General features: G+C 38.6%; 50 protein-coding genes and 1 tRNA gene. 44 read left to right on the top strand and 7 right to left on the bottom strand.

Annotated features, from left to right (window positions below; genetic code table 11):
* The first annotated feature begins 214 nt into the window (after positions 1-214).
* Both DW005_RS05345 and DW005_RS05340 read left to right on the top strand, forming a co-directional pair.
* Positions 215-285: transfer RNA gene (locus DW005_RS05345), tRNA-Gly, on the top strand.
* 69 nt (positions 286-354) lie between these two features.
* Positions 355-2118: a B12-binding domain-containing radical SAM protein gene (locus DW005_RS05340; RefSeq protein WP_117478473.1), complete on the top strand. Its 1764-nt coding sequence runs from the start codon at positions 355-357 to the stop codon at positions 2116-2118.
* Here the strand turns inward: DW005_RS05340 and DW005_RS05335 are convergent.
* A complete protein-coding gene (locus DW005_RS05335; protein WP_117478472.1) occupies positions 2102-2722 on the bottom strand; it encodes a hypothetical protein in 621 nt (206 codons plus the stop codon). The two genes, DW005_RS05340 and DW005_RS05335, sit on opposite strands and share 17 nt — an antisense overlap.
* A gap of 195 nt (positions 2723-2917) precedes the next feature.
* Between DW005_RS05335 and DW005_RS05330 the strand changes: the two genes are divergently transcribed.
* The 8 genes from DW005_RS05330 to DW005_RS05295 all read left to right on the top strand — a co-directional run bounded on the left by DW005_RS05330 (position 2918) and on the right by DW005_RS05295 (position 10423).
* Positions 2918-4435: a VanW family protein gene (locus tag DW005_RS05330; protein ID WP_117478471.1), complete on the top strand. Its 1518-nt coding sequence runs from the start codon at positions 2918-2920 to the stop codon at positions 4433-4435.
* A 29-nt stretch (positions 4436-4464) separates the two neighbouring features.
* Positions 4465-5448 carry an AIR synthase family protein gene (locus DW005_RS05325; protein ID WP_117478470.1) on the top strand — a complete coding sequence of 328 codons (984 nt, stop codon included), beginning with the start codon at positions 4465-4467 and terminating at the stop codon, positions 5446-5448.
* Positions 5449-5480: 32 nt separating this feature from the next.
* Positions 5481-5969, top strand: coding sequence for an Lrp/AsnC family transcriptional regulator (locus DW005_RS05320; RefSeq protein ID WP_117478536.1), 489 nt, complete (start codon positions 5481-5483; stop codon positions 5967-5969).
* Entirely contained in the window at positions 5966-7123 is a 1158-nt protein-coding gene (locus tag DW005_RS05315; RefSeq protein WP_117478469.1) for an aminotransferase class I/II-fold pyridoxal phosphate-dependent enzyme, read from the top strand. Before DW005_RS05320 ends, DW005_RS05315 begins: the two co-directional genes overlap by 4 nt.
* Before the next feature lie 42 nt (positions 7124-7165).
* A complete protein-coding gene (locus DW005_RS05310) occupies positions 7166-7642 on the top strand; it encodes a chemotaxis protein CheX (RefSeq protein WP_117478468.1) in 477 nt (158 codons plus the stop codon).
* A gap of 1 nt (position 7643) precedes the next feature.
* Positions 7644-8150: a tRNA (cytidine(34)-2'-O)-methyltransferase gene (locus tag DW005_RS05305; RefSeq protein WP_022377001.1), complete on the top strand. Its 507-nt coding sequence runs from the start codon at positions 7644-7646 to the stop codon at positions 8148-8150.
* Between the two features lie 91 nt (positions 8151-8241).
* Positions 8242-8769: a sigma-70 family RNA polymerase sigma factor gene (locus tag DW005_RS05300; protein WP_117478467.1), complete on the top strand. Its 528-nt coding sequence runs from the start codon at positions 8242-8244 to the stop codon at positions 8767-8769.
* Positions 8753-10423, top strand: a complete 1671-nt coding sequence (locus tag DW005_RS05295) for a hypothetical protein (RefSeq protein WP_117478466.1) — start codon at positions 8753-8755, stop codon at positions 10421-10423. The genes DW005_RS05300 and DW005_RS05295 overlap by 17 nt, the downstream gene beginning before the upstream one ends.
* A 10-nt stretch (positions 10424-10433) precedes the next feature.
* Here the strand turns inward: DW005_RS05295 and DW005_RS05290 are convergent, their stop codons facing one another.
* Genes DW005_RS05290 through DW005_RS05280 form a run of 3 tightly spaced genes read right to left on the bottom strand, consistent with a single transcriptional unit; the run spans position 10434 to position 14970 of the window.
* On the bottom strand, positions 10434-11843 hold the full coding sequence (locus DW005_RS05290; RefSeq protein WP_117478465.1) for a HAMP domain-containing sensor histidine kinase: 1410 nt from the start codon (positions 11841-11843) through the stop codon (positions 10434-10436).
* A gap of 10 nt (positions 11844-11853) precedes the next feature.
* The gene (locus tag DW005_RS05285) at positions 11854-12564 is read right to left on the bottom strand and encodes a response regulator transcription factor (RefSeq protein ID WP_117478464.1); all 711 of its coding nucleotides are present in this window, start codon (positions 12562-12564) and stop codon (positions 11854-11856) included.
* 42 nt (positions 12565-12606) lie between these two features.
* Positions 12607-14970: an endonuclease MutS2 gene (locus DW005_RS05280; RefSeq protein WP_117478463.1), complete on the bottom strand. Its 2364-nt coding sequence runs from the start codon at positions 14968-14970 to the stop codon at positions 12607-12609.
* A 656-nt stretch (positions 14971-15626) separates the two neighbouring features.
* On the opposite strand from DW005_RS05280, the gene DW005_RS05275 reads away from it, so the two are divergent.
* The 17 genes from DW005_RS05275 to DW005_RS05200 all read left to right on the top strand — a co-directional run bounded on the left by DW005_RS05275 (position 15627) and on the right by DW005_RS05200 (position 36491).
* Complete coding sequence (locus DW005_RS05275; protein ID WP_147324416.1) at positions 15627-16040, top strand: hypothetical protein; 414 nt, start codon at positions 15627-15629, stop codon at positions 16038-16040.
* A 119-nt stretch (positions 16041-16159) separates the two neighbouring features.
* Positions 16160-16309: a hypothetical protein gene (locus DW005_RS13785; RefSeq protein ID WP_181974953.1), complete on the top strand. Its 150-nt coding sequence runs from the start codon at positions 16160-16162 to the stop codon at positions 16307-16309.
* Positions 16310-16447: 138 nt separating this feature from the next.
* Positions 16448-17170, top strand: a complete 723-nt coding sequence (locus DW005_RS05270; RefSeq protein ID WP_117478461.1) for a hypothetical protein — start codon at positions 16448-16450, stop codon at positions 17168-17170.
* A 20-nt stretch (positions 17171-17190) separates the two neighbouring features.
* Positions 17191-18135: an HD domain-containing protein gene (locus DW005_RS05265; protein ID WP_022376323.1), complete on the top strand. Its 945-nt coding sequence runs from the start codon at positions 17191-17193 to the stop codon at positions 18133-18135.
* A gap of 5 nt (positions 18136-18140) precedes the next feature.
* The gene (gene rlmD, locus DW005_RS05260) at positions 18141-19856 is read left to right on the top strand and encodes a 23S rRNA (uracil(1939)-C(5))-methyltransferase RlmD (protein WP_242989371.1); all 1716 of its coding nucleotides are present in this window, start codon (positions 18141-18143) and stop codon (positions 19854-19856) included.
* Positions 19857-20090: 234 nt separating this feature from the next.
* The gene (locus DW005_RS05255) at positions 20091-20306 is read left to right on the top strand and encodes an excisionase (RefSeq protein WP_117478460.1); all 216 of its coding nucleotides are present in this window, start codon (positions 20091-20093) and stop codon (positions 20304-20306) included.
* 193 nt (positions 20307-20499) lie between these two features.
* Positions 20500-22101: a phage/plasmid primase, P4 family gene (locus tag DW005_RS05250; RefSeq protein WP_117478459.1), complete on the top strand. Its 1602-nt coding sequence runs from the start codon at positions 20500-20502 to the stop codon at positions 22099-22101.
* Between the two features lie 1374 nt (positions 22102-23475).
* Positions 23476-24081 carry a ParA family protein gene (locus tag DW005_RS05245; RefSeq protein WP_117478458.1) on the top strand — a complete coding sequence of 202 codons (606 nt, stop codon included), beginning with the start codon at positions 23476-23478 and terminating at the stop codon, positions 24079-24081.
* 74 nt (positions 24082-24155) lie between these two features.
* A complete protein-coding gene (locus DW005_RS05240) occupies positions 24156-24413 on the top strand; it encodes a hypothetical protein (RefSeq protein WP_117478457.1) in 258 nt (85 codons plus the stop codon).
* Positions 24414-24516: 103 nt separating this feature from the next.
* Entirely contained in the window at positions 24517-26613 is a 2097-nt protein-coding gene (locus tag DW005_RS05235) for a DNA methyltransferase (RefSeq protein WP_181974952.1), read from the top strand.
* Positions 26613-29414, top strand: coding sequence for a DEAD/DEAH box helicase family protein (locus DW005_RS05230; protein ID WP_117478455.1), 2802 nt, complete (start codon positions 26613-26615; stop codon positions 29412-29414). The genes DW005_RS05235 and DW005_RS05230 overlap by 1 nt, the downstream gene beginning before the upstream one ends.
* Before the next feature lie 251 nt (positions 29415-29665).
* The gene (locus tag DW005_RS05225; protein ID WP_117478454.1) at positions 29666-30103 is read left to right on the top strand and encodes a hypothetical protein; all 438 of its coding nucleotides are present in this window, start codon (positions 29666-29668) and stop codon (positions 30101-30103) included.
* 363 nt (positions 30104-30466) lie between these two features.
* Entirely contained in the window at positions 30467-31405 is a 939-nt protein-coding gene (locus DW005_RS05220; protein ID WP_117478453.1) for a plasmid mobilization relaxosome protein MobC, read from the top strand.
* Complete coding sequence (locus DW005_RS05215; RefSeq protein ID WP_117478452.1) at positions 31387-32745, top strand: relaxase/mobilization nuclease domain-containing protein; 1359 nt, start codon at positions 31387-31389, stop codon at positions 32743-32745. Before DW005_RS05220 ends, DW005_RS05215 begins: the two co-directional genes overlap by 19 nt.
* Positions 32746-32965: 220 nt before the next feature.
* On the top strand, positions 32966-33529 hold the full coding sequence (locus DW005_RS05210) for a recombinase family protein (RefSeq protein WP_117478451.1): 564 nt from the start codon (positions 32966-32968) through the stop codon (positions 33527-33529).
* Positions 33530-33782: 253 nt separating this feature from the next.
* Entirely contained in the window at positions 33783-35534 is a 1752-nt protein-coding gene (locus DW005_RS05205) for a recombinase family protein (protein WP_181974951.1), read from the top strand.
* 192 nt (positions 35535-35726) lie between these two features.
* A complete protein-coding gene (locus DW005_RS05200) occupies positions 35727-36491 on the top strand; it encodes a phospholipase D-like domain-containing protein (RefSeq protein WP_117478449.1) in 765 nt (254 codons plus the stop codon).
* Between the two features lie 470 nt (positions 36492-36961).
* Here DW005_RS05200 and DW005_RS05195 read toward each other — a convergent pair whose 3' ends face one another.
* Complete coding sequence (locus DW005_RS05195) at positions 36962-37687, bottom strand: transposase (RefSeq protein WP_117478534.1); 726 nt, start codon at positions 37685-37687, stop codon at positions 36962-36964.
* A gap of 257 nt (positions 37688-37944) precedes the next feature.
* Here DW005_RS05195 and DW005_RS05190 point away from each other — a divergent pair, with 257 nt between their 5' ends.
* The 6 genes from DW005_RS05190 to DW005_RS05165 all read left to right on the top strand — a co-directional run bounded on the left by DW005_RS05190 (position 37945) and on the right by DW005_RS05165 (position 44506).
* Positions 37945-39108, top strand: a complete 1164-nt coding sequence (locus tag DW005_RS05190) for an IS3 family transposase (RefSeq protein WP_117478448.1) — start codon at positions 37945-37947, stop codon at positions 39106-39108.
* Between the two features lie 360 nt (positions 39109-39468).
* Positions 39469-40788: a radical SAM protein gene (locus DW005_RS05185; protein ID WP_117478447.1), complete on the top strand. Its 1320-nt coding sequence runs from the start codon at positions 39469-39471 to the stop codon at positions 40786-40788.
* Positions 40789-40804: 16 nt separating this feature from the next.
* On the top strand, positions 40805-42322 hold the full coding sequence (locus DW005_RS05180; protein WP_117478446.1) for a radical SAM protein: 1518 nt from the start codon (positions 40805-40807) through the stop codon (positions 42320-42322).
* 3 nt (positions 42323-42325) lie between these two features.
* Positions 42326-43369, top strand: a complete 1044-nt coding sequence (locus DW005_RS05175) for a hypothetical protein (RefSeq protein WP_117478445.1) — start codon at positions 42326-42328, stop codon at positions 43367-43369.
* Entirely contained in the window at positions 43356-44102 is a 747-nt protein-coding gene (locus DW005_RS05170) for an aldo/keto reductase (RefSeq protein ID WP_117478444.1), read from the top strand. The genes DW005_RS05175 and DW005_RS05170 overlap by 14 nt, the downstream gene beginning before the upstream one ends.
* 53 nt (positions 44103-44155) lie before the next feature.
* Entirely contained in the window at positions 44156-44506 is a 351-nt protein-coding gene (locus DW005_RS05165) for a hypothetical protein (protein ID WP_117478443.1), read from the top strand.
* A gap of 268 nt (positions 44507-44774) precedes the next feature.
* On the opposite strand, the gene DW005_RS05160 is transcribed toward DW005_RS05165, so the two are convergent.
* A complete protein-coding gene (locus DW005_RS05160; protein ID WP_242989370.1) occupies positions 44775-45557 on the bottom strand; it encodes an IS3 family transposase in 783 nt (260 codons plus the stop codon).
* The gene (locus DW005_RS14175) at positions 45475-45822 is read right to left on the bottom strand and encodes a transposase (RefSeq protein ID WP_242989369.1); all 348 of its coding nucleotides are present in this window, start codon (positions 45820-45822) and stop codon (positions 45475-45477) included. Before DW005_RS14175 ends, DW005_RS05160 begins: the two co-directional genes overlap by 83 nt.
* Positions 45823-46066: 244 nt before the next feature.
* On the opposite strand from DW005_RS14175, the gene DW005_RS05155 reads away from it, so the two are divergent.
* The 11 genes from DW005_RS05155 (at position 46067) to eno (ending at position 57558) form a co-directional block, all read left to right on the top strand.
* Positions 46067-46294 (top strand): transcriptional regulator, encoded by a 228-nt coding sequence (locus DW005_RS05155; RefSeq protein WP_117478442.1) that lies wholly within the window; start codon positions 46067-46069, stop codon positions 46292-46294.
* Positions 46295-46472: 178 nt separating this feature from the next.
* Positions 46473-47180, top strand: coding sequence for an ADP-ribosyltransferase (locus DW005_RS05150; protein WP_117478441.1), 708 nt, complete (start codon positions 46473-46475; stop codon positions 47178-47180).
* A 100-nt stretch (positions 47181-47280) separates the two neighbouring features.
* Complete coding sequence (locus tag DW005_RS05145) at positions 47281-48285, top strand: virulence RhuM family protein (RefSeq protein WP_117478440.1); 1005 nt, start codon at positions 47281-47283, stop codon at positions 48283-48285.
* A gap of 4 nt (positions 48286-48289) precedes the next feature.
* Complete coding sequence (locus tag DW005_RS14405; RefSeq protein WP_347461441.1) at positions 48290-48577, top strand: recombinase family protein; 288 nt, start codon at positions 48290-48292, stop codon at positions 48575-48577.
* Complete coding sequence (locus DW005_RS14400) at positions 48502-48813, top strand: recombinase family protein (RefSeq protein ID WP_347461440.1); 312 nt, start codon at positions 48502-48504, stop codon at positions 48811-48813. The genes DW005_RS14405 and DW005_RS14400 overlap by 76 nt, the downstream gene beginning before the upstream one ends.
* A 164-nt stretch (positions 48814-48977) precedes the next feature.
* Positions 48978-49604 carry a hypothetical protein gene (locus DW005_RS05135; RefSeq protein WP_117478439.1) on the top strand — a complete coding sequence of 209 codons (627 nt, stop codon included), beginning with the start codon at positions 48978-48980 and terminating at the stop codon, positions 49602-49604.
* Positions 49605-50003: 399 nt separating this feature from the next.
* Positions 50004-50375 (top strand): type II toxin-antitoxin system RelE/ParE family toxin, encoded by a 372-nt coding sequence (locus DW005_RS05130; RefSeq protein WP_117478438.1) that lies wholly within the window; start codon positions 50004-50006, stop codon positions 50373-50375.
* A complete protein-coding gene (locus DW005_RS05125) occupies positions 50368-51444 on the top strand; it encodes a HigA family addiction module antitoxin (protein ID WP_117478437.1) in 1077 nt (358 codons plus the stop codon). The genes DW005_RS05130 and DW005_RS05125 overlap by 8 nt, the downstream gene beginning before the upstream one ends.
* A 320-nt stretch (positions 51445-51764) precedes the next feature.
* Complete coding sequence (locus DW005_RS05120) at positions 51765-52052, top strand: helix-turn-helix transcriptional regulator (protein ID WP_117478436.1); 288 nt, start codon at positions 51765-51767, stop codon at positions 52050-52052.
* Positions 52053-52146: 94 nt separating this feature from the next.
* Positions 52147-55821 carry a hypothetical protein gene (locus DW005_RS05115; RefSeq protein WP_117478435.1) on the top strand — a complete coding sequence of 1225 codons (3675 nt, stop codon included), beginning with the start codon at positions 52147-52149 and terminating at the stop codon, positions 55819-55821.
* A 435-nt stretch (positions 55822-56256) separates the two neighbouring features.
* A complete protein-coding gene (gene eno, locus DW005_RS05110) occupies positions 56257-57558 on the top strand; it encodes a phosphopyruvate hydratase (RefSeq protein WP_117478434.1) in 1302 nt (433 codons plus the stop codon).
* Positions 57559-57671 lie beyond the last annotated feature (113 nt).

Raw genomic sequence — 57671 nt, 5'->3', positions numbered from 1 at the left:
TTTGCATGCCGATACCCTTACGCGTTTGTTTAGCGAGAGCGGCGCAAGAGGTTCGGGGAACCTCTGATCTGCGCGGACCGGAGTGGAACGTAGAACCACGAACCACAAACTTTTCTTGATGATTTACGGAAACCAAAAAATCTCCACCGCCCCCTTGACACATCCCCAAATATCTGCTAATATAAATCACGTTGAAAACTTCATAGCAACAGATGCGGGTGTAGTTCAATGGTAGAACACTAGCCTTCCAAGCTAGATACGTGGGTTCGATTCCCATCACCCGCTTCTTTTTTTACATTTTGCGAGGATTCACTCGCTTTTTTTTATATAGGAGAAGTCAGGAGGCTGTAAAATATGGTTTTATTAGTTGGAATCAATGCAAAATACATCCACACGACGCTGGCGGTCCGCTCACTGCAGGCAAATGCAGGGAAGTACCGGAAGGATGTAGAAATTGCGGAGTACACAATCAATCACAGAAGAGAGGAAATTTTTCAGGACATTTACCGCAGGAAACCGGAGGCGGTTGGATTTTCTTGTTATCTTTGGAACATTGAATATGTGATGGGGTTAGCCGGAGATTTGAAAAAAGTGCTGCCAAATCTGTTTTTATTCTTTGGCGGACCGGAAGTAAGTTATCATCCGGAGGAAGTGCTTGCAAAATACGAATACGCAGACCTTGTTATGGTTGGCGAGGGCGAGCGGACCTTTCAGGAATTTATGGCATACTTGGTGGATGGTGACAGAGAAATTTCATCTATAGACGGGATAGTATACCGAGACATCGGCGGATTGCACCGTACTAAACCAAGGCAGGGATTAGATATGGATGATTTAGTGTATCCTTATGATGACATGGAAACACTGAAAAACCGCATTATTTACTATGAAAGCATGAGAGGATGTCCGTTTTCGTGCAGTTATTGTTTATCCTCCATTGAGAAATCTGTGCGGATAAAAAGCCCGGAAAAGACAGAGAGAGAGCTTGATTTCTTTCTTGAAAACAAGGTGCCGCAGGTGAAATTTGTGGACCGCACCTTTAACTGCAACCACGCGTATGCCTACCGCATATGGAAGTATATTGGTGAGCATGATAATGGTGTGACAAATTTTCATTTTGAAATCGGGGGCGATTTGCTGCATGAAGAAGATTTTCTGCTCTTTGATACATTCCGCCCGGGACTTGTGCAGTTCGAGATTGGCGTGCAGTCGACAAATCCGGATACCTTAAAGGCAATCAGACGTACCGCTGACTGGGATTTGCTGCAAAAAAATGTAGCAAGAATTCATGTGCGCGGAAACATCCACCAGCATCTTGATTTAATTGCGGGACTGCCGTATGAGGATTTCAATACTTTTAAGAAATCGTTCTGCGATGTATATGCGATGAAACCGGACCAGTTCCAATTAGGATTTTTGAAAGTCTTAGATGGTTCCTTTATGAATGAAAAGCGGAACGATTACGAGATTCAGGCGAGCAGCCTGCCGCCGTATGAAATCTTTTCGACCAAATGGCTTTCCTATGAGGATGTTCTTTCTTTAAAAGGCGTAGAAGAAATGGTAGAGGTGTATTACAACAGTTTCCAGTTTACTGCATCGATGATTTATTTGGAACGCCTTTTTAAGGACGCATACTGTCTGTATGAGGAGTTGGCGAAGGAGTACGAAGAAAAGCATTTGTTTGAGCGTAAAATCAACCGGAGAGAGCGATATGAAGTGCTGTATGCCTTTGGAAAGAAACATGTGCCGGAAACAGACGCCGGAAACTGGCAGGAGATCATTACCTACGACTGGTACCGCAGAGATTTTGCAAAAGAAAAACCGACTTTTGTAAAGCCGGATTCAGAAACGCAAAAACGAGAGATTCGCGCCTTCTTTGACAGGGAGTGCGAAACACACCGTTATCTGCCCGGTTATGAGGGATATGTAACCAGACAGTTATATCATATGGTTTATTTAGGAGAATATACGGTAGATATTCAGAGACTTTTAAAAGATGGTACCCTGCAGAAAAAGGAACCTTATTATATTCTCTTTGACTATAAAAACCGAAATCCGCTCAACTATGCAGCAGCCGAACGGATTTTAACAATGGATGAATTTACCGGTACGCCATGAGTTTCTGCTCCAATGCCTGAATCAGTGCCTCTTTATGTGGCAGGGAGCCATCCTCGACATTGCGGATGAGTGCACTGATTTTTTCCGGTTCTTCCAAATGCAGATATATGTCGGCAAGACTAGTGTAATCGGTCATTTTTTGTGAGCCGTAGTGGAAGGCAAGCAAAAACGTCTGCTCCGCCTCCGAATAAAGACCGGCTTCGGTGCAGGCACGTGCCAGATTGGTCAATGCGAGGAGAAAATGATTAAAATTTTCATCATATTCGCATAAAACCTTGAAATTTCCTACGCCATATGCTAATTTTAAATCTGTATTCGAATATTCGGATAAATCGAGCATAGGACTCTTGATTATTTTCCGAATATGGTCGATATAATATAGTACGGACTCATTTTCTGTGGTAAACACAGGAAGTTCCGATTCTTCCACATGGAGAATGGGAAGATGGGAAATATCTTTTTTTCTTGTCTGGTTAGCCATGCGCTCCCGTTCCCAGAATGCGTCCGAAGCTTCTTTATCTTTGTTTTGGCTTTTGCGCTGTTCATAGAACATCCAAAGCACAAAAATGACAAAACATATTAAGAAAACAGGTATAAAATTCATAATCATTAGTTCCTTTCAGAAAGGGGGATATATATGTTAAATCGTAAAAAACAGCGTCTTGTTGCAGGTATTATCTGCGGTATCATCATATTTGCCATGTTAATTGGATTATTAGCCGGCATGTGATGATTACAGTGTAATACAAGTAAAAAAAAATCGCAAGTATTGTTAAAATTTTAGGTGAGGAGAGACAACATGAATAAAGCAAGAAAAGGTCCTGCCTTTTTAGTTATTTTTTTGATGCTGCTATTGATTGCGGCGTATATTTATGCGGCTTATCAGACGGTAAAGCCGGCGCGAGGTCTCATTTGCAATGGTGTATTCGTGGAAACCGTGAATGTGGGCGGTATGTCGGAAGATGAGGCAAGAACGGCTGTTGCGCAGTACCGGGATGAATATTTGCAGCGCACCGTGGAGGTGGATGTGAATGGAAAGACGGTCTCGGCAACGCTTGAACAGTTAGGCTACAACTGTGAAGTTGGTGATGTGATTGCGAAAGCAATGCAGGTTGGCAAGGACGGGAATCCGTTTACCAATTATGCAAAAATCCGGGAGATTGCTACAACTCCACTTGTATATAAACTGAAATATGATGCAAAAGAGAAAAAAATCCGCACCTTTGTTAATAAGAAGTGCAAAAAGAAATGTGCGAAAGCAAAAAATGCCAAAGTAAAACGGGAAAACGGTACGTTTGTTTACACCGATGCAAAAGAGGGTTCTACCATCGATGTTGACAGTACGGCGGCCCAGATTAAGAAGGCAGTGGAACAGGCAAAAAGCGGCGATGCCATACGTGTCAAAGCAGATGTTACGATTCAGGAACCGACGGTGACGAAAGATTTGGCGTCACGCTGTAAAGACAAAATCGGTTCTTTTCAGACGAATTTTAATGCCGGAAATGTAAGCCGTTCGAAAAATCTTTCCAATGCGGCAAGATTGATTAACGACCATGTTATTTACCCGGGAGAAACATTTTCCGTGCATGATACGATTTCTCCATTGACCGAGGAAAATGGATATTATGCGGCACCATCCTACAGTAATGGTGAAGTGGTAGATTCCATTGGCGGCGGTGTATGTCAGGTGTCAACAACACTTTATAACGCGGTGTTAAAGGCTGAATTGGAAGTCGTTGAGAGAAGCCCTCATTCGATGGTAGTCAGCTATGTAAAACCATCGATGGATGCGGCGATTGCCGGTGACTACAAAGATTTTAAATTCCGTAACGACACGGAGGTGCCGATTTATATTGAAGGCGGTGTGTATTCGGGAACCATTTATTTTAATATTTACGGGGAAGAAACCCGAAGTGATGACAGAGAGGTAACATTTGAGTCCGAGACGACCCAGACGATGCAGCCGGGGGCTGATAAAATCACATATGATAAGACGAAACCTGCTTCCTATACGAAAGTGACACAGGAGGCGCATGTTGGGTACAAGGCGGTGCTTTGGAAGATTGTCAAGGAAAATGGTAAAACGAAAAAGACACAGATAAATTCCAGTACCTATCAGGCGGTGCCGCGCTATGTAACCAAAGGGGCAGCAGAGGGTACACCTGCGGCATCGGGCAAACCACAGACAACAAAGAAAGCAACGAAAGAGCCGAAGGCAACGGCAAAACCAAAGAGGACAGCGAAACCAAAGGCAACGGTAAAACCGCAGGAAACAGCGGTGCCGGCAGCCGCAGAACCGACCACGGAGGCACAGTAGGGCTTTTCTTGTGGGGATAGGAGAGAACAATGGAAATAGGAAAAGTACCAGAAAACGTATTAAAGCGTTCAGTATTCAAAAAATTGACGGTGAAAAGACCGGAAGTTTTAGTTCATGCCGGTGTCGGTGAGGACTGTGCGGTATTGGCACCAACGGAGAATGCGCTTGTATTGTCGACGGATCCGATTACGGCGTCAGCAAAAGAGATTGGCACAATTGCATTTCATATTACGGCAAATGACATTGCAAGTTCCGGTGCGGAATTGGTAGGTATTTTACTTACAATTATTATGCCACCAAATAGTGAAGAAGGCGAATTAAAGCAGATTATGGACGATGTGAGTCAATTAACCGCAGAATATGATGTGGAAATTTTAGGTGGACACACCGAGGTGTCGGCAGTTGTAAACCAGACACTTGTGTCGGTTACCGGCATTGGTCGAATTGCAAAGGATAAACTGGTTACGACCAAAGGATTAAAACCGGGACAGGATTTAGTTGTCACCAAATGGATTGGATTAGAGGGAACTTCCATTATTGCGACAGAATTTGAGAAGGAATTGAAAAAACGTCTGCCGGTTTCGATTGTGGATGAATCCAAAAAATTTGCTTCGCTTTTAAGCGTCGTAAAGGACAGTCGTGTTGCGATGCAGGTTGGTGTTTCAGCCATGCACGATGTGACGGAGGGCGGAATTTTTGGTGCCCTTTGGGAGATGGCAGAAGCATCCGGTGTGGGCCTGTGTGTCGATTTGAAGAAAATACCGATTCGTCAGGAGACAATTGAAATCTGTGAATTTTTTAATTTGAATCCGTATCAGTTGATTTCCAGCGGCTCGATGCTTATTGGCACCGACCACGGAAGCCAGCTTGTGGATGCTCTTGCGAAAGAAGGTATTCATGCGGCGGTCATTGGCAAGGCAGTAGAGGGAAATGACCGTGTTATTTTCAATGATGGTGAAAAACGTTTTTTAGAGCCGCCTAAGGCGGATGAATTATACCGCGCGTTTGATTGACCGCAGAATTGGAGGATATGATGCAGGAAGAAATGCAGGAAAAAATCTTACGAAACATTGCGAAAAACGGAAAACTTTCGACGGAAGATTTAGCAGCTATGTTAGCGGCATCTCCGGAAGAAATTGAAAAAGAAATGAATGCGATGGAAGAGCAGGGAATTATCTGCGGCTATCCGACTTTGATTAACTGGGACAAGACCGGCTGTGAGCATGTGACAGCGTTGATTGAAGTTACGGTTGCACCGGAGCGTGGCCGCGGATTTGATAAGGTCGCGGAGCGCATTTACCAGTTTGATGAGGTAGAAAGCCTGTATCTGATGAGTGGAAGCGGATTTGATTTGACCGTTATTATCGTTGGAAAAACAATGAAAGAGGTTGCGTGGTTTGTCGCGACGAAGCTGGCACCGATGGAATCGGTTATGAGTACGGCAACACATTTTGTTTTGAAAAAATATAAAGAACACGGACTTTCTCTCGTAGCAGAGGAACGAGGTGATGAAAGGCAGTTGATTACTCCATGAGAAACCCATTGTCTAAAATGGTAACGGAGATGGAACCATCCGGAATCCGCCGGTTTTTTGATGTGGCAAGCACGATGGATAATGTCATATCGCTTGGCGTAGGAGAGCCGGATTTTGATACACCGTGGCACATTCGCGAGGAGGGTATTTACTCGCTGGAAAAGGGGCGCACGTTTTATACATCCAATGCAGGGCTTTTGCCTCTGCGCAAAGAAGTATGCACTTATTTGAAACGCCGTTTTGCACTTTCATATGATTCGGATGAGGTGATTATTACGGTTGGCGGCAGTGAGGCAATTGATATTGCTTTCCGCACGATGCTTGATCCGGGAGACGAGGTTATCGTTCCGGAGCCTTGTTTTGTGTCTTATGTGCCATGTATTACGATGGCAGGGGGCGTGCCGGTAAGACTTGCATTAGAAGAAAAGGATGAATTTAAACTGACAAAACAAAAATTGTTGTCAGCGATAACGGATAAAACAAAGATGGTTGTTCTGCCATTTCCAAACAACCCGACCGGTGCGATTATGTCGCACGAGGAATTACAGATTGTTGCGGATGTAATTAAGGAACACGATTTGTTTGTCCTGTCCGATGAAATTTATTCGGAATTAAGCTATCAGGGCGACCATGTGTCGATTGCGGCAATTCCTGGGATGAAGGAAAGAAGTGTTGTAATTAACGGATTTTCGAAATCCTATGCGATGACCGGGTGGCGTCTTGGCTATGCGGTCGGACCAAAAGAAATTATAAAACAGATGATAAAGGTACATCAATATCTTATTATGAGTGCACCGACAACGAGTCAGTATGCAGCGATTGAAGCATTGCGAAATGGCGATGAAGATGTGGCGAAAATGCGTGAGAGTTACGATGAAAGACGCCGTTTTTTAGTGAAAGAACTGCGTGAAATGGGCATGCCGTGTTTTGAGCCGATGGGGGCATTTTATGTATTCCCAAACATCAGCCGTTTTGGTATGACGAGCGAGGAGTTTGCTAAAACACTTCTCGAAAAAGAACACGTTGCGGTAGTGCCGGGGTCTGCATTTGGCACATGCGGGGAAGGTTTTTTGCGAATTTCCTATGCATATTCCATTGAAGACTTAAAGAAGGCACTGGTTAAAATTCAGAATTTTATAGACACTATTTCGTAATTATGCTATTATTGAGATAAGATTGTGCAGAGGAGAGAGAATATGGCTACTTTAAATGCGGAACATATCAATCCTTTTTTGATGGCGGCGAAAAAGATATTGCAGGACATGTGCTTTGTCGATGTTGCAATACAAAAGCCGATACTGAAGGAAGCAAAATTTGACCATGATAACTGGGTCATTATTATCGGCGTAACCGGGGAAATGCGTGGACAGGTACTGATTGGAATGACAGAAGAAAATGCATGTGCGATTGCTTCTAAGATGTGTATGATGGAAGTAAAGACGATTGATGATTTCGCGTCCAGTGCAATTAGTGAGTTAGGAAACATGATTATGGGAAATGCGGCAACCGTATTCTCATCAAACGGTGTTGGAATTGATATTACACCGCCGACATTATCGCATGGTGAAGTGAGTTTTACGAATAACTTTGCTAAGACTTTGTGTGTGCCGATGGTATTTGCAGACGGCAGTGGAAGCATCGATTTGTTCCTTGCACTCAGACAGGAAGATTAATATGTTAAACATTGTATTATTGGAACCGGAAATCCCTGCGAATACCGGGAATATAGGAAGAACCTGCGTGGCAGCCGGTGCTAAACTTCATCTGATTGAGCCGATGGGCTTTCAGATTAATGAAAAGCAGGTCAAAAGAGCAGGACTTGATTACTGGGATAAATTGGATTACACAATTTATGACAGTTATCCGGATTTTTTAGAGAAAAATCCGGGCGCCAAAATTTACATGGCAACGACAAAAGCAAAGCATATTTACAGCGATGTTTCATTTGAAGAAGACTGCTATATTATGTTTGGCAAAGAAAGTGCCGGAATCCCGGAGGAGATTCTGGTGGAGAATGAGGAAACAACGATTCGGATTCCGATGTATGGCGAGATTCGCTCGCTCAATCTGGGTAATTCTGTTGCAATTGTTTTGTACGAAGCACTCAGGCAGCAGGGCTTTCCGGAACTCAATCCGATGGGGCATCTTCATCATTCTCATTGGCAAGATGGCACGGTATAGGAAACTGCAAAGGGAACTTTTTGAAAAAGTTCTCTTTTTTTGCAACTTTTTCAAATGTTGAATCGTTATGTAGGTAGAAAGGGGAAAAACAATGATAGATGTGGCAGCCAATCCATCGGACGCGGTGGAAAAAGCCCTGGACTTATTTGGCAATGATATATTGCGGTTAGCCTATTCCTACATGAAAAGCAGGGAGGATGCGGAAGATATTGTTCAGGAGGTGCTGATTCGCCTTATGCAGTCAGCAGGAGTATTTGAAGATGAGAGTCATGAAAAAGCGTGGCTTTTAAAGGTAGCGTCGAATTTGTGCAAGGACAAGTTAAAATCGGCGTCCAGACAGAGGGAGGTGGCAATACCGGAAGGGTACGATGTGGCAGATGAGAAGCAGGAGCAAAAAGAAGAAAGCGATATTTTGCAAATCATATCACAATTGCCTGAAAAGTACCGGAGTGCCATCCATTTGTATTATTACGAAGAGTACTCCGTTAAGGAAATTGCAGAGATATTAGAGAAGAAAGAGACTACGATACGGTCTCTTTTGAAACGCGGGCGGGAGAAACTAGCGAGGATGCTTCCTCAGCAGATGAAAGGAGATGATGGTCATGCAGCAGGAATATAAAGAAGCAATGGAAAAAATTTCCCTTAGTGACAGCGATAAAAAGCGAATACTTGCCAATGTGAAAAAAGCCTGTGAAGAGTCGGAAGAAAAAGTGATTTCGATGGACGAATTTAAGAAAAGACCACGTTTCTCCGCTCGTCAAAAAGGAATGGCGGCTGCCGTTGCGGTACTTGTTGTTGCCATTACAGCTGTTGTATCAAAAGGATTTTTTGGAGGAAAATTAAAGAAACTGCCAAAGCAGGGTGAAATTGTAGCAAGCAGTGATGAAGAAGAGTGGCAGGAATTAGATTCCATTGAGGCAATTGCTAAAGAGACGGACTGCCGCACGTATAAGCTTGGTAATGTTTCCAAATCATATCGTGTAAAAAAGGTTGAAGTCAAGAAAAAAGCAAAGCACGTAAAAATAACGTATCGGAATAAAAAGAAAAAAGACAAGATTCTCTTTGAGTACAAAGAGGAAGAAAATGCACCGGATGTAATTAATCAGTTTACGGAGAAAAATGAACTGAAGAAGGAGACGGTGGATGATTCGGAAGTAACCATGTATGGTGATGAAAAATGTGATGCTATGACATGGCAGAAGGAATCCTGCACATTTGCTGTGAAGATGAGTACGGCGTGCAGTACGGATAAAGCAAAGAAAATTGTTTCGGGAACCAAAGAGGAAAACAAACCGGACAAAGATACCGATGCTAAGGTGAAAAAGGATGAAAAGCACATCGCAAGCAATGCGGTGGGCTGGAGTGGTAAGGAAAGCGAGTCCGATGATAAGGAGCGCAGACGTGTGCTCCGCAAGATTTATGATATGTACGGATTCCGCGTGACTGTTGAGGATCCGGCAAGAAAAGTGATTTACAAGGTAGTGGATGATTTTGAATCATTTAGTTTCCATTATGATGAACTTTCGGAGTTGGAAAATCAGCGGATTGTCGGATATGCCGGAGTTGATGGCTGTCCATCCGGTGTACTCGATGGCTTTGAAAAAATGCAGGACATTGAAGTGAATGGATTAACCATAACGTGGTATCAGAATAAGAAAGACGAATCCTTATTCTACTTTATGAAACGCAAGGTTGCCATATCCCTTTTGATTAAAGACTGGTCCGGTGAAAATACGGAAAATATGCTCAGCGGACTCATTAGTGTAATCCGTATTTCCCTGGATGCTGCCCATGATGACAAGGGAGATAATAGTAGCTCAGATTCGGAAAATAATAGCGACAAGAATACAGATAATGATGACGCAGAGCCAACCGACAATGCTGACAACACAAACAACAATGAAAGCGTAGAGGCATATCGTCAGGCAGCGCAGGATATTCAGTATGCGGTGGCAGACGGAAGTTTGAAAAAACTTTCTTCCTATATCCGCTTCCCATTAAGTATTAAAGGACTTGGTGTGACGGTTTCCAGTGCAAAAGAGTTTCAGGCATTGGATTCGTCAAAGATTTTCACCGGTGAATGGGTAGATGCGGTAGTATCGTATGATACCGGTAAGATTAAGAGCAGTACAAAATCCTTTACAATGGGAGATGGCAGCCGCAAACTTGTGTGCCAGATAAAAAATGACTCTGTTGTAATAACGGAGCTTCATGTAAACAGTGATGAGGTGCAGCCGGATACTGAGCCGACTGACTCCCCATCCGAGGAATAATCCCCTTTCTTTATGCTTTTGGTAAAGTAAATACAAATTCAGAACCAACGCCTACAGTGCTGACAACGTCAATTGTCTGCTTGTGGGCGTTTATGATTTCCCGGCAGATGGCAAGCCCCAGTCCGGAGCCTAATTTGTCTTTGCCACGGGATAAATCGGTTTTGTAAAAACGGTCCCAAATCAGATTTAGGTCCTCACGCGGAATCCCGATGCCGGAATCCTTTATCGAAATAAAAACTTTTTCCCCTTTAGTAAAGGTATGCAGGCAGATTTCCGATTCTTCGTGGCTGAACTTAATTGCGTTATCACAGAGATTTCTAAGAACCTGTAAAATCTTTTGCTTATCGGCATAAACGAGAAGTTCTTCCGGCTCACAGAGATTGTAAGTGAAGGTGATTTGCTTATTGGAAGCTGTTCCTTCCAGACTTTCGCAGGTCATTTTGACTGCTTTGTGAATGTCGAATGATTCCTGCTCAAGCATAATATTGTCGCGGTCGTAGTTGTTCATATCAATTAAATTTGATGTTAATTTTGTCAGCCGCTCGGTTTCATACAAAATAATATCTAAATATTTTTCCTGATTATCCGCCGGAATCACGCCATCTTTCATCGCCTGAACATAACCCTGAATACTTGTTAAAGGGGAGCGGAAATCGTGCGAAATGTTGGAAATAAATTTTCGCTGGTACTCATCAAATTTACTGAGTTCTGCTCCGATAACATTCAGTGTTTTTGCCAATTCGCCGTATTCGTCTTGAGATTTAATGAGAATCGGCGGATTTTCGTGGTTAATCGAGAATTGGCTGGCACCTTTACGCAGTTTGTGCAAAGGGCGTACATTGAAAACGTAAATGAGCAGGAACACAAAACCGACAATTGCCATAATCAGATAGAAAAAGGTTGTTAATATATTGGTGTAATATATGGCACGATTGTTGATAAACTGGTTCGGCTGTGCGAGAACAAGGTAGCCGTTTAAGTAGGCACTCTGTTCCATTGGCAGAATGACACAGGTTGAATTCTCGGACAAGAGACCGCTGAGTGTCGTGTCTTTAATCACGTCTTCATGAAGGAAAGAGGAACTTCCCTGATAGATATTATACGTTTTTTCCGTGTCTGTGTTGAGAATTACATCGCCATCGCTGCACACAATTAAGATTTCTGCTTCAGCGGCTTCGGACGCCATTTTCAACTGGTCCCGTAACGATAAAATGGTCGTTTTTGTATAGCGCTGTTCATTGATGTGCGAGCCAAGCAGCGTGATTCCGACACTGCGGAGATTACTAATGCTTTCGGACTCAACACGCTCCGAAATATAGTCGCGTCCAACGGTTGTTATCAGGTAAAAAGTGATGGCAAACAGGACGAGATAAAATGCTAATAACTTTCGACCGAGGGTCGTCTTTAAGTATTTTTTCATACGAAGTCTCCTATGCGTTTACTTCAAATTTGTAGCCAATGCCCCATACAGTCGTAAGGGACCATACCGGGTTTTCAGTTAATTTCTCGCGGATTCGTTTGATATGAACATCCACGGTTCGGGTTTCGCCAATGTATTCATACCCCCAGATTTGGTCTAAAAGCTGCTCTCTTGTAAATACCTGATTCGGATGAGAAGCAAGGAAGTACAACAGCTCCAGCTCTTTTGGCGGCATTTCGATTGGTTTTTCATGGTCGGTTACAGAATAGTTTGCAAGGCTGATAACAAGACCATCGTAAGTTACGACATCTTTTGGCTCGTCTTTGGCAGCGGAAGCCACTCTTGCCTGCTGGTTGTCGAACCGGCGTAAAACGGCTTTTACGCGTGCCACAACTTCTTTTGGCTCAAATGGTTTGATGATGTAGTCATCCGCGCCAAGTTCAAGTCCCAACACTTTATCGAAAGTTTCTCCCTTAGCAGACAGCATAATAACGGGTGTCGTATACTGCTTGCGAATCTCACGCAGAACGTCATAGCCGTCAATACCGGGCAGCATGATGTCGAGTAAAATTAAGTCCGGCTGAAAACTTTGGTGCTTTTCCAAAGCGGTTTCGCCATCTTCTGCAATTTCACATTGAAAACATTCTTTTGTTAAATACAATGCGATTAACTCTGCAATATTGGCATCGTCATCGACGATTAGAATTTTTCTTTTTTCCATAAATGATTCCTCTTTCTTCTGTTTGGATTTATGTGTCTTTTATCACTTAAATTCAACTACAGTTACACCATATCCGCCTTCCCCGTATTCTCCCATGCGGTAACTTTTGACGTACTTGCTTTTTTTGCAGTGGTTTTGGACAGCGTTTCGCAGGGCACCGGTGCCGACTCCGTGGATGATGGTTACCTGATGGAGTTTGGCAAGGTAGGCGTCATCTAAATATTTGTCAAGCAGAAAAAGGGCTTCGTCCACCGTTTTTCCGATTAAATTGATTTCCGGTGAAATAGTCATTGCCTTTGCCATTTTCATGTTTCTTGCATGGGTAATGGATGCTTCTTTTTTGGCAGCTTTGGTTTCCTGCTCCAAAAGTTCTAGGTCGCTTACGGAAACTTCCGAGCGCAAAATGCCCATTTGGACAAAACATTTTCCTTTGCTGTTTGGAAGCGTGCTCACGGTTCCTTTAATACCCATCGAATGAACCATAACAATGTCACCAATCTGCAATTTGTCCGGTGCTTTCTTTGGTGCCTTTTTGGTTCCCTCTATCGTCAGTTCGCTCTCAGTTTCGTTGAGCGCTTTGCGCAGGTTTGCACGCTCTTTTTCCATTTCTTTTGTCATGCCGGAACCTTTCATCCACTTGTTGTACTTGCGGATGGATTCGTCGGCGGTATCCTTTGCCTTCTGGATAATCTCGTGGGCCTCTTCGTTTGCGCGGCGTAAAATTTTATCCTTGGCGGCATCAATCCGCTCGTTTTTCGCCTTCATTTTATCACGGAAATGCTCTGCCTCTTCTCGGATTTTTTTCGCTTTCTCGCGCTCTTTTTCAGCGGCGGTTCTGGCATCCTCAAGTCCTGTGACAACATCTTCAAAACTGCGGCTGTCGGAGTCGACAAGTTTGCCGGCTTCATCAATAATTTCTTTTGGAAGTCCTAATTTCCCGGATATTGCGAACGCATTACTTTTTCCCGGAACGCCGACTAACAGCCGGTAAGTCGGCTGCAAAGATTCTACGTCAAATTCACATGAGGCGTTTTCAACACCATCGGTGGACAGGGCATAAATTTTTAATTCGCTGTAGTGCGTCGTAGCCATAGCGGTTACATTTCGGTTATGCAGATTATCTAAAATCGCAATCGCGAGTGCGGCACCTTCCGTTGGGTCGGTTCCGGCGCCAAGCTCATCAAAGAGTGCCAGTGTCTTTTTGTTCGCACGTTTCAAAATATAAACGGTGTTTACCATGTGGGAGGAGAATGTACTCAGACTCTGCTCAATACTCTGCTCATCGCCGATATCGGCGTAAACTTCTTCGTATACGCGCAGGTGCGAGTGGTCATATGCCGGAATATGCAGACCGGCCTGTCCCATTAGAGTAAATAATCCAACCGTTTTTAACGATACTGTTTTACCACCGGTATTTGGTCCGGTGATAATCAGTAAATCATAAGTTTTTCCGAGTGTGACATCAATCGGTACGACTTTATCTTTTGGAATCAGCGGGTGACGTCCCTTTTTAATATGGATGTAATCCTGGTCAAAAAGTGGTTCGCTTCCCTGCATTTTTTTAGAAAGTTTTGCCTTTGCAAAGATAAAGTCAAGTTCCGCAAGCAGCAACACATTTCGCTGTAAATCTTCGGCGTAAGGCGCTGCAAGAGCGCTTAACGACGCCAGTATTTTTTCAATTTCTTCCTGCTCTTTCATACCCAGTTCCGCAAGCTCATTGTTTAACTGCACAATTGCCATCGGCTCAATGAAAAAGGTCGAGCCGGTTGAACTTTGGTCATGAATCATACCCGGAAAAGTGGATTTATATTCCTGCTTAACAGGCAGACAATACCTGCCGTTTCGCATGGTGACGATGTTGTCACGCAGCATGGAGCCGGATAGATTCATAGTTGCCGTCAATTGCTCGCGTACTTTATCGTTCGTGGTTTTCATGGCACGGCGAATTCGTTTCAATTCGGAACTCGCATCATCTGCCATTTCTTCCGGACTCAAAATGCAGCGGTTGATTTCCAGACGCAAATCCGGCAAATCCATAAGTGCACCAAAGCGTCCCGAAAGTGCATCTTTCAAATCTTCAAATTTGGCATCATAAGCGATGGCATCTTTGGCAATCTCCAAACACCGGGCGATGTCAAGAAGTTCACCCATGCCGAGCACGCCGCCTTTTTCCAGCGGCACCAGACTTGGACGAATATCCGTTAGCCCGTGAAATGGCAGCCGTCCCTGTTTTAAAAGACGCATGAGCGCGTGCGAAGTTTCAGTCTGCCAGCTAATGATTTCTTCCCTCCTTGACGAAGGTAAGAGGTGCCGTATGCTTTCCTTCGCAAGCGGTGTGTCTGCCTCCTCAAGAAGCATGTCAATGATTTTATAATATTCAAGTGTTTGTAATACTTTTTTGTTCACAATGGAAACTCCCTTCGTGTAGTGACGCAGGGGCTGTGTGGTTTGCTTTCCTGCATTGCTATTGTACAATATTTGGTTTCTGTTTGTAAAGGGAGCGTTGCGTTTTTTGGGGGCGTAATTCAGCAGAAAGCTTTGTGTTTCGTGGGCGCTTTCGCTAGACAAACGCATAAGGGTATCGGCATGTTAAAGACACATGCCAGATACCCATGTGTTTGTACCCACTCAACACAAAGTTTTCTGTTGATTTACAGACACCAAAAAACTTGGCAACGGTTCTGATGGATGAAGGGGAGGTTGTTTTGGGGATTGGTTTGCGGTGTGTGTTTGGGCGAGACGACGTGGCTTTATGGGGGCTAGGCAACTCTTTTTGTATTTTTCGAGGAAAACGGTTGCTTATGGGAAGAGGGGCAGTGGCTTGGGTTAAGCGTTTGCCGCGGATTTTATTTGGATTGCAGTAATTTAGGAGAAAAACTTTGTGACGAGTGGGTTTTGAGTGCGTCGGTATGTGGCACTGGTAGTTTCAGTGCCCATACTGCTACGCACTCAATTAACGAGAGTGCCCACGAGACGCAAAGCTTTTCTCCTAAATCACGGAACCCAAATAAACCACCAAACTCCATCTTGAATAATTCCACCAGTTGTTTTACAATAGAGCCATGAATACACAAACACGAAGAAAAATGATTGCAAGTTTCATATTTGTCATTCTCGTATGCGGCGTCCTTTTTGACCATGTGCCTGACCGCACAGTCATTTCGCAGGGCTTTTCGAATACGATTTCTTTGGGTGCGCGGATTGATGGCTCCGGGATTAAATATGCCATCCGCGGCGAGCGGTTTTCAGAGCAGATGCCAATTGTCTGTCTGCTTCGCAGTACCGCAAGAAATACCGGATATTTATCAAGAACACCGCTTGTTTTAGCCGGTTTTGGTTCTCTTATATTTCTCGCTGTATTAACAGCACTCTTATTACATCTCTATGCGAAAGGGCACGACACAGGCAGCCGCCTGCGCATTTTACGATGGCTCTTTCGGACGGACGGAAAAAAACGCACCTTCCATATTGGATAATTGAATAAAGATGGTTTGTTCTTTTGCTGTAAATCTGCTATTTTTTCATTTCATGTCTTTGATTTTTTGCAAAAGGACGGACTTGTTATGTCGAAAATTAAATATGGAGGAAAATGATTATGTTGGGAACAATTTTTTTGAATGTAGTTATTTTTATCGGAGGCGCTTGTGGTGTACTTAGTTGTTTATACATGGTACTGTCGCTGATTGCTGTCCTGTTTTATAAGTTTTTCAGACGAATCCGCTTTGGAATTTCATTGTTTGATTAACTGAACTTGGTGAAAAACACCTTGCTTGTTCCCTCCTTTTCTATTATTATGGTATCAGGGTCGAAAAGTTAGCAATCCGGATAACATAAGTTATAAGTTCTCAAAGTCAAAAGAGCTGAAGTTAAGGAGGGAACATTTTTGAAAAAATGGATGCAATCCGTGGGAGTGCCTTTTTTAGTGGCAGGAATTTTTGGAATGATGATAGGACCAAATGTAAACGTGTCTGCCGACGAGCCAACGGTGGCTTCTGGGGTCGGCGTGACAATTGAAACACCGGCAGAAACTCCGCTTGGTGCGGCGATCATCATGGCGACGAAAAAAGCGTCTTCGTTAAAACAGGTTACAATTACATGGACGCAGAGCGGAGAGGCACAGGGTGCCGTCATTTTTAGAAAAAGCGAGAAAAGTGATTTTGCAGAAATTGCGCGGATTTCGGATGGTACGCCGGGAAATAAAACGTATGTGGACAAGTCGGTGAAAGCAGGAAAAACTTACATTTATCAGGTCTGCGTGTTCCGTACACGTGCGGATGGTACGACACAGGTGCAGACAGGGGCAAAAACGGCATCGGTAAAATTGGTGCCGGGGAAAATTAAAGGGCTTAAGGCGAAAAAAAGAGGAAGAAAAATTCTGGTAACCTGGAAGAAAACAAAAAGTGTTTCCGGTTATCAGGTTTATACGAAAGTGTTTGTAAAAGGTATTAAGACAAAGTACAGCAGAGCGAAAACGCAAAAAGGGCGCAGCTACAAGCGTGGCATGCTTGTTCACGGCATGAAATACGGCTTTATGGTGCGTGCTTATAAAAAGGTAAACGGCAAAAAAATCTACGGACCATTTACGGCTGTGAAAAAAAGATACTAATATGAAATGGAGATAAAAAAATGAATTATTTGAAGGATTACCGCGAGGGCGAAAAGTTTGTTGGCACGTATTTGTGTAAACAGAAACAGATTTTGAAAACAAAGGCAGGAAAAACGTATTATTCCCTGACCTTACAGGATAAAACGGGAACCGCAGACGGAAAAATCTGGGAGTTGAACAATGGCATTGCCAATTTTGAGCCAATGGATTATATTCACTGCGAAGGAATGGTAACGAGTTTTCAGGGAAATTTGCAGATGAACATTTCACGCGTCCGCATCAGCGACGAGGGCGAATATGACCCGGCGGATTATGTGCCTTGCACGAACAAAGATGTTGGAGAAATGTTTAGCCGCATTTTAAAATATGTGGCAAGTGTGCAGAACAAATATCTGCGAAAAATTTTGGAAATGTATTTTGTGGAAAATAAAGAGTTTGTCGACGCATTTAAGAAACATTCGGCAGCGAAGAGTGTTCATCATGGATTCATGGGCGGACTTTTGGAGCATACGCTCAGCGTCACGGACATGTGCCAGTATTTTGCGGAGCATTATCCAATGATTCACAGAGATTTGCTCATCACAGCGGCGTTGTTCCACGATATGGGAAAAATTCAGGAAATTTCGGATTTTCCAATGAATGACTACACGGATGACGGCCAGCTTCTCGGGCACATTTACATTGGTGCACGCTGTATGGAAAATGCGGCAGCACAGATTCCTAATTTCCCGCCAAAATTGAAAAATGAACTTGTTCATTGTATTCTTGCGCATCACGGCAAGATGGAATTTGGTTCGCCGAAAGTACCGGCGATTATGGAGGCAATGGCGTTACATATGGCGGATAACGCCGACGCGAAATTGCAGACTTTGACGGAAGTATTTACTCAGGCAGGCGACAACATGGGATGGCTTGGTTTCAACCGCATGTTTGAGAGCAATTTGAGAAAAACTTCAGAGGAGTAATGGACTTGGAAAAGAAGAAATTGCAGTTTAAGAAAAATGATGAAATTGTCATTACGATTGAAGATTTAGGAAAAGACGGAGAGGGTATCGGTCATGTAGATGGCTATGCCCTTTTTGTAAAGGGTGCGCTTCCGGGCGAAAAGGTTTTGGTGCACCTGATGAAATTAAATAAAAATTATGGTTTTGCGCGTTTGGTTGAAATTTTGGAGCCGTCAAAGGAGCGCATGACGCCGTCGTGCCCTTCTGCATCTTTGTGTGGCGGCTGTACGCTGCAGCATTTTTCCTACGAAGGCCAGCTTGCCTTCAAAGAAAAGAAAGTAAAAGATTGTCTGGAAAGACTCGGCGGGGTGGATTTATCTTCTGTCACATGGCTTCCGATTTTAGGAATGACGGGCGAAAATGAATCTCCGTGGCATTACCGCAACAAAGCGCAGTTTCCGGTTCGTGAAGATGAAAATGGAATCCCGCAGACCGGCTTTTTTGCCGGACGGAGCCACCGCTTAATCCCTGCTTCGTCATGTGCCATTCAGCACCCGGTAATCAATGAAGTTGTCGAAAACGTAATGGATTTTCTGCGTGCGTATGGTATTTCTGCCTACCGTGAGGAAAGCCACAAGGGACTCGTGCGCCATATTTACGTGCGCCGCGGCTATCACACCGGACAGATTATGGTGTGTCTTGTTATAAATGGAAATGAGTTGCCACACGCCGCAGAACTCATTACAAATCTTCGCACGATTGAGGGAATGACAAGTATCTGCCTCAACCTCAACACAAAGAAAACGAATGTAATTCTCGGTTCTTCCACAAAACTTTTGTGGGGCAGCCCTGCCATCGAGGACAAAATCGGCGGCATCCGCTACCAGATTTCGCCACAGTCCTTTTATCAGGTCAATCCGGTTCAAACCGAAAAACTGTATCAGACAGCACTCGATTTCGCTGATTTGCAGGGGGATGAGCGTGTCTGGGACCTCTACTGCGGCATCGGAACCATTTCTCTATTTCTCGCAAAAGCAGTACCAAACGGTCAGGTAACCGGCGTTGAAATTGTTCCGGAAGCCATCGAAAATGCCAAGAAAAACGCAGTATTGAACGGTATCTCCAATACATCATTTTACTGTGGCGCAGCAGAAGACGTTGTAACAGATATGGTCGCTAAGCGCCGCACGCCGTCAAAAGAAGACACAAATGGTGCGCTCGCCGACGTCGTTGTCGTCGACCCGCCGCGTAAGGGGTGCGATGCGAAACTTTTGGATACCATTGTTACGATGAACCCCGAAAAGATTGTTTATGTCAGCTGCGACCCGGCGACACTCGCCCGTGATGTGAAGGTACTGGGGGAGAAGGAATATGAGGTGAAAAAGGTTCGGGCTTGCGATATGTTTCCGCAGGGGGGACACGTGGAGACGGTAGTCCTTTTGGGTAGGAAAATGGTCGATGATAGGAATATTGAATATGAGTATGTTGATTATGAGCCTAAAGATAACGAATATATGCGTAATACAAAGGGTTCAGCAACGTATGCAGAGATAAAAGCGTGGATAAAGAAACAGTATAATGTTTCTGTATCAAGTCTGTATATTGCACAGGTGAAAGATTCATGTGGCTTTGAGAAACGTGAGAACTATAATACAGGTGCGGAAGGGCACAAGGTGCCACAATGTCCTGATGAAAAGCGTGAGCTGATTATGGAAGCATTTAAGCATTTCAGGATGATATAAATTGTAATACAGTATAAAAATTATGAGAGAAGATGGAGATTGTTTCTGTCTTCTCTTTTTTGTATGTGTGAAAAAAATTTTTTTGAGCTAAAAAGCCTGATAAATGAACAGATTTACGAAAAACGTGTTTCCCTTGTGTAGGAATATCTTGCAATGCAAAATTTTATATGCTAAACTTAGCCTAAACAGGTAAGATGCTTGTAAATACAGCAAAAAATAGGAGGTCTTTAAGATATGTCAAGAACAGCAAATAATCCTTTACCATATTCTGAAAGAAAATATTTGTCCATGAAAGAGATGGGTCAGTACATGGGAATTGGCTTAAATAGAATGAAACAGATAAAAAAGGATGGGGAATTTACAGCCTATATCACTGTTGGAAAGCAAGGGAAAGTTATGATTGATAGAGCAGCTTTTGAACAGTGGGTTGAAGAAAAAGGTTATATTTAAAACAGAATAAAAAAATAGCAACTGTGACTGCAATCACTGTTGCTATCAAGAAGTTCAGTGCCATGATTCAGTGTCACGAACTTATATCTCTTGTTTATGCTCATATATTAGCATAAATTGGCACGAACTTCAAGAAAAACATTGCAAAATTTCATGAAATCATGAAAAAAATTGAGAAAGGAAGTGTCGATATATGGCAAATACATATGAGGGTACTATTGAAAACGTTACGATTGCATCAGTAGATGCAGTTTTGCAAAGCACAAAGCCAGTGACAGCAAATGAACTGAAAGGTACTATTATTGCAAATAGCAGAAATGAAATTCTGATTTATAATTCTATCGCACAGCCAGGTGCTAAGTGGAAAGTTCCGACAGAACTTGTTCCGTTCCAGATTGCATATATCTTGATTAAATTACATAGAATTGCACTGATTAAGACTGGTGTATCTGAAAAAGATGAAGAAAAATTATTACTTGGTATTTATGTTGATGATGGAAAAGATGAAGGTATCTATGTTACATCAGAAACACAGATACGTCGTATTGCAAGACGTTACAAGAAATCTTTGACAAAAAAAGAACTTGGTGAAATCATGGATATTTTGCGAGAAGAAGCACCGAGAATGTCAAGATGTGAGAAAAAGAATTTGATTCCGGTAAATAATGGTATCTTTGATTTTGAAACAAAGAAATTGATGCCATTCACACCTGACCTTGTGTTTTTAGATAAATCAAGGGTCAACTACAATCCAAATGCCACAAACATCATCATTCATAATGATGAAGATGGCACAGACTGGGATGTGGAATCATGGATTTTAGATATTATGGATAATAAAAAAGATATGGCAGAGCTTATCTGGCAGGTCATTGGAGCTACTGTAAGACCGTTTGTATCATGGAATAGAGCATGTTTCATGTATTCAGAGGTCGGTAATAATGGTAAAGGTACTTTATGTGTATTATTACGAAACTTGGTTGGAGAAGGTAGTCATACTTCTATTTCACTTTCGGAGTTCAGTAAAGATTTCATGCTGGAATCATTGATTGGTACATCAGCAATCATTGTTGATGAAAATGATGTAGGTACATATATTGATAAGGCTGCGAATTTAAAGGCTGTTATTACAGGTGACGTAGTTAAAATCAATCGTAAATTCAAAACTGCGATTTCATTCAGATACAAAGGATTTATGGTGCAGTGTCTGAACGAGTTACCACGTATCAAGGATAAGAGTGATTCATGGTATAGAAGACAGCTCTTTATTCCATTTACGAAGTCATTTACAGGAAAAGAACGTAGATATATCAAAGATGATTATCTTAATCGTAGAGAAGTTCTGGAATATGCATTGTTCAGGGTTCTGAATATGAATTATGATGATTTTGATGTACCACAGGAGTGTAAAGATGTGATGGATGAGTACAAGTCATTTAATGACCCTGTGAGACAGTTCATGGAAGAAATCATGCCACAGTTGGTGTGGGACTTGGTTCCATTCACATTCTTGTATGATTTATATAAAGCATGGTACAAGAGAAATATTGCAGATAGAGATACAAAGTCATTGAAGGTATTCAAGAAGGATTTATTGAATGTTTTGCCTGAGTATTCTGATTGGTCTTATGAAGATAAGACATATAAACCCGGTAGTAAAATGGACAAGCCAGAACCTTTAATCTTTGATTACAAACTGGAAGAGTTTTACAATCCAAATTACAAAGGAAATGATGTAAACAAAATTTGTCAGCCAATGAAGAAATCTTCATATACTGGAATTGTTAGAGTATAGAAATAAAACGGTAGTACAGAAAATGTACTATTGTTTTTTTTTGCTTTAGCGTTGGGTATAAGGAACGGTATAAGGAACGGTATAAGGAACGGTATAAGGAAAGCTTATACCGTAAAGTATGCATCAGTTCTACAACAGAGCAATTTTATGACTTTTCGGTATAAGGAGCAATTTTTTGCTTATACCGTTCTAATACAGACCAGTTCTACAACAGAGCTGAAAGTATAAGGAGTATAAGGAAAAATTAAAAAGTCTTACGTGAGAAAAAATAGAAAAGTGCTAAAAACATTGATTTATCAAGGTTTTTCTTTGTATCATTTTGATATTATGTTCTTATCTGTTTCTTTCTGTATTACTTTGTATCATTTTGATATTATGTGTAAATCATCTGTAATGCCGATAAATACTACGTTTTAGTATTTTTAAGTGTATTTTTTATGAAATTTCTATATAAAGAGTTGGAAATTTGCTTATACTCCTTATATTTTTCGCTAAAAATCAGGCTGTATCTACATCACAGCGGTATAAGGTGTTTTTTGTCTCCTTATACCCATTTTTGAAAATATGCTGTAATGTCGATGTGGTCTTGATTAGCGGGTATAAGCTTATCTTATACCGCTTCTTATACTTTCTTCGATTTTTCTCCCATTTTGGTTCCGTCTTCTACAATCCCATATTTTCCTGTAATATTCCAATTATTATCTCTGTTATATCCTGTACATCAGCAGAACAATAATAAACATATTGTTTTTCACTCTGTATGACCTCACCAGTGACCTTTTATCGCAAAAACGTAAAATTATGCGTTTATTACATAAAACTTTAACCACGAGGTCATACAGCACCATTTATGACGTATTATGTTTTATGCTGTTGATTCAGGATGTCATATAGTGCAATGTAGATGTTATTTCATACATCCCTTTCCATTTTTCTGTATCATAGCTGCATCTTCATCTATAAAAATCATGATGGGAAAAATTTGCACCATAAATTGCCCAATTTATGACCAGAATTTGCACCATAAATTTCCCATCGAAAATTTTGCGATTTTTGCAATTTTATATATTATGTATTTATTTTATAAATATATAATAGCTATCAAATATTTATAGAGTAAGTATTTTTATATAATTTTCTACATTTTATAATTTTATCCAATGTCCAATTTATGCACCATAAATTGACCAAAATATGTGACATAAATTTCCCATCGGAAATTTTGATACAAAAAATTGAGAATCAGACAATGAAAAATGTGAAACTCACTCTTGAAATCTGGTATTGAATCTATTATACTGTATTTAGATACATAATAGATACTGAATATCTATTAAATAGATATAACATATATAAAAGAAGGAGTGATTGAACATGAAGACAGTTGTTTTTGTATCTGAAAAAGGTGGCGTTGGAAAGACACGATTATCCGATGAACTGTATTTCTATTACATGAGACAGAATGTTCCTGTATCACTGTATTCATTCGATGGACAGTACAAGAACAGAAATAACGATAAGAAAGTAGATAATCCAGAGGTTGCAGTCGTTGATACACCGGGACGATTGATGGATGATAAGACCATTCAGACCATTCAGGGTGCTGATGTGGTTGTAATCCCAACAAGACCGACAGGCGGCAATATTGAAGCATTTACACGTACCGTAGCACTTGTAAAAGAAAATGAGGATTGTCCGATTATCATTGCTGTGAACGGTGTGAACAGATTTACTGCATCTGTATCATTTATGGAATGGTTGCAGAAATACAGACAGAAAGAGACTCTTGATTTAGTGATGTCTATTCCGCAGTCAGAAGCCATTGTACAGGCTGAGAACTATTCTTGCTCTGTCAATGAAATCAATAAGTATTGTCCTGCAACACAGGCTGTAAATACCCTGTGTGATAAAATCAGTCAGCTTGCTGGTCTGCCAGTTGAAAAACGACAGGCGAAAAGCAAGAAACTGATTGCAAAATAAATATCCTGTATCTATAATATAGATATGTGATATTTATTTTAGACGAACATACAGAATGTAAGGAGATGATTGAGATGCCTAGAAAAAAGAATATGACGAGTCTTTTAGACAGTTTTGAAAGCGATACAGAAAAGGAACATGAGGCAGCTGTGACAGCAGCGTCGAAGACACCGAAGAAATCTATTGATGGCGATACAAGAGCAACAGCACTTGTATCTATGACAAAGGACGAAAAAGAACGACTGACAACAAAGGCAAAGGCACATGGCTTGAGCCTGTCAGCGTTTTTCAGATTAGCTGCGGATGAATATATGAGTACACATAATTGGTAATGTATGGATAGATATGTGGAGTGGAATCCGCAGTAGCAGTAGGTTTTATGGATATAGAATATATATCGTGTAGATATGAAGTATATAAGAAAGGATGCGTATTATGGCAAATATTAATGAAACAATTTCTGAGGTTGCAAAGTTAAATTCAGAGCTTGCACGTCAGATTCAGAAATATGTAAAAGACCATTCGTATGGTTTGGTTTTTGAACATAATTTACCAGAAGCAGTTAGGCTTTATAAAAAGCAACCTGCAATAGGTGATACAGTGAATATTCTTGCACCTCGTGGACAAAAGGAAACGGAAGAAAATTCTGTTCCTTGGTGTGTGAAATATATTGATAATGGTATTGCATATCTTGAACATGATGGAGAAGCAAAAGATGTTCCATTGGAAGACATCTGTGTCCTTGTGAGTTACAGAGATGTCATCTATCCTGGTCTGAAGGAAATTGACCGTATTGGGCGAGGAAATCCAGAAGACCCATATCATATGGTTATCAATTCCGAGAACTATCATGCTTTGGAAGCATTGACGTATGCATATGCAGGTAAGGTGGATTGCATTTATATTGACCCACCCTACAATACAGGTGCGAAAGACTGGAAGTATAACAATGATTATGTTGGTCAGGATGACCAGTATCGTCATAGTAAGTGGCTTGCGTTCATGGAACGCAGACTGAAGCTCGCAAAACAGCTGTTGAATCCAAAAGACAGTGTGTTAATAGTAACCATTGATGAAAAAGAATATGCTCGTTTAGGAATTTTATTGGAGCAAGTATTCCCAGAAGCAAAGATTCAGATGGTTACATGTGTCATTAGTAGTCAAGGTTCTACACGAGATGGACTGTTTTCAAGAGCAGACGAATACATCTATTTCGTATTTCTTGGAAGTGCAGAAGTTGTAAAATCAGAAGACGATATGTTAAATGAAGGACAATCAGCAACGAAAAGTCAGTTGTGGTTCCAATTTGTTCGTACAGGTAAGGGGAATTTGAGAGAAAATTCGAAAAACTTGTTTTACCCAATTTTTGTAAATACGGACAAAGGAAATATTGAAAAAATTGGTGAACCTATTCCGCTTGGTGTACCAAAAGAATCAGTAAATGTCCCAGAAGGCTTGGATGTAATCTGGCCCATGACAGCAGATGGTCGTGAAGCTCGTTGGAGAACTGGCGTTGAGGTGGCTAATAGACGTTTAGCTAAAGGTCTTCTTAGATTAGGCAAATCTAGTAAGAAGGCGATTGGATATTCTGTTTTAACGGTTAATGAAGGCACTGAAAAGCGAATTGAATCAGGAGAAGTTGAAATCACTGGATTGAACGATGATGGTTCAGCAAATTTAGTGGAACGAGTTAATAGTCAGTTGAGAGTCGCTAAAACTGTGTGGAATAAGGTATCACACAATGCTGGATGGCATGGTTCAAAATTATTGAGTGGCATGCTTTTGGATAGGAAATTTCCATATCCGAAATCTTTATATGCCGTTGCAGATACACTGAGGACTGTAGTTGGAAACAAACCAGATGCATTGATTATCGACTTTTTTGCAGGTTCAGGAACAACACTCCATGCAGTAAATCTTTTGAATGCTGAAGATGGCGGACATCGCAGAGCTATCTGTGTAACTAATAATGAAGTGTCTTCAGATGAAGCTCAGAAATTTACAAAGCAGAATCTTCGTCAGGGTGATGATGATTGGGAACAGTTCGGTATTGCTCGCTATGTCACATGGCCGAGAACGAAGTGCTCCATCGAAGGCGTTGACGTTAATGGCAAGCCGTTGAAAGGCAACTATATTGGTTCCGATATGCCGATGGCAGATGGATTCAAAGCGAATGCCGTGTTCTGCGAGTTGACATACGAGGCAGCATGGCCTATTCGCTTGGATAATGCATTCAATGCTATTGCACCGATTTTGTGGATGCAGGCAGGCTGTCAGGGTCCGATTATTCGTAAGATTGGTAAGAGTTATTTGACAACAGATTATTATGGTGTGCTTTTTGATTATGGACAAGCTTCTAAATTCTGTGAAAAGGTAAAGAATACACCGACTATTAAGACTGTGTTTGTAGTAACTGATGACCAGAGACGTTACTCTAATATGTGCAAACGTCTTCCGGGAATTGAAGTACATAGATTGTACGAAACTTTCCTCAGAACATTTGAAATTTGTGGCGAAGGAGGACTGGACTAATGAAGTATGGTTTAATTGATTTTCAGAAAGATGCAGTAACTGAGCTTTTAAAAAAGATGGAATCTATGCGTCGTAGTTACGACGCAGATGGTTCTTTATCTGCCGTATCGTTGACTGCACCAACTGGTGCAGGTAAGACTGTTATCTCAGCTGCTGTTGCAGAAGGCTTGTTTTATGGAAATGATACATATGCTGGCGATGATAGAGCAGCAATTTTGTGGTTGTCAGATAGTCCTAGCTTGAATGAACAGACAATGAAAAGATTTGATGCAGCAACAGATTTATTGAATGGAGCTGTGTCGATGGAAGCAATCAGTGCAGATTTTGCAAAAAATCATGCAAAACTGTCACCGGGGCATATTTATTTTTTGAATAGGCAGTTACTTGGCAAGGGAAAGAAGCTGACAAATGAAGCTGAAGGTGGACGTTCGTTTTATGATGTACTGAATGCGACTATTGAAGATGATGACATTCATTTGTTCCTGTTTATTGATGAAGCTCACAGAGGTCTTGGTACAGGAAATGATAAAGGTACAAGTGATAATGCCAATAAAACTATTTATAGCATTATTATTGATGGACAGGATGGAATCAATAAGCCAATGCCTTGCGTAGTAGGAATTTCTGCTACACCTGAACGATTTAATAATGCAATGGCTGGTCGTAAGAACCGGGATATGAAGGCATCTGTTGATGTACCTGTATCTGCCGTAAAAGATTCGGGTCTTATTAAAGATATGATTGAGCTTCGTACACCTAAGAAAGCAGCTGATACAAAGCATCAGGATTTAACGCAGGCATGTGTGAAACTGGCTTCTGCATCAAAATTATGGAAGGATTATTGTGAAGAAAATAAAATCCCTACTGTAATTCCACTGATGGTAGTACAAGTTGAAGATAAAGTGAGTGTTGATACATTAACTTCTCTCTGTTCTCAGATTCATAAAACATTACCTTGGCTGGATATTTCAGATTGCTTTGCAAATGTATTTGGTGAACATGATGACATTGTTACTCCGGCTGGAAAGATTCCGTATGTAAAACCAGAGGAAGTTGCTGAACGCACAGAAATTAGAGTGCTTTTTGCAAAGGATGCAGTATCTACTGGTTGGGATTGTCCTCGTGCAGAGGTTATTTATTCCAGAAGAAAACGAACTGACCCAACATACATTGCTCAGTTGATTGGTCGTATGGTTCGTACACCATTAGCAAGACGTGTTACAAATGTAGAAGAATTGAACACAGTAGCATGTTATCTTCCAGAATATGATGCTGTGACTGTTGAGAGTGTTGTTGAACGCTTGAAAGAAGACAATGTAGCGGTTGATGCAAATAAGATTATTAAAAATCCGGCAGATGTAGGATTTTTTGGAGAAACCAAGAAGAAAATTGAAAAGAAATTAGCTCAAAAGCAGAGTGAAAATGAAGTGAAGCAACCTGATGATGTCAAGCATGAAAATGTAACTGCTGCTAGTGCAGATAGAGTATGCGAATCAGGCGGTTATACATATGGAGAATCGACAGAAGATTCATTGTCAGGAACAGAATTTGCTGTTAATACAGACGATGAATTTGCGGTTAACGTTGATGATATTGTTGAAACTGAGAAAGAATTGACGGAAGCTCTTGAAAGAATTCCGAAGGTTGACAGTGATGCAATTAAAGCAAGTTTTGAAGAAATTATCACCAGACAGGTGCGTCATGATAAAACAAACCATTTCTTAGACTTATGGGACTGTATTGACGTAGTTATGTCTGATATTGATGTGGAGTCTGATTTGGATTCAAAAATTCAGGAAGAATTTTATAACAATATCGAAGGTGAAATTCATAAACATCCGGCAGAATTTAAGCGTTCGTTGAGTGAAATTAAAAGTACAACCGTGAGCGTAAAAAGAGTTGACCCACTTACAGGAGAAGCATTTGAGGATAGGGAAGAACTGGTTGAGAATGATGCAGATAGATTGGTAACATATTATAAACATACAGTAAGTGTGTTTTCTGGTGCATCTGATTTGATTAAGTATTGTATCAACAAGCGTAAAAATGAAGAATTTGATTCTGATGCAAATGCGATTAGTCGTATTGCTGCTGTTGGATATTGTATGGAAATTATTCAGGCAATGGAAGAGTGGGCAGAGAAAAAGACAGATGAATTGTTGAGTATTTATGCCCCGCAGAGATATGCTGTATCAGAAGAAAATAAAGCAAAATGGGATAGAATTGATGGTAATACAAAACCGTATATTGAACGTAATTTAAATGTTCAGGCAAGTATTACACGTCAGAACAAAGATTATAAGGCATATCCAAAACATATTATTAGTGACGATGAAGGTTGGGCATATTTGAAGCTGAATGACCTTGAAGAAAAAGTGGTAAAAACAGAATTATCACGTACATTAAATGTAGCATGGTATAGGAATCAGTCAAGAAATCTTAATGCATCTCTTGCAATTCCTTACAAGTTAAATGATGTATGGGAAAATATGTATCCTGATTTTATTTTCTTTCAGAAGACTGGCGATGGAAAAATTATTCGTTCGATTGTAGACCCTCATGGTGATTGGTTAGGAGATAGCGTTGCAAAGCTGAAAGGTTATGTGATGTATTTGAAAGACCATCCTGATATGTTTGGTTCTGTACTTGCTGTTGCAGATGAAAAAGGCGGTGTTTATCGTTATCTTGATTTGATGACAAAACAGGTGCAGGATGAGATTGAAAACTTTACTGGAAGCTCTGCAAAGGAATTATTTATGGGTGCACTGGGCAGAAATTATACGGTTGTATCTGATAAATAAATCTGTTATATTTACATTGAACAATTAAATAAAAAAGTTCACGAGAGAATGTCCGATATGAAAAAATATCTACGCAGTACGGTGTAGAAAACCGAATTGTTTACGGACGCACAGCTTCTGGCAGAAGCGTATTCTGAAATAAAAATACGTGAGAGACGTAGCGGTGAACAGATGATGGAAACTTATTGTTTCTTGATTCTGTTCACCGTTTTTTATTACAAATTTTTGATAGAAAGTAGAGGTTACAGTATATGAGTAATTTAAAAAATGTTCGAGCAGAACTTGAAAAAATGAGAAAAGAAATGGCTGCGAAAGAAGCAGAATTAAGACGTGAAGAAGCACGTCCAGTTATTGAACTTGTCAATAACGAATTGATGAACAGCGAAGATGTTCTTGAAAAATTTGCTGGGTACAGCAAAGACGAAGCACGTGTGATTGCAAAGCATATTGTAATGAACATGGATAGAATCATCCATGAATCACAGGATGAAATCACAGCGTTACGTGAGAAGAAAAAAGAACGTGCTGAACGTAGAAAAGCCATGCAAATCGAGAAGCGTAATAAGGAGATTGATGAACAATTTCCAGATGATGGTTACGAAGATGATGGCATGTACGGAGTGAGTCAGTTCGATGAAGAAGACCCATATGAGAGTGGTGCAATTAATCGTGATGGGTATGAACAATAAGAGTGAGCGAAGCGAACGAAGCAGGAAGGAGTCAAGGGGAAACGAAGTTTCCCTTGCAAGCAAGTGAGCAGAGCGAGCGGTAGGGTTTTCGGACTTGTCCGACAAACCCTATGCTTGCATAAGTAACGAAATTAGCAACGACACCCAGAACAAAGTAAATGGGGGACAAAGCCTATGGGTATTTGGACAAAGCCTGTGGGGGACAAAGCCTATGGGTGTCGTGAACAAAGTGTATGGGGGACAAACACTATGCGATTTGTGAACAGTTGCGTAATAAAAATACAGAACAGCATGAGACAAAGCCGAATCCGGCTTTGGTGAAATGATGTGGAAGATGATGCGAAAAAGGAGTGAGTGATATACATGGGTATAAATTTTAATTTAGACGGCACTACGGACGCATGGGCTGAACATAAGCGAAAACAGATGGAAGCAGCTAAGAAAGCAGATATGGAAAAGAAAAAAGAAGAAGAATCATCGTACAATGAGGATATTTGGAATACTAAGAAACAAAAGCCTGTTCAATCGTTGATACCATCTCCAGATTTTCAGCCAACTGAACAAGTACAGCAACATGCAAAGTCAGTACAAAAAACAGTAACACAACAGAAGCCAGTGACGATACTTGTTAAGAAAACACCTGTACAACCAGTGCAGAAAAGTGTGGCACAACAGTCAGTACAGAAGACAACACAGGCAGTGACACAACCTAAACCACAGGTGCAACCAACTGCGAAACCAGAGCCGAAGCAGACTGTAAAACCTGCTGAACCTGTACAGAGTGTTGATGATAATACAGAAGAAGACGAAGCTATAAAACTTGTAAAAATTTCTGCACGAATCAATGAGAAGGTTGATGAAGTCATGAAGGACATGGCACAGGAATTTGGTGTACCATTTTCGCAGGTAGTAAGACTTGCGATTGATGGACATTTGGAAAAATATCTGGGAACAGTAAGATACATTGATGGTGACCAAGGTGAGAACATTCAGCGTACAATGGCAATCATTGCAAATGAATTACAGGGTATCAGGAATGAGTTAAATAAGATTGGTGTCAATGTAAATCAGGTTGCAAAGTGGAACAACCTTGAGCGTCAAATCGAAAGATTGAACGCTGAATATAAGACAGCAACACCTGTACGTAAGAAAGAAATTCAGGAAAGACTTATGTATTTAACAAGAGTACAGAAAAGTGTGAACTGGAATTATTTTAGTCTGTTCGCTGTTGAAAAATATCTGGACAGATTCGATGCAGTTGCTGAGAGAGTAGGTGAACAACTATGGCATACACAAGAGTAACAAGAACGTGCAATGGTCGTGGTGCTCTTGAATATGCTTATGGAAAAGATAAGGGACACAATGGAAATCAGAATCGTAACGAGATGATTTCCTGTGTGAACTTGTTGCCGGGTGTTGATGTAGCAACACAGATGGAAAAGCATTGGAACAAAGCACGAAGCAATCATAAAACACAGGTAATAAGAATCGTGCAATCTTTCAGTATCAATGAACTGAATCCAGATGACACAGCAGACATTTTGACTGCGAACATGATTGGACAAGAGTATGCACAGCGACATTACAAAGGTCGTCAATGTGTTGTGTTCACACAGACAGATGGTAAGTCTGGACTGGTGCACAATCATATCATTGTAAGTGATACAGACATGGAAACAAGCAAGGGGTGCGATAGACAACAGTATTATCAACCGACACTGATGCAGTGGACAGATGAGCTTGTACGAGAGCATGGTATTGAGTTGGATGAGGGTACTGCAAAGGCAAAAGACAAGAGTACACAGACGGAACGTGCAAAGCGTAATAAAGGTGAATATGTATGGAAAGATGATTTGAAAATGAGAATCATGGCAGCCATGAACGAAAGTGAAAACGAAGATGAATGGCTGAAGAATCTTCCGGGATTTGGTGTGAACATTGAAGTTCACGACAGTAAGAAACGTGGCAGATACTATACATATGAATTGATGGACACAAGCGGATTTGCTGACGGTAAAAAGATTCCGCAGAATCTGAAAAGTCGTTCGTACAAGATGGGTACCATGTACGATGCCGAAGGTGTACAGTCGTTCTTTAAAGAGAAGGAACAGCAGAAAGAACTGGAACATAAGTTGCATGGAAATCGCAACAGCGATAATGAACATGTGACAGGGAATGAGGATGAACATGTAGTTGCTGGTGTGGTACAGGATGATGTACCAGTGGTTCCGAAACATCGTGTATTAGATGATGAGGAAGAAGAAAAGAAGAAACAACAGCTTCAACAACGTAGAAGAACAGGTTCGGTACAGATTGTTGTACCTGATGGTCCTGTACCTCATTGGGAGCCTAATAAGGTTGTAAATGTTGATACGAGAGCTGTTGATAATGTGGATGAACGAGATAACATCGAAGTTCCGGCTGGTGCAATTATTGGAAAGCAAGAAGATAAGAAACAGGAGATTCTTGCAATGCGATTACAGCAGAAGATTGAAAGAGACAGAAGACGTAGACGTGTTCAGGAAGGTGTTACACAAGTTCATAATGATACGAAGCATATTAAAGGCTTGTCTGCTGATACAATCATGGAACGTATTAGAGATGTTCAGCAGCAGGATGAAAAAGATGATAGAAGTTTGTAGGAAAGGGTAAGTGTGAAAAACTACGAATATGAAATTGGCATCTGATTTTTCAGGTGCCTATTTTATTGTATTACGTGTAAAAATAGAGCGTACCCTATTTTAAATTTATTTGGATGGGTTGTATTATTGGATAATATGTGTAAAAATAGAGTTATAATCGAATTTATTTACAAATAGTAATATAAATACTCTCTATTTTTACACAAAAGGAGATTTTAAGATGAAAATTGCATATGTACGTGTCAGTTCGGCTGACCAGAACGAAGCCAGACAGGTCGAAGCATTGAAAGAATATGATATTGAAAAGTGGTTTGTTGAAAAAGTATCTGGAAAAGATATGAACAGACCAGAGCTGCAACGATTATTAGAGTTTGCTCGTGAAGGTGATACAGTGTATGTCAAAGATTTCAGCAGGCTTGCACGTAGTACAAAGGATTTGCTGGAACTGGTTGAGAGATTCAAAGAGAAGAATATACATCTTGTATCATTGAAAGAGAATCTTGATACATCGACTGCCACAGGAAAATTGATGCTCACAATGATTGCTGCAATCAATGAGTTTGAGCGTGAGAACATTCTGGAAAGACAGCGTGAGGGTATCGCTCTTGCAAAGCAGAGAGGAGCATACAAAGGTCGTAAGGCTGTACAGGTGAAAGACTTCGGCAAATATTATGATAGATATTTGCGTAGAGAATACACAAAAAAAGAGCTGGCTGAGGAATTAAATATTTCAAGACCAACTCTTGACAGGCTTATTAAAGAGTATCAGAAGTCGGAAAAGTAAAATATAGCGTTTTATGCACTGTATGAGCACGTGAAGGAGTGTGAAATGTATTTTCCGTAAGATTGTGCGTTTTTATATAAAACGTGCGTGGTGAGGTCATACGGTGTCAAATATGATGTATTATAAAAAGTGGGTGTTAAGCTCACTTTTTTAATATACTTGGCAATCATGTAGATAAATGTTGAAAGAAATATATCAATGATATATAATGGAAGCACGATTAAGATTGAAAATCAAGAAAGCGGGTAGGAACATGGCAAGGAAAAAGATGAATTGTTATATATACACACGTGTTTCCACAGAAGTTCAGGTCGATGGATACAGTCTGGAAGCTCAGAAAGAGCGATTGAGACGAGAAGCGGCTCACAGAGGTATGCAGGTAGTCGGTGAATACAGTGACGAGGGACGAAGCGGTAAGAATATTACAGGTCGTCCAGAGTTCAAAAAGATGTTACAAGACATCAAGAGTAGTAAGGATGATGTTGAGTATGTGCTTGTATTCAAATTGTCGAGATTTGGACGTAATGCGGCTGATACGCTTAATTCATTGCAATACATGGAAGATTACGGAGTAAATCTTTTATGCGTAGAAGATGGCATTGATAGTGCAGGAGCATCAGGAAAACTGATAATCAGTGTATTGGCATCTGTTGCAGAGATAGAGCGTTCCAACATACAGGAGCAGACGATGGCAGGAAGGCAGCAAAAAGCACGTGACGGTTTATGGAACGGTGGTTTTGCACCCTACGGCTATAAATTGGTGCCTGTGGACGGTCAGAAGTCAAAGATGCTTGTTATCAATGACGCAGAAGCAGAGCTGATAAAATTGATATACAAGAAGTATTTAGGCGGTATGGGTGTTGGAGCTGTGGCAAAATGGCTCAATGAGAACGGATATACAAAGACTGTACGTCAGAACGGTACAGTGCCACTGATAAGTGCTCATTTTGTAAAAGGCGTTCTGGATAATCCTGTGTACGCTGGAAAGATTGCGTATGGACGCAGGAAGACGGAGAAAATCGAAGGTACAAGGAATGAGTTCCATGTGGTGAAACAGGATAAAGATGATTACAAGCTGTATGATGGTCAGCACGAAGCTATCATTGACGAAGACACATGGTACAGGGTACAGGTGAAACGTGCAAAGAACGCTTTCAAGCGTGAGAAGACACATAGTCTGATGCACGAACATATATTATCTGGATTGCTGAGATGTCCTGTCTGTGGTGCACCGATGTACGGTGTAGTGAATCGCAAGAAAAAGAAGGGTTCTGATGAATTTTACACAGATATGTGGTATTACATCTGCAAGAACAGAAAAATGGTATCAGGGCACTTATGCGACTACAAGAAGCATATCAGACAGGATGAAGTGAATACAGAAATCATGCAGATATTGAAATTCACGATAGACAATTCAGAACTCAAAGATATGTTTGAAGAAAAGATGGGTTCTCGCAGCAATATGGATGATTTGCAGGCAGAGAAGGAGCGTATTGAGAAAGAGCGTGAGAAGCTGTTTGCAAAGAAGGAAAAGCAGTTACGCAGAATCAATGACCTTGATATTGATGATGATTTATATGATGACCTGATGAAGTCATACAGGGCACATTTATCAGAAATCAATGAGCAGATAGCAAATACAGATAATTTGCTGTATAACGTTGAGATGAAGATTGACAATGCACAAGGTGTAAATCTATCAGCAGAGGTATATAAACGTATTGCAGAGGAGTTTATACAGAATATTGACAGTCTGACGGATGAACAGAAAAAGATTCTTGCAAAGATGATGATTGAGAAAATCGAGATATTTACAGAGAAGCAGGAAGACGGCAGATGGGTCAAGTCTGTACAGTTCAAGATTCCTATGAAGATAGGTGATGAAATCGTTGATACGCTTGAAATAGAGCCATTAGAATCATATCAGCAGGGCGATGATGATTCCCTATCCAATGAAGAACACGTTGAGAGTGTGTGCCTTCTGTCAAGAAAAGCCCAATAAATCAAAGGATTTCGCCATTTTGGGAATAAAATAGATGTGTGTTTCTGTTTCCGTAGAGTGATGATATAACCGGATGTTTACCCTAGGGGATAGGCTTTGTGAAATGGGAGATATACATTTTTGGTGAAAGGATACTTTTTCGCAAAAGTTTGTGCATTATAAAGAGTGATACAAGACGAAGGAGAGATTTCTATGTATGAAAAACAGTTTCTAAAGACGATGATAGAAACGATAAAGTATGATGATGAAATTCCGAACAAAGATGAGCTGTTAGGAATTCTGCGATATTCAGTAATCACTTTTAGGAAGACAGGGGCATATACCCGTGTTACAGATCAAAGACAAGAATTTCTTGATTTACGAGTTCCTATTCCGATGTTGAAAAAGGCAAAGGAATACAAAGATATTTTCTTTGATTTAGCAAATGATATATATGTTCCAAGCACTGACTATGATTTATACGGATTGAGTATTAAACCAAAACTGATAGAATTGGAAGAAGAAAATGCTACAGAGCATGATGTTGTTTTTGATGAAATTAAGGGAACGATTATACAAGGTATAAGGAATGCAAAATACACAATTTGGGTGGCAGTTGCTTGGTTCACAGACAAGGATATTTTTGAAGAGCTACTCGCAAAGAAAAAACAAGGTGTGAGTATTCGTATAATCACATCAGACGAAAAAAGTAATCTATATTTGATGAACGAGTTAGAAACTAACTTTGAAGTAATAAAGGTCCCGCTAAAGGGAGCATATTTATCTAATCGCTTACATGATAAATTTTGTATTATTGATTTTGAGTTTGTAATGCATGGTTCATATAATTGGAGCAAAGCAGCTCAATATAACGATGAAACTTTGGCAACGGCATTGGACAGAGATTTTGTAAAGAAATTTGCTGATGAATTTATGAAATTATATACTGGAAACAGCGATGCTGAGTTTGATTGGTAGAATGCTAATGGGGATAAAACCATTACCCCACTTTGAAAAACCATTGCATACTTTCGCTATGCAGTATAAAATCAAAGTTCAGGGGAATATTGAAACCGTCTGTCTGCTTTCAAGGAAACCTTGATTTTCTGCGGTTTGTGGGATATTAAGGAGCGAAAATGGATGTGTGTTTTGTAGCCTTATGAATGAATCATTTGAATATCGTAGCAGAGGGGTGTTTTGAGACTCTGCTGAATAATAGGCTTTTGCTAAAAGGTATCACTTTTGCGAAAATGTATGATATCTCCCAGCAGGAGCCTTTTTGTATAAAGATCTTGAGTTTCCGCTAAATGCATTCTGAAAATGAATCATTTTTATAAAAGGGCCAATTTACCTGATTTTTAAAATCTATAGATGACGATAGTAAAATCAACGGCACTTTAATAAGCCCCATCGAAACCGGGCTTTTATAAATTGATTCTTTTTCTATATTAAACGACTAGCTTAAAACAAAGCTGCCGGTATTTGGGACGTTTCGTTCGAAACCAGAGCCGGACGCCCTCTTTTGCATATGAGAGTATACCGGAGATGCCTTTGGCTAGTCGGTAATAACAGAAGAAAACCTTTTCCTTTACAGGGTTTGCTGTTTTTATAATTGCTATCTTGAGTGCATTTGATTCGGGTTCCATGGATACCATTGCCAGAAAAGCCATGCACACGGTAATATAAAAATTAAGTGCATTGATTGCGTGAAGTTTCCGTACGCGGAAGTTTTCAAACTGGAACATCTGCTTTTTGCATCGGAAGTATTCCTCAATCTTCCATCGGGAAAAATATATCCGGGACACCCGGAGCACATCTTCCTTTGATTTGATCTCCTTATTGGTGGCAAGCATCATCGGATGTTCCGTAATGCCATAAACGAGGACCAGATAAATGTCCTTTCTGGATGCAGTGATCTGCACTCTAACGTGTGATAGATAAGCTTCATGCTCTTTTCCCCTGTAGAAAACACTGGTCTTGATCTTGCCTTTTCTGCGGTCGCGCAATTCTGTGGCAGGAGTCCATTTGTTGTGGTATAAAAGTTTTCTTTTAGAGGTAAGGCGGATGACGTAATCCTGTTCCAAATCATCAAGTTTCAGGAACATCTTGTTGTCATCATAACCGCGATCCATGCAAAAAGTCGCCCTTTTAAAAAGTGCGGCACCTTGTTCCATGGCCTCAAAGGTGATCACATTAGCAGATTTGTAACCCTTTTCAGCGGATGAGTGTATTTTTGAAAAAATACTGACAGGATGATTGCTGGTAGTAAGGACACAAGCTTCTGTAACATGATACCCCTTTTTGTACACATTTTTAGTGGATGTGCTTTCAGAGCCGTCCCTATAATGGTCTCATAAATTAAGACACTGAACGCGACATTTCTTAATGAATCTGATATACTATAACCAACAAATGAAAGAAGGTACTTATTATGTCCAGATCAAGAAGAAATTTCAGTGCTGAATTTAAAACCAACCTCGTACTTCAACTGCTTAAAGGAGAAAAAGAACTTAATGTCCTTGCTGTTGAAAACGACATTCAACCAAATCTCCTGCGCAACTGGAAGAAGGAATTCCTTACAAATGCTTCTCTTGCTTTTGATAACAAGAGGGAAGACAATCTCCAGGAAAAACTTGCCGAAGAGCGCAAGGAAAAAGCCGAATACGCCAAAAAGGTCGGTCAACTTACTATGCAGGTTGCTGGCTCAAAAAAAAATCTGAAGAAGTTGTCGGACCTGACTACGAGAGTAAATTTAGTCCGAAACCTTTCGACGACTAAAGAATTGCCAGTTTCTACCGGTGCAAAATTGCTTGGAATCAATCGTACCAGCGTATATTATGGCGGCATCCCCGTTTCAGAGGAAGAACTGGAATGCAAAGCTGTCATTGACCATCTGCATACGGATAATCCTACCTGGGGAGCCCGTCAGATGTCTGCTCAACTTAAACTGCGCGGATATCAGGTTGGTCGCCGTAAAGCAGGCAGATATATGCGTGAAATGGACATTACACCGATTTATCCAAAGATGAATTTGTCTAAGCGCATGAAGCAGGCAAAAGTCTGTCCGTATCTGCTTCGTAATGCAGTCATAGACCGTCCCAATCAGGCATGGTCGATTGACATTACATGCATTCCAATGAAGCATGGATTTCTTTACCTGACAGCCATTATCGACTGGTACAGCCGTTGTATCGTTGGCTGGGAGGTTGATGATACTCTGGATACCACCATGGTTATCAACGCCTGTAAAAAAGCCTTTAAAGTAGCCAAGCCGTTAATCATCAATTCGGATCAGGGCAGCCAGTTTACCAGTGACAAATACATCGACTTTATTCGTAACAACGGAATCCGGCAAAGCATGGATGGCAAAAGTCGATGGGCAGATAATATCATGATCGAATGCTGGTTCCGCAGCTTCAAATATGAGGAAGCATATCTCACGGAGTATGCTAATCTCAAGGAAGCACGAGAAGCTATCGGAAGATACATCTACACTTATAACTTTGAAAGATGCCATCAGTCCATTGGGAACAAACGTCCCGCAGAGGTATACTATCCGGCAATGCTTTTAGATGCAGCCAGAGCAGCCGCATAGCATAAAAATCCGGGAGATGCTTCACACATTTTCCATGTAACCCGTCAACATATCAGTTCATTATAAAAACATCAAATTTTTGTCTTGACAACCGAGTCATTATAATTGTAAAATCCCTATTATATAAATACCTTGAAAGGAGAACACGACATGAAGGTTACTGTAAAAGTTGTAAAAGCTGCTTCTGAAAAGAAGAATGTGCTTTGCTGCACATGCGGAATTATTAGCTAATATAAGCTAATAGTTTGAAAAACAGGGTTAACCCTCTTCCTGAATTAGAGGGAGAGGGTTAATTCTTCCCAATTAACAAATATTGAAGATAGTAAATTAAAAAAAGATTTGATATAGAGGTATCTAATTATGAACAAGTTATCGAAATATGTTCGAGTTATAGAATTAAATGATGACATAGCATTATACAACACGATAAATCACGCGGTAATACAGATGCCCGGCGGTTCCGTTGAAAAAGGAAATATTATCGCAGAATTGAGTGAAGAATCATTTAAGGTCTTGCAAGAATCTTGTTTTTTTGTTGAAACAGATAAAAGTATAGAAGATAACCTATCATCTTTTCTGCTAAATGAAAATAAGTTATTTATAAGTTTAGAACTAAACCTTAGTTGCAATTTGCGGTGTCCATATTGTTATCAAGCAGGGACACATGACGGAAAAATAATAGATGATAAAACGTTGGACAAACTTGTAGAGTATATATGTAAAGTTCATGAAAAGACTTCATTTGAGGAATTATACATAAAAATTTTAGGTGGTGAACCAACTTTAATTTGGAAACAATTTATGAAAGTGTATGATTCTCTTAAGAATTTTTGCAAAGCATCAAATGTAAGGTTTCATGTTCTCGTTGATACAAACGGCACACTGATCGATAATTTATTAAGTTTGAAAGACTATGATAGTTTGCTGTTGACCATTCCACTGTCGTATAAATCTTGCCACGATAGGGTCAGATTTGATTCGAAAGGAAACGGAACATACGACAAAATTGTTGAGAATATAAATACTATTCATACGAAAAAGCCAGATACAAAAATTATAATTCGTTATAATGTCGATGATGAAAACTGTAGTTATTTTAAGGCGTTTATTGAAGATCTAAAGAATAGACTTGTTTTCAAGCCTTTGATTAGTGTTAATTATACTGCTGAATTGAATGTTACAAGAAATTTCAAAAATCGAATTACATATCTGGATTTTGTAAACTGGTGTAGTACGGATGCTATTGATGCATTGGTTTCTGCAGAAATGCCTGTGACAATTTCACCGATTGTTTCTGTTGAAGAATGCCAATTTCGATCTAAGTATAGTTTAAAACTTTTTTCTGATGGAACAGTTGGAAGTTGCGCAATGTCTTTTTTTGATGATAAACGACTATCAATTGAAGAATTAGTTGCTGACTTTTCTGAAGGTAATGACTTTTTTGAAAAAAAGAAAACGCAAACAATTATTGCGGATCAACAGTGCATGAAATGTGCAGATATATTTATGTGCGGTGGTACTAACAAGTTGCCGTGTATTAAAACACTAAACCCAGATATGTGTAAAAATAGGTGTTTTAATGTTAATCTTAAAAAGTTTATAAAAAGATATTTGGACTGTGTTGAAAACGAAACAAACAATCTGTTTGTAGTTTTTGAAGACGGCGAATCATATAGATAACAGGAGGGAAAACGTAATGATTATTGTTAGAGGAAACACTTTGCCTGATTATTCATTATTAAGCTTGAAGGCAGGCAGTGCTGAAATAGATGGATACCAACATCATGAGAAGTGGCAATATAAGCCTATTATGGGTGTAAATGTTGAAGATATTTTAGGCGAAGATATTTTAAATATCTCACAAAAAGATTTTAATCGTGCAATGGACAGAATTGCAGATTCTCGACTGTTACCATCATTATTTAATTTGGAAAGAAGTTTTGCAGATTCTACAACCGTACTGATTAATACAATGACTGAGGCAGTTGCATTGCTTAATGAGGAGGAATATGAGAAATACAGGATGATTTCTTCATGCTCAGATTATAGTGATAAAACAATTGTACAGCTATTTTTGCTTGGATTTTTGACGAAAGATGATGATAGTGAACTGTTTAAATTAGATGTCATTCGAAATCGGTCGGCATATGCATCGAGTGATGCTATAAATATTACAATCTACCCTACTCAAGAATGTAATGCTCGTTGTTTCTACTGCTTTGAAAATGGTGAAAAGCGCAAACCAATGACACAGGAGACAGCAGAGAAAGTTGTTGAATATATCATAAAAAATGTTACAGAGTCTGACGAAGTGGTTTTTAGGTGGTTTGGAGGAGAGCCACTGGTAGGAGATCGAATAATTGACTACATTACTGAAAATGTTGACAAGCATTTTGGTGGAAAATTGAAGTTTAGTTCGATTATCACAACTAATGGATTCAATATATCTGACGATTTAATAAAAAGAGCAAAAGAAAAATGGCATGCAAAAAAATTTCATGTAACTATCGATGGTTATGCAGAAGAACATAATCGCAGAAAAAATTATTGCGATAAAAGTGTAGATGCATATCAGAAATTATTGGTTGATATGTCGAAACTTATCGAAGCCGGAATTTTTGTTGTTTGTAGGTTTAATTTAGACAAGAACAACATTACTCAGTTAGATGATATTTTGCATGATTTAGAGCAGTTTAAAGATAGTGATTTGTTCTATATTCACACAACAACATTAAGACGTCCTCCGCATGCACCGTTAGAAGATTATATATTAGCTCAGGATTATGATTGGGCATATGATTTGATTTGGAGAAAAATGTACTCTTATGGCTTTTATGATGGAATTAAGCATATTCTTCCACTGAGATTACGTGGAAATTGTCTTGCATGTGTCATGAACGAAGTTCTTATTAATTCTGAAGGAAATCTTTTTAAATGCTTGCAGCATACTACAGAAGAATCACATAAAGTAGGAGACTGTACTACAGGAGTGGTATTCAATCAGAATTATTTGGACTGGCTTGATGTATCAATTAAGCGTGAGAAGTGTCAAAAATGTGCTTACCTTCCAATGTGTTCTGGTGGCTGTAAAGAATATTGGTACGAAAACAGACCGGAAATTTCTCCTTGTGCAAGAGAGAAAACATATTTTAACACATTAACTGAACTGATTCATGAGTGGGTGACTTGCGGTGAAATAAAGGAAAGGAGTTAATTGATGAACATTGAATTAAAAGAAGATAAATTTCATATACGTGCATTCTTTGCTCCTTGTGCATGCCGCTGCAGTTTTTGTTGTTTAGGTGATTGTCCGAAAGATGAGCAGATTTCCTTTGAAGACTATGAGCGTGTTATGAAGAAGTTTTCAGGTGTCGTAGATATCTATGGGATGAGATTGCGTTCATTTATATATAATTGCCCGGAGCATTCATATGTTAAAAAACAAATTGAACTGTATAATTCACTTCCGATGGAGAAAATGGAATATGTACAATTAGATTTAAATGGTACAAAAATCAAATCAGCTGATGAAATTGTTAGTTGGTTTGATATGCTACAAGACGCCGGAGTGGAGAAAGTTGCTTTTTCCTGGTTTGGCACAGAACAAACGCATGACAGATTTGTTAATCGAAAAGGATATTATCAATATCTTAATTTGTGCGCAAACGAAGCAAAGAAAAGAAATATGCCTGTAATAAGTAAAGTTTTTCTTTACAAGGGTATTATTGGTGAAATTGATGAATTAATTTCGCATTTAAATGAATTTAGCACTACAATAATTTGTGCTTTTATGGAATATAGTGGCAATGCTAAGCAAATGGAAAAAGAGTTTTTGACAGTTCAAGATTTAAATTCTTTATCAACAAAAACAAAAAAGTATATTGATAAAGTATATAGAGATAAATTCAAAACAGAAAAAGAATGGATTTTATTAGCAAAAGAAGGATTGTTCCCAAGATTCAACATTGTTGATTATGTTCTATATCTTGATTCGTCTAATATCCAGCATATCTTAGATAGTAGTGTAGAAGATATAATTAGCGAATTTAGAAAAATGAACACTGAGTTTCAAAATTCATTTGGTGAAATTAAGGATTTAGCATTAAAATATGGTGATTTGGATTGTGAAATTCTGTACGAATGTAGAGATATGCTTAGAAAATGGTTAGAGCAGCATTTTGAGAAAGAATCATTAGATAAAATGCAACTTTTTAGTTTTACTCATAATTGTGTAGAGTGGAAGGTATATGAAAGATTATAAGCCTTATATTGGAACCATCGTTACTCGCTCTGGGAAAAAATATCCTGATTTTGCATTGGGTACATATTTATGTACGGAAGAAGAACTGTCAAATATATTACAACACTATCCGTATGATAGATTAATGTTGGATACTGCATTTAGATATGGAAATGAACGAGAAGTTGCTAAAGCTGTTATGGAAAGTGCATATCCTCAAAATCAGATAGTTTATATTGGAAAAATCAATACAAGCCAACAAGAGAGTGGGCGGTCTATAAGAGATGAATTAATGGATACATTGCATCGATTGAATATTTCTAAAATCGATATTTATTTGATTCACTCTAGTCGTTATCAAGGATATTCTGAAACTTGGAAAGAATTAATTAAACTTCAAAAGGAGGGACTGATTGAGACGATTGGAGTATCAAATTTTGGGGTTAAAGAGATTGAAAATTTATATGATCAATCAGGCGTGTATCCGGAAATAAATCAAATTGTAGTACAAAGAAATATATCTACAGATGAGCAGAATAAAATCCAAGAATTGATTGGTTATTGCTGCAATAAAAACATTAGTATTCAAATAGCAATGCCATTTGGTGGTCCTGAAATAAGCAAGAAACTGTCTGAAGAGCAACGTGCATCCACGCTTGAAAATTTGAGAAAACAAAAGTTTACTTGTGTTTTTGGTACAAAAAATATTCTCCATTTGCTTCAAAATATAAGATGGATTGAAATGGGATGGTGATAGTATGCTTTTTCAAAGAATAATTAGTGGAAGCAGTAGAGTTAGGAGTAGCATTGTATAAAGTATGTGCAGAGTTTGAAATCAGTAAACGAACATATAACAGCTGGAAGAATACAGACAGTGACTATATAGATAAACGCACGATATGTGTAAGACCAGAGACGGCGAATAAGCTGACTATGGAAGAAAAAGAGAAAATATTGGATGTATGTAATTCTGAAGAGTTTGTGTCAAAAACACCAAGTGAGATTGTACCAATACTAGCGGACAGAGGACGTTATATAGCAAACGAAAGTACATTTTACAAAGTATTAAAGGAAGCAAAACAGTTGACTCATAGAGGACAGGAGCAACGGAAACATAAGAGACCAATATCAACCTACAAAGCAACGAGAGCCAATTAGGTTTTGATGTGGAATATCACATACTTAAATGGACCAATCAAAGGAAACTTCATGATGGTATAATATGGTGAGTAATTTGAGATTATCAGATGGAGGATCATAATTGATGATAAAAAAGTGCATCGGAAAATTTATGGATAGTATTATAAATATTGTTATTGATATATAATGGCTCAGTTGTCAAGACAAAAATTTGATATTTTTATAATGAACTGATATGTTGACGAGTTACATGGAAAATGTGTGAAGCATCTCCCGGATTTTTATATTATGCGGCTGCTCTGGCTGCATCCAGAAGCATTACCGGATAGTATACCTCGGCAGGCTGTTTGTTCCCAATGGACTGATGGCATCTTTCAAAGTTATAGGTGTAGATATACCTTCCAATGGCTTCTCTTGCTTCCTTGAGATTAGCATACTCCGTGAGATATGCTTCCTCATACTTGAAGCTGCGGAACCAGCGTTCAATCATGATATTATCTGCCCATCGACTTTTGCCATCCATGCTTTGCCGAATTCCATTATCTCGAATAAATTCGATGTATTTGTCACTGGTAAACTGGCTTCCCTGATCCGAGTTGATGATTAACGGCTTAGCTACTTTAAATGCTTTTTTACAGGCGTTGATGACCATAGTGGTATCCAGAGTATCACCAACATCCCAGACAACGATACAACGGCTGTACCAGTCGATAATAGCTGTCAGGTAAAGAAAGCCATGCTTCATTGGAATGTATGTAATGTCCATTTCACGCATATATCTGCCTGCTTTACGGCGTCCAACCTGATATCCGCGCAGTTTAAGTTGAGCAGACATCTGACGGGCTCCCCAGGTAGGATTATCCGTATGCAGATGGTCAATGATAGCTTTGCATTCCAGTTCTTTCTCTGAAACGGGGATGCCGCCATAATATACGCTGGTACGATTAATTCCAAGTAGATTAGCTCCTGTAGAAACCGGCAGTTCCTTAGTCGTCGAAAGGTTTCGGACTAAATTTACTCTCGTAGTCAGGTCCGATAACTTCTTCAGATTTTTTTTTGAGCCAGTCAACCTGCATGGTAAGTTGACCGACCTTTTTGGCGTATTCGGATTTTTCCTTACGTTCTTCGGCAAGTTTTTCCCGAAGATTATCTTCCCGCTTATTATCGAAAGCAAGAGAAGCGTTAGCAAGGAATTCTTTCTTCCAGTTGCGGAGGAGATTTGGTTGAATGTCGTTTTCAACAGCAAGGACATTAAGTTCTTTTTCTCCTTTAAGCAGTTGAAGTACGAGGTTGGTTTTAAATTCAGCACTGAAATTTCTTCTTGATCTGGACATAATAAGTACCTTCTTTCATTTGTTGGTTATAGTATATCAGATTCATTAAGAAATGTCGTGTTCAGTGTCTTAATTTATGAGACCATTATTGTTAGACAGCCTGACGCACGGTGGTGTGGGAGGACGGTAAATAAAATAATTATTTACCACCTACCCGATTTTTTGAAAAATAGGAAAATAGGTTATTGACCATAGGTAATAAAAATTATATAATTTGTTTATGCAATGCATAAAGAGATGGACTATGGAAACAAGAGAAGAATTGAAAAAATTAAGAGAAAGTACCGGCATGAATAGAAAAGAATTTTGTGAGTACTTTGAAATTCCTTATATGACGGAAACCGATTGGGAATTGGGAAATAGAAGGGTTCCGCAGTATCTTTTGCGATTGATGGCATATAAGGTTGAAATGGAGAGGTTGTCTGATAAAAGGTATAGGGATGACAAGGAAGATAATATAGCTAGTAAATAATGTAATGGTAATTATGCAACAGCTTGTGGCACAAATTTCTTGGAGAACAAATCTTATGCTATTGGATAAGCTAATATATTATCCTTGCGAATAGGTTGGAACACAGATATTATTATGTTGGGATAATAAGAGTAGAGACTCTTGATTATATAGAAATTCTTAAAGAGAAGAAAAAAAGATGCAAGAATGGAGTAGATTGAAGATTATATTGAAGAAAATGTGGAATAAACATCAGTATGGTGAAATAAATTGGCATATTGAAAAAAGGGAATTGTACAAAGAATTTAAAACAACATTAGAGGCTGAAGAATGGGGGATGAAATATTATAAAAGCTGGGCAAACTCATATAAAGATGTAATGAGATTAGCCAAACATTCAATAACAAATAGCTTATTTACTGCACCTATCGAATGTTATTGTGGGGATACATATAGACGGATTAATGATTTCTTGAGAAAAGAAGTTGATAGCGAAAGTAATATTTATCGAGAAATGGCAGATATATTGTCTATTGTTTTGTGTAGCGCACCTAGAATTCCAACGAATATTGTTCTTTATAGATTAGTTGACGATAAATTTGTCAGTGAACTTATTGAACAGAATAAGCAGGATAGACCGACACCAATACAAGAAAAAGGATTTATGAGTACAAGTTTGTTGAGAGACATTGTTTATGCGGATGGGGCTTATGCATGTGAGAATAATTTATTAAAAATATACGTAGAATCGAATACCATTGGGATATATGTGAATGCAATTACTAAAAGGAATGAAGAAGAAATGTTACTATTTCCTAATATGTATTTGGCATTGACAAATTACCCATATAGAGATGATGAGGTTAATAAAATGGTGTATGAATGTAATTTGATAAAGTTTTATTGAAAAAGAAATGTTTTTAATTTAACAATAAACCATAAGAAATACAATTGTGTATAGTGAGGTAATTGTAAATATAATTTGAATCAAATAGATTGGAGAAAAAATGGCAGATAAAGTAGGAAATGATGAATATGGAGAAATCCTTATATATCAGACAGATGATGGAGATACGAATATAGAAGTAAAAATGCAGGATGAAACTGTATGGTTAACACAGCAGCAACTTATGCAATTGTATCGGTGTAGTAAATCGAATATCAGTGAACATATTAAGCATATATTTGATGAAGGCGAACTTGATAAAGATTCAGTTGTTCGGAAATTCCGAACAACTGCGAGTGATGGGAAAAATTATAATGTCGATTATTATAATCTCGATATGATTATTTCTCTCGGATATCGCATAAAGTCAGTAATTGCCACAAAATTCAGACAGTGGGCGACACAACGATTAAAAGAATATATCATAAAAGGATTCACAATAGATGATGAGCGTCTGAAAGGAAATGGCGGAGGAAACTATTGGAAGGAATTACTTGATAGAATCAGAGATATCAGGTCTTCAGAAAAAGTGTTGTATCGACAGGTTCTTGATTTATATGCAACTAGTGTTGATTATGATCCACATAGTGATGAGTCAATTGGATTTTTTAAAATTGTTCAGAATAAATTGCATTATGCAGCACATGGTCATACTGCTGCAGAGGTTATTTATCTGCGTGCAGATGCTGAAAAGCCATTTATGGGATTGACTTCGTTTTCAGGGGAATTACCAGCATTAAAGGACATAGGTGTAGCTAAGAATTATCTTGAGGAGAATGAACTTAAGGTATTGAATAATCTTGTTTCTGGTTATTTTGATTTGGCTGAAATCAATGCAATTGAGCATAAGCCTATGTATATGGATGACTATGTAAAACAGTTGGATAGTGTATTATCTTCAGGTAATCGAAAGCTATTAACTAGTTCAGGCTCGGTAAGTCATAAGCAGGCGATAGATAAGGCAAAGGAAGAATATAGAAAATATCAGGAAACAACTTTGACTCCAGTTGAAAAGGCATATCTTGAGAGCATTAAAGAAGTGTCTAAGGAAGTAAAGAGGAGATGACTTCATGAAAAAACAACTCAAACGCTACATCTATACTCGTGTATTCACCTCTATGCAGGTAGATGGTTACAGTTTAGATGTGCAAAAAGATAAATTGCATAAATACGCTGATTACCAGGATATGATTATCGCAGGCGAATACTCTGACGAAGGTAAATCTAGTAAAAGTGTGGAAGGAAGACCACAGTTATTTACGATAAATATGCCAACACAACTATGGGCATTGCCACTATTGCCACATTCCTTAATAACAACGGATACAAGAAGAAACTTTGCCAGAACAATACCATAGAAGGCTTTTCTGCATCATTTGTAAAAGGTGTACTTGATAATCCTGTATACTGCGGGAAATTGGCATTTGGCAGAAGAAAGAATGAGAAGGTTCCGGGAACAAGGAACGAATATCATGTGGTAAAACAGGACAATTACATGTTAAATGATGGCATTCACGAGGCATTATACGAACTTGATTGGGACAACGAAAGTACCGTTGAGACAGTCTGCCTTCTGTCAAGAAAAGCCCAATAAATCAAAGGATTTCGCTATTTTGGGAATAAAATAGATGTGTGTTTCTGTTTCCGTAGAATGGGTATGAGGGAATTGATTTACCCCAAGGATAAGATTTTCGAAATTATCAGTATACATTTTTGCAAAAGGAATACTTTTTCGCAAAAGAGGAGGAAGATGACGATATGAGAAGAAAAGAAGAGTATAAGCAAAATAATTTCAATGGAAATGTGAATTTTACAGGAAAAACTCAAATTGCAGCAGGAGATATTATCAATAATATCTCGGAAGAGAAGCAAAAGACGGCAAATTATGATCCAGAACCAAAATGGCGTAGTCCATTTACTTTAGCTGTTTTAACATGGATTAGCACTATTATTGCAATTGTAGGAATATTTCCGTTTGCCAAAATAGTAAAAAGTATAGTTTGCTTTTTTAGAGGGATGAATGGAAATACAATAAGTTTAGATATGCAGAAATATTCTATTATTTTTATAATATTTGTATTTTTATTTTTAATCTTTTTTACACTTAGAAGAATTGCTAAAAAGCAAACGAGACATCCTTTGTTTTTCAATTTTGCAATTAGTGGTTATGGGAATAGATTGACCATAGAGAAAATACATATTGAAGGATGCCCTCAATGTGGGGGCAAAATGAAATATTATAATAAACCAGTGGAATGGAGAGAAATTCTTCGTAGTGATGGAAGCACGAAACGTGAAGTGACAAAAAGAATACCTGTGTTAGAATGTAGGCGAAATGCAGAACATTGGTATGCAGTTGATCCTGCCGAGGACCGGGTAAAGTAGTAACATTAAAAGGAATTTTCAAATGGTTAAGGTATTTACCCCACCCTTAAGTTAATAGTGTCACTTTCGCTATGCAGTATAAAATCAAAGTTCAGGGGAATATTGAAACGGTTTGTCTGCTTTTAAAGAAACCTTGATTTTCTGCGGTTTGATGGATATTAAGGAGCAAAAATGGATGTGTATTTTGTAGTCTTATGAATGCACCATTTGAATATCGTAGCAGAGGCTAATAATTGTTATTCAAATTATCTCGGTACGGGCGAATGCAGCAGATTTATTGTAGAATACAGGATTTTGGTGTTAAGTTTTCGAAAATATTTTTTCGTGTTCTTGACAAAAACACATGTAGCAACTATAATTAAATTACCTGATAGGTAATATGGTAAAAGGAGGGAGGACTTGGAATTAGTTTATACAGATGCAAAAACTGAGAAACAATGTACGAGTTTAAAGGTAGCAAGAAAGTTGTTTGGTGGAAATGCTGCACTTGCAAATAGCCTTTTTGCAAGAATAAATGCTTTGAAGCAGGCAGAAACTATTAAAGATATTATAGTCCAACCAACCTTTCACTTTCATAAACTTGAAAATAAAGGTGGAAGAAATCTGGATGGATATTTTGCAATTGATGTGAAATCAAGAAAGGATCAGTGGCGTATAATAATAGAACCCCTAAATGAAAATAAGGAACCATATGTTCCGTGTAATATTAATGAGATATCGCAAAATGTGAGGATTGTTGAGATAACGGAGGTGAGCAAACATTATGAGTAATTACATTGAGTATAATGATACGATTGCATTTCACCCAGGATATTATATTAAAGAAATTGTGGAAGAAAGTGGATTGACTCAGGAAGATTTTGCAAAGAGATTAGATACTACGCCGAAGAATTTAAGTTTGCTGATTCGTGGGGAACAGAGCTTATCTATTGATATTGCAATGAAGCTTTCTAGAATGCTTGGTACTAGCGTAAATTATTGGCTTAATTTGCAAAATTCTTATGATGCTTTGATTGCAGAATTTAAATCACAAGAAGAATTGCTGGAAGAAAGAAAAGTATTTGAATTATATGACTACAAATATTTTAGAGAGAATTATGGACTTCCGGATTTGCCTAGAAAAAAGGATGAACAGATTAAAGCGGTTCGTGAATTTCTGAAGGTTGCAACATTAACAGTGTTTACCAAGAGAGATATGGCAGTAAACTTTAGAAGTTCAACAGAAGCATTAGAAGAGGCTAGTACAGTTAAGGCGAATACTATGGTTCAGATCGCAACTAATAAGGCATTGGCTGTAGATGCACCCAAATTTAATAAAAAGAAATTTGAAGCTGTGGTACAGTATGCGCTGACATTGACTAAAAATCATAGCGAATTTTATCCATTGATTCGAAAAGCTTTCGAGGAGGCTGGTGTTATCTTTGTAATACTTCCTAATATTGTTGGCTCAAAGATTAATGGAGCTACCAAAAAAATTGGTGATAATATAATGTTGATGGTTAATGATAGAAGACTTTATTCAGACTCATTTTGGTTTACATTGTTCCATGAGATTGGTCATATTATTAATGGTGATTATGGAATATCGTTTGAGAAAGAATCTGGGGTACAAGAGCATGCTGCTGACTTGTTTGCGGAGGATAGTCTTATTCCAAGAGAACAGTATAATGATTTTGTGGCAGGAGAAAGATTCGGATTAAAAGATATTATTCGTTTTGCGGAATCGATTAACAGAGATCCTGGCATCGTATTAGGAAGATTGCAGAATGATGGTTTGGTCGGATTTGATGATTGGACAATGAAGCCAATAAGACATAAGTATAGGGTTAAAATGGCGTAATATCATAGTAAAAGATTGAAGAACCGGTTTTTGATGGTAGGAATCATACTTCGTTCTGACCATAATCATCCAAGGGGAGAGTAGCGTCAGTAACACGACACAGACTCAATTTGGAATTCATACGTTACAATGAGGAAATCTGTATCAGATTTTACCTATGTAAAGAATAAAGAGGCTGAGTTAGCTTCTTAGCCTCATGAGATTTCAGGATATCATTGAGATGCGAGCTAAGATATTTGGATTATTGGGAGATTCTCCAAAAGAAGAGATACAGACTGCAAAGGATAGAAGAAAGGATTTCATAGAAAGGGTGATGAAAGATGAGAACATTTGATGATATGCTTTCTAAGCAGTTACAGGATGAAGAATTTAAAAAAGAATATGATGCAATCCAACCGGAGATGGATGTTATAAGGGCTATCGTAGATGCTCGTACTTCTCAGAATATGACGCAGAAGGAGTTGGCAGAGCGTACTGGTATTAATCAAGCAGATATCAGCAAACTTGAGAATGGAACAAGGAATCCTTCTGTTAATTTGCTTAAAAGATTAGCAGATGGCATGGGGATGGTTCTCAAGATTGAGTTTGTGCCAAAACAGAAAGTGTAATTATATGACATCACTAGTTTGTTGGCTGGTGATGTTTTTTATAGGTTTTAAGTTATTTGAATAAGGTGATTGTATACTACAGAAAGGGGAAAATATGGATTTTTTTAATAAAACCTTGAATTATGGTTATATATTTGAAAATCAAGAAACAATAGATGAATTGAAAAAAATAACTGATGAGATAAAAAAGTATGATGTTTATGATGTTTTAGCAAGAATATCAGGTTTGAATTTAATGCCTCATAACCAAAATAAATCCGTTTTATTAGATTCTTTGATAACAGTTATTATTTGTGAAAAGGAAAATACATACAATTCTACATATAAGATGAGTGCTGGAAGATTTAAGAAATTAATAGGAAAAATAAATGAAACTAATTTAGCATGCTCTATTGACCCAAATGAAAATGCTTTCTATCAGAATGTAATGTTGACGGATAATTATACAGTATTTAATGGAATTGATAATTCGCCTGCATATAATCTTCAAATGATTATAGACATATTGTTCAATTATGAAAATGATTTTCCAAAAGAATACAAACGTAAAATAGGAAGTTTGACAATGTTTATTCTGAGATTATCAGAAGAAATAGCTAGAAGGATAGGTGTAAAAGAATGTGAAATAGTATCTGATGAGGGAAAGTATGTGGTAATACCAAATAATGAAAAAGTTAAAGAATATGCAGAGTGTGTTGTGTTTGATGAACAGAGAATGCAGGTGTTTCTGAAGGATTATCCTGATTTGCTAGAAGAAATTATTATGCCTTTCGGAAGTGGTAATGTGGGTTCGATGAAGAATAGACCATTTTATAGTAAACCGTTTGTAAAAAATAGTAAAAACAATTCAATTATACTACTTAATATTTCACTATTACCGAATTTTCTTTTTTTTCAGACACTAAAAATAGCTTCAGAGTTTGGAATAAAGAATAAGGTGGTAAATAGATATAACGATTATGTATGGCGAGATTGCCGTAAGTCATTGGAAGCATTGGGACATCATAAATTGAAGGAGAGTACGCTTGGAATTGAACTAATGGATAATGCATATCATAAAGAATGTATCGTAAATGTGTATAATAATCAGTTAATGTTGACTGCTTTTATATGTGATGATGCATGTGATTATTCAGAGAGTACAATGCACGCAGAATATCCTAATGAAAAACATACTTTACTATTTGAAGAAAGAATGAATTACTTTTGGAAAAAAATGCAAGAAAATGCTGTTGAGAGAAATGATATTTATTGTCTGTTTATAATTAGCGGGTTTGGTAGAGGAATAGGATTAAGAGCAGCTAAAAATTTATCTAAATATAAGGCATTGCAATTGAATCCGTTTGAATTGCACTGTATAAGCGTCAATGAACGAAAAAAAGAAAATTTTTTACCAAGATATATACGTGCAAAAGAAAAAATAAACACACAAATGCCAAATTTGTTTAGTGAGCTAAATGCTATCAGTATATACACAAGTAATAAATATTCGTTTTATCTGGATGATGATTTTAATCCGCATAATACTAAACTTTTGATTGCTCCAGGAGATTCTGTTGATTATATTAATCAGTCAATAAGGAATGAAGGGACTATATTGATTGATTCTTATGAAGATGGTTGGAAAACAAAAGTGGTCTTGTGTGATGAAATGAGAAATATGTATACTGAAGGATGCATAATGGAGACAAAAAAGAGTACATTATGTATTCGTTATAATAACTGCGTTATCTGGATTACATCTGAAGAAATAAAGGAAATGGCAGATGTTAATTTGAATTTTTCAATTATGGACACAATATCTTATTGGTTGGCAGAATGTAAAGATATTATTGAAGACATGGAACTATTGAATACATTATATCATTTTTCAATAATATTGGAGGGTGATAAGAAAGCCTATTATTATGCTCCAACTGAGGATATCGCTGTATCAGATTTAATTCGTATTGAAAGAAAAGGTAGACATTATAATTTGACATGGACACCTAAGGCATATAGTCAAATGAGTTGTAAGACCAATGCAAAGGAAAAAGAATTGTGTCAGATGCTTTTGGATATTTTAAATAATGATGCATATGAGTCTGAGGATTATGCGGATAAGTTAGATGAATTGTTTGATAATCCAATGAGAAGAAAAATATTTTCTTTAGATTTTCAAGATAAACCATATTATAAACCTATATTGTTTACTACAAATAGGCGTGTCCGTGAAGAGGACGAGGATTATTTGCTAGATATAATAGGAAAATCTATATTGCAAAGTGGTAAATGGACGTATGGTGTTATTCCGGATGAAAAAAGAACAATGATTGCCAATGAGGTTGTAGGAATGTTATATAAAATGTTACAAGAAGAGATTGCGGTATTAAGTTCAGAACATTTGGTAGAAGCAATTTATGTTGATTTGGAAGAAGTTTTATACAAACAAATGCTTGCAAAAAAGAATTATGCTTATGAATTGTCATGTTATCCTGAAAAAGAGAATGAGTATGTTAAAGAATATAATGACTTGAATCGGGTATCGTTAGCATTAAAATTTATGATGGAATATGTTGCTGCTAAACCGCCTAAGGGTGAGGTGATACTTGGTATAGGAAAATATGAATATATATTGGCAATATGTTCACTTATTATAGAGTGGGCATATAAAAATGATTTATTTTATTATAACATTTTTAATGCACCAGTTGAAATATTGAAGTCGGATCGAATAGGGGTGAAACAGGATGAATTTTATACAATATTTCAATATGGTGATAAATATAGAAGAGAAGAATTATACTATAATTCTTCTAGTGACTTTCGTAAAAAATATACCCTCAATCAAGAAGATTATTCAGGGGATTTAGATGTTGCTTTTCAAGCGGAGTACGGGTATTCTTTTACTCAATTTTATAGGTTGATAATGGGAATGATAGAATATGGTAATGAGAGAGAAGAGGAGGAAGTTTATAAAGCATCTAAGCAAAAACTTATAGAATATATCGTTCAAATTGATGAGAAAATATCTAATGAAATAGCAATAGCCATACTTAAGGATATTTCCTTGACTGAAAGAGATGATTTTTTGAAATTGCCATCTGGATTTAGGAAGGAAGATGTATATCCATGGAGATTTAATCGTGCGTACTCGTTCAGTAGGCGTCCAGTAATAATCAGAAAAGACATGATAATTTGGGGAAATAGACAATTATATCATATGCTTATGTATGTAACGGACTTAATTTATGAGGGAAAAATATCAACAAAAAATGCTAAGATGTCCACCTTGATAGGTCGAATTAGTGATGATAGGGGAAGAATATTTAATAAATTAATTTCAGATATTTTGACAGATATGGAAGTGTTTGTTATTGATTCGAATGTTGATAAGATTAATAAAAAATATGTGGCTGACAAGAATGGTAATACATTAGGAGATATTGATGTGCTAATCATAGATAATGAGATGCATCATATATATGTAGCGGAGGTAAAGGACTTTAATTTTTCTAGAAATCCTTATGAAATTCAGTTAGAGTATCAGAAAATGTTTGTTGATGGTAAAAAGAAATGTTATGCAACGAAACATAGTAGAAGAGTAGATTGGGTTAAGGAACATTTGGAAGATTTAAAAATACATTATCAACTATCAGATGTTAAGTGGAATGTTTACGGATTATTCATTGTAAGTGAGCCATTAATCAGTACACAAGTATATAATCAAAAGCTTGAAGTTATATCGAGAGCAGAGTTAAGTGTCAAACGTATTAGAAGTATTAAATAATTTATTTAAATTACTAAATATGAGAAGAAGGTGTTAAAAAGCATACAAAATATTGGGATGTTCTGTAAGGGAATGTCTATACATTTAGGGACAGTTTATTAGTCCTTTATAAGGAGTATTACAGTCTGATTCGGAAGGTATTTTCCTTCCGAGTCTTTTTATCTACTAAACTTTGATATAGAGTGATATTAGAAATGGCACATGATAATATTAACCAGCACCCCCACAAACTTGATAAAAACTCTCACCTGCACCTATTGATTTTTACCCCGAAATTCAGTAATATAAAAGAGGTTAGACAAGACTAACCGAAATGTGAATAAATCATGTGGACTCCTCGTATTAGGTTGTGAATCCTGAACGCATCCTATGCAGAATTGAATGAAATTCTTGCGGGGAGTACTATTATTTTGCGGAAAAGGAGATAGTGTTACGATGAATTTTTTGGAAATTGAAAAAGTAGTTGGACGTGAGATTTTGGATTCGAGAGGCAATCCGACGGTGGAAGCAGAGGTAACTTTGGTAGACGGAACCGTGGGAAGAGGTACTGCTCCAAGTGGTGCGTCTACAGGTGAGTTTGAGGCACTGGAACTGAGAGACGGTGACAAGGACCGTTATCTTGGCAAGGGTGTTGAAAAAGCTGTCAACAACATCAATACTGTGATTAATGAGGTCCTTACTGGTTTAGATGCGTCTGATATTTATGCTATTGACAAGGCGATGATTGATGCAGATGGTACGAAAGACAAATCAAAACTTGGTGCCAATGCGATTTTGGCTGTGTCGATTGCAACAGCAAGAGCGGCATCTATTGCGTTAGATATTCCGTTGTACCGCTTTTTAGGTGGCATTTCCGGCAACCGTCTTCCGGTACCTATGATGAATATTTTAAATGGTGGTGCTCACGCAGATTCAGCCGTTGATACGCAGGAATTTATGATTATGCCGGTTGGCGCGCCATCGTTTAAAGAAGCACTCCGCTGGTGTGCAGAGGTTTTCCATAAGTTGAAATCTCTGATTAAAGATATGGGAGATGTAACAGCGGTTGGTGATGAAGGTGGATTTGCACCAAACAAACTTACTTCCGATGAAGAAGCTATTGAGAAAATTCTGGAGGCTGTTAAGGCTGCCGGATTTGAACCGGGAAAAGATTTTATGATTGCTATGGATGCAGCTTCTTCCGAATGGAAATCGGAAAAAGGAATTGGTTACTATAAACAGCCAAAATCCGGCAAAGAATTTACTTCGGATGAGCTGATTGCACATTGGGAATCTCTCATTGACAAGTATCCGATTATTTCTATTGAAGATGGTTTGGATGAGGAAGATTGGGAAGGCTGGAAGAAGATGACTGAGAAGATTGGTCATAAGGTTCAGCTTGTAGGAGATGACCTTTTTGTTACAAATACAGAGAGACTTTCCAAGGGTATTAAAATGGGAGCGGGCAACTCCATTTTGATTAAATTAAACCAGATTGGTTCGGTGTCAGAAACATTGGAGGCTATTAAGATGGCGCACAATGCAGGATATACAGCCATTTCTTCCCACCGCTCCGGTGAGACAGCAGACACAACTATCGCAGACCTTGCAGTAGCGCTGAATACATGTCAGATTAAGACAGGTGCTCCTTCGAGATCCGAGCGTGTAGCAAAATACAACCAGCTTCTCCGCATTGAAGAAGAATTAGGTGCCAGCGCAGTGTACCCGGGTATGGATGCATTTCATGTAGGTAAATAATAGAATTAAAAACAGACGATGAAAAGATTTCCGGTACATGAATAATATATGTGCCGGAAATTTTTTGTATTGGCAATAAAAATAAACCACCTGCTATGCAGGTGTGTTCCCAA

The organism is Clostridium sp. AF36-4 (genome assembly GCF_003435975.1).
Lineage (GTDB): Bacteria > Bacillota > Clostridia > Lachnospirales > Lachnospiraceae > Eubacterium_F.
The sequence above is the reverse complement of the archived record's forward strand: the minus strand, read 5'-3'. Positions and strand labels throughout refer to the sequence as shown.

What these genes read in the sequence shown, in the direction of transcription:
- DW005_RS05340 (WP_117478473.1), top strand. Translation starts at nt 355, where the DNA reads ATGGTTTTATTAGTTGGAATCAATGCAAAATACATCCACACGACGCTG.
- DW005_RS05335 (WP_117478472.1), bottom strand. Translation starts at nt 2,722, where the DNA reads ATGAATTTTATACCTGTTTTCTTAATATGTTTTGTCATTTTTGTGCTT.
- DW005_RS05330 (WP_117478471.1), top strand. Translation starts at nt 2,918, where the DNA reads ATGAATAAAGCAAGAAAAGGTCCTGCCTTTTTAGTTATTTTTTTGATG.
- DW005_RS05325 (WP_117478470.1), top strand. Translation starts at nt 4,465, where the DNA reads ATGGAAATAGGAAAAGTACCAGAAAACGTATTAAAGCGTTCAGTATTC.
- DW005_RS05320 (WP_117478536.1), top strand. Translation starts at nt 5,481, where the DNA reads ATGCAGGAAAAAATCTTACGAAACATTGCGAAAAACGGAAAACTTTCG.
- DW005_RS05315 (WP_117478469.1), top strand. Translation starts at nt 5,966, where the DNA reads ATGAGAAACCCATTGTCTAAAATGGTAACGGAGATGGAACCATCCGGA.
- DW005_RS05310 (WP_117478468.1), top strand. Translation starts at nt 7,166, where the DNA reads ATGGCTACTTTAAATGCGGAACATATCAATCCTTTTTTGATGGCGGCG.
- DW005_RS05305 (WP_022377001.1), top strand. Translation starts at nt 7,644, where the DNA reads ATGTTAAACATTGTATTATTGGAACCGGAAATCCCTGCGAATACCGGG.
- DW005_RS05300 (WP_117478467.1), top strand. Translation starts at nt 8,242, where the DNA reads ATGATAGATGTGGCAGCCAATCCATCGGACGCGGTGGAAAAAGCCCTG.
- DW005_RS05295 (WP_117478466.1), top strand. Translation starts at nt 8,753, where the DNA reads ATGCAGCAGGAATATAAAGAAGCAATGGAAAAAATTTCCCTTAGTGAC.
- DW005_RS05290 (WP_117478465.1), bottom strand. Translation starts at nt 11,843, where the DNA reads ATGAAAAAATACTTAAAGACGACCCTCGGTCGAAAGTTATTAGCATTT.
- DW005_RS05285 (WP_117478464.1), bottom strand. Translation starts at nt 12,564, where the DNA reads ATGGAAAAAAGAAAAATTCTAATCGTCGATGACGATGCCAATATTGCA.
- DW005_RS05275 (WP_147324416.1), top strand. Translation starts at nt 15,627, where the DNA reads ATGAATACACAAACACGAAGAAAAATGATTGCAAGTTTCATATTTGTC.
- DW005_RS13785 (WP_181974953.1), top strand. Translation starts at nt 16,160, where the DNA reads ATGTTGGGAACAATTTTTTTGAATGTAGTTATTTTTATCGGAGGCGCT.
- DW005_RS05265 (WP_022376323.1), top strand. Translation starts at nt 17,191, where the DNA reads ATGAATTATTTGAAGGATTACCGCGAGGGCGAAAAGTTTGTTGGCACG.
- DW005_RS05255 (WP_117478460.1), top strand. Translation starts at nt 20,091, where the DNA reads ATGTCAAGAACAGCAAATAATCCTTTACCATATTCTGAAAGAAAATAT.
- DW005_RS05250 (WP_117478459.1), top strand. Translation starts at nt 20,500, where the DNA reads ATGGCAAATACATATGAGGGTACTATTGAAAACGTTACGATTGCATCA.
- DW005_RS05245 (WP_117478458.1), top strand. Translation starts at nt 23,476, where the DNA reads ATGAAGACAGTTGTTTTTGTATCTGAAAAAGGTGGCGTTGGAAAGACA.
- DW005_RS05240 (WP_117478457.1), top strand. Translation starts at nt 24,156, where the DNA reads ATGCCTAGAAAAAAGAATATGACGAGTCTTTTAGACAGTTTTGAAAGC.
- DW005_RS05235 (WP_181974952.1), top strand. Translation starts at nt 24,517, where the DNA reads ATGGCAAATATTAATGAAACAATTTCTGAGGTTGCAAAGTTAAATTCA.
- DW005_RS05230 (WP_117478455.1), top strand. Translation starts at nt 26,613, where the DNA reads ATGAAGTATGGTTTAATTGATTTTCAGAAAGATGCAGTAACTGAGCTT.
- DW005_RS05225 (WP_117478454.1), top strand. Translation starts at nt 29,666, where the DNA reads ATGAGTAATTTAAAAAATGTTCGAGCAGAACTTGAAAAAATGAGAAAA.
- DW005_RS05220 (WP_117478453.1), top strand. Translation starts at nt 30,467, where the DNA reads ATGGGTATAAATTTTAATTTAGACGGCACTACGGACGCATGGGCTGAA.
- DW005_RS05215 (WP_117478452.1), top strand. Translation starts at nt 31,387, where the DNA reads ATGGCATACACAAGAGTAACAAGAACGTGCAATGGTCGTGGTGCTCTT.
- DW005_RS05210 (WP_117478451.1), top strand. Translation starts at nt 32,966, where the DNA reads ATGAAAATTGCATATGTACGTGTCAGTTCGGCTGACCAGAACGAAGCC.
- DW005_RS05205 (WP_181974951.1), top strand. Translation starts at nt 33,783, where the DNA reads ATGGCAAGGAAAAAGATGAATTGTTATATATACACACGTGTTTCCACA.
- DW005_RS05200 (WP_117478449.1), top strand. Translation starts at nt 35,727, where the DNA reads ATGTATGAAAAACAGTTTCTAAAGACGATGATAGAAACGATAAAGTAT.
- DW005_RS05195 (WP_117478534.1), bottom strand. Translation starts at nt 37,687, where the DNA reads ATGGAACAAGGTGCCGCACTTTTTAAAAGGGCGACTTTTTGCATGGAT.
- DW005_RS05190 (WP_117478448.1), top strand. Translation starts at nt 37,945, where the DNA reads ATGTCCAGATCAAGAAGAAATTTCAGTGCTGAATTTAAAACCAACCTC.
- DW005_RS05185 (WP_117478447.1), top strand. Translation starts at nt 39,469, where the DNA reads ATGAACAAGTTATCGAAATATGTTCGAGTTATAGAATTAAATGATGAC.
- DW005_RS05180 (WP_117478446.1), top strand. Translation starts at nt 40,805, where the DNA reads ATGATTATTGTTAGAGGAAACACTTTGCCTGATTATTCATTATTAAGC.
- DW005_RS05175 (WP_117478445.1), top strand. Translation starts at nt 42,326, where the DNA reads ATGAACATTGAATTAAAAGAAGATAAATTTCATATACGTGCATTCTTT.
- DW005_RS05170 (WP_117478444.1), top strand. Translation starts at nt 43,356, where the DNA reads ATGAAAGATTATAAGCCTTATATTGGAACCATCGTTACTCGCTCTGGG.
- DW005_RS14175 (WP_242989369.1), bottom strand. Translation starts at nt 45,822, where the DNA reads ATGTCCAGATCAAGAAGAAATTTCAGTGCTGAATTTAAAACCAACCTC.
- DW005_RS05155 (WP_117478442.1), top strand. Translation starts at nt 46,067, where the DNA reads ATGGAAACAAGAGAAGAATTGAAAAAATTAAGAGAAAGTACCGGCATG.
- DW005_RS05150 (WP_117478441.1), top strand. Translation starts at nt 46,473, where the DNA reads ATGCAAGAATGGAGTAGATTGAAGATTATATTGAAGAAAATGTGGAAT.
- DW005_RS05145 (WP_117478440.1), top strand. Translation starts at nt 47,281, where the DNA reads ATGGCAGATAAAGTAGGAAATGATGAATATGGAGAAATCCTTATATAT.
- DW005_RS14405 (WP_347461441.1), top strand. Translation starts at nt 48,290, where the DNA reads ATGAAAAAACAACTCAAACGCTACATCTATACTCGTGTATTCACCTCT.
- DW005_RS14400 (WP_347461440.1), top strand. Translation starts at nt 48,502, where the DNA reads ATGGGCATTGCCACTATTGCCACATTCCTTAATAACAACGGATACAAG.
- DW005_RS05135 (WP_117478439.1), top strand. Translation starts at nt 48,978, where the DNA reads ATGAGAAGAAAAGAAGAGTATAAGCAAAATAATTTCAATGGAAATGTG.
- DW005_RS05125 (WP_117478437.1), top strand. Translation starts at nt 50,368, where the DNA reads ATGAGTAATTACATTGAGTATAATGATACGATTGCATTTCACCCAGGA.
- DW005_RS05120 (WP_117478436.1), top strand. Translation starts at nt 51,765, where the DNA reads ATGAGAACATTTGATGATATGCTTTCTAAGCAGTTACAGGATGAAGAA.
- DW005_RS05115 (WP_117478435.1), top strand. Translation starts at nt 52,147, where the DNA reads ATGGATTTTTTTAATAAAACCTTGAATTATGGTTATATATTTGAAAAT.
- eno (WP_117478434.1), top strand. Translation starts at nt 56,257, where the DNA reads ATGAATTTTTTGGAAATTGAAAAAGTAGTTGGACGTGAGATTTTGGAT.